General features: G+C 64.4%; 36 protein-coding genes and 1 riboswitch. Of the genes, 27 read left to right on the plus strand and 9 right to left on the minus strand.

Going from position 1 to position 42,529, the window contains the following annotated elements; translation table 11 throughout:
• Positions 1 to 311: 311 nt before the first annotated feature.
• The 4 genes from ruvC (at position 312) to FJ418_RS29945 (ending at position 3,569) form a co-directional block, all read left to right on the plus strand.
• The gene (ruvC, locus tag FJ418_RS29930) at positions 312 to 821 is read left to right on the plus strand and encodes a crossover junction endodeoxyribonuclease RuvC (RefSeq protein ID WP_140858940.1); all 510 of its coding nucleotides are present in this window, start codon (positions 312 to 314) and stop codon (positions 819 to 821) included.
• Positions 822 to 831: 10 nt separating this feature from the next.
• Complete coding sequence (gene ruvA / locus FJ418_RS29935) at positions 832 to 1,452, plus strand: Holliday junction branch migration protein RuvA (RefSeq protein ID WP_140654908.1); 621 nt, start codon at positions 832 to 834, stop codon at positions 1,450 to 1,452.
• A gap of 43 nt (positions 1,453 to 1,495) precedes the next feature.
• On the plus strand, positions 1,496 to 2,533 hold the full coding sequence (gene ruvB, locus FJ418_RS29940; protein WP_140832940.1) for a Holliday junction branch migration DNA helicase RuvB: 1,038 nt from the start codon (positions 1,496 to 1,498) through the stop codon (positions 2,531 to 2,533).
• A 133-nt stretch (positions 2,534 to 2,666) separates the two neighbouring features.
• Positions 2,667 to 3,569 (plus strand): metallophosphoesterase, encoded by a 903-nt coding sequence (locus FJ418_RS29945; protein ID WP_140871815.1) that lies wholly within the window; start codon positions 2,667 to 2,669, stop codon positions 3,567 to 3,569.
• Between the two features lie 96 nt (positions 3,570 to 3,665).
• Here FJ418_RS29945 and FJ418_RS29950 read toward each other — a convergent pair whose 3' ends face one another.
• Complete coding sequence (locus FJ418_RS29950; RefSeq protein WP_140871817.1) at positions 3,666 to 4,916, minus strand: cellulase family glycosylhydrolase; 1,251 nt, start codon at positions 4,914 to 4,916, stop codon at positions 3,666 to 3,668.
• Between the two features lie 130 nt (positions 4,917 to 5,046).
• Here FJ418_RS29950 and ybgC point away from each other — a divergent pair, with 130 nt between their 5' ends.
• The 9 genes from ybgC to ftsH all read left to right on the plus strand — a co-directional run bounded on the left by ybgC (position 5,047) and on the right by ftsH (position 15,237).
• The gene (ybgC, locus tag FJ418_RS29955; protein WP_140871819.1) at positions 5,047 to 5,520 is read left to right on the plus strand and encodes a tol-pal system-associated acyl-CoA thioesterase; all 474 of its coding nucleotides are present in this window, start codon (positions 5,047 to 5,049) and stop codon (positions 5,518 to 5,520) included.
• 309 nt (positions 5,521 to 5,829) lie between these two features.
• Complete coding sequence (gene tolQ, locus FJ418_RS29960) at positions 5,830 to 6,540, plus strand: protein TolQ (RefSeq protein WP_140645855.1); 711 nt, start codon at positions 5,830 to 5,832, stop codon at positions 6,538 to 6,540.
• Positions 6,541 to 6,549: 9 nt separating this feature from the next.
• Complete coding sequence (gene tolR, locus FJ418_RS29965; protein WP_140645854.1) at positions 6,550 to 7,008, plus strand: protein TolR; 459 nt, start codon at positions 6,550 to 6,552, stop codon at positions 7,006 to 7,008.
• A 7-nt stretch (positions 7,009 to 7,015) separates the two neighbouring features.
• On the plus strand, positions 7,016 to 8,170 hold the full coding sequence (locus FJ418_RS29970) for a TonB family protein (RefSeq protein ID WP_140871821.1): 1,155 nt from the start codon (positions 7,016 to 7,018) through the stop codon (positions 8,168 to 8,170).
• Positions 8,171 to 8,235: 65 nt separating this feature from the next.
• Positions 8,236 to 9,522, plus strand: a complete 1,287-nt coding sequence (gene tolB / locus FJ418_RS29975; RefSeq protein ID WP_226892221.1) for a Tol-Pal system beta propeller repeat protein TolB — start codon at positions 8,236 to 8,238, stop codon at positions 9,520 to 9,522.
• Positions 9,523 to 9,940: 418 nt separating this feature from the next.
• Positions 9,941 to 10,447 (plus strand): peptidoglycan-associated lipoprotein Pal, encoded by a 507-nt coding sequence (pal, locus tag FJ418_RS29985; protein WP_126080754.1) that lies wholly within the window; start codon positions 9,941 to 9,943, stop codon positions 10,445 to 10,447.
• A gap of 210 nt (positions 10,448 to 10,657) precedes the next feature.
• Positions 10,658 to 11,827, plus strand: coding sequence for a tol-pal system protein YbgF (gene ybgF, locus FJ418_RS29990; RefSeq protein WP_140871825.1), 1,170 nt, complete (start codon positions 10,658 to 10,660; stop codon positions 11,825 to 11,827).
• A complete protein-coding gene (tilS, locus tag FJ418_RS29995; protein WP_246683273.1) occupies positions 11,821 to 13,197 on the plus strand; it encodes a tRNA lysidine(34) synthetase TilS in 1,377 nt (458 codons plus the stop codon). Before ybgF ends, tilS begins: the two co-directional genes overlap by 7 nt.
• Before the next feature lie 105 nt (positions 13,198 to 13,302).
• The gene (gene ftsH / locus FJ418_RS30000; RefSeq protein ID WP_140645850.1) at positions 13,303 to 15,237 is read left to right on the plus strand and encodes an ATP-dependent zinc metalloprotease FtsH; all 1,935 of its coding nucleotides are present in this window, start codon (positions 13,303 to 13,305) and stop codon (positions 15,235 to 15,237) included.
• 493 nt (positions 15,238 to 15,730) lie between these two features.
• Here the strand turns inward: ftsH and FJ418_RS30005 are convergent, their stop codons facing one another.
• Positions 15,731 to 16,591 (minus strand): hypothetical protein, encoded by an 861-nt coding sequence (locus tag FJ418_RS30005; protein ID WP_140871827.1) that lies wholly within the window; start codon positions 16,589 to 16,591, stop codon positions 15,731 to 15,733.
• Between the two features lie 369 nt (positions 16,592 to 16,960).
• Between FJ418_RS30005 and glmM the strand changes: the two genes are divergently transcribed.
• The 5 genes from glmM to serA all read left to right on the plus strand — a co-directional run bounded on the left by glmM (position 16,961) and on the right by serA (position 23,398).
• The gene (glmM, locus tag FJ418_RS30010; protein WP_140654936.1) at positions 16,961 to 18,313 is read left to right on the plus strand and encodes a phosphoglucosamine mutase; all 1,353 of its coding nucleotides are present in this window, start codon (positions 16,961 to 16,963) and stop codon (positions 18,311 to 18,313) included.
• Between the two features lie 220 nt (positions 18,314 to 18,533).
• Positions 18,534 to 19,373, plus strand: coding sequence for an outer membrane protein (locus FJ418_RS30015; RefSeq protein WP_140858947.1), 840 nt, complete (start codon positions 18,534 to 18,536; stop codon positions 19,371 to 19,373).
• 201 nt (positions 19,374 to 19,574) lie between these two features.
• Positions 19,575 to 20,360, plus strand: a complete 786-nt coding sequence (locus tag FJ418_RS30020; RefSeq protein ID WP_140858948.1) for an outer membrane protein — start codon at positions 19,575 to 19,577, stop codon at positions 20,358 to 20,360.
• Positions 20,361 to 20,555: 195 nt separating this feature from the next.
• Complete coding sequence (locus FJ418_RS30025) at positions 20,556 to 21,731, plus strand: phosphoserine transaminase (RefSeq protein ID WP_140871829.1); 1,176 nt, start codon at positions 20,556 to 20,558, stop codon at positions 21,729 to 21,731.
• Between the two features lie 65 nt (positions 21,732 to 21,796).
• Positions 21,797 to 23,398 carry a phosphoglycerate dehydrogenase gene (gene serA, locus FJ418_RS30030; RefSeq protein ID WP_140871831.1) on the plus strand — a complete coding sequence of 534 codons (1,602 nt, stop codon included), beginning with the start codon at positions 21,797 to 21,799 and terminating at the stop codon, positions 23,396 to 23,398.
• 108 nt (positions 23,399 to 23,506) lie between these two features.
• On the opposite strand, the gene FJ418_RS30035 is transcribed toward serA, so the two are convergent.
• Complete coding sequence (locus FJ418_RS30035) at positions 23,507 to 24,406, minus strand: DMT family transporter (RefSeq protein WP_140871833.1); 900 nt, start codon at positions 24,404 to 24,406, stop codon at positions 23,507 to 23,509.
• 320 nt (positions 24,407 to 24,726) lie between these two features.
• Between FJ418_RS30035 and FJ418_RS30040 the strand changes: the two genes are divergently transcribed.
• Both FJ418_RS30040 and FJ418_RS30045 read left to right on the plus strand, forming a co-directional pair.
• Positions 24,727 to 26,025 carry an adenylosuccinate synthase gene (locus FJ418_RS30040; RefSeq protein WP_140645843.1) on the plus strand — a complete coding sequence of 433 codons (1,299 nt, stop codon included), beginning with the start codon at positions 24,727 to 24,729 and terminating at the stop codon, positions 26,023 to 26,025.
• Positions 26,026 to 26,094: 69 nt separating this feature from the next.
• Entirely contained in the window at positions 26,095 to 27,891 is a 1,797-nt protein-coding gene (locus tag FJ418_RS30045) for a hypothetical protein (RefSeq protein ID WP_140871835.1), read from the plus strand.
• A gap of 27 nt (positions 27,892 to 27,918) precedes the next feature.
• Here FJ418_RS30045 and FJ418_RS30050 read toward each other — a convergent pair whose 3' ends face one another.
• The 4 genes from FJ418_RS30050 to FJ418_RS30065 are packed head-to-tail and all read right to left on the minus strand — an operon-like array spanning position 27,919 to position 30,976.
• A complete protein-coding gene (locus FJ418_RS30050; RefSeq protein WP_140871837.1) occupies positions 27,919 to 28,218 on the minus strand; it encodes a CcdB family protein in 300 nt (99 codons plus the stop codon).
• Complete coding sequence (locus FJ418_RS30055; protein WP_140645840.1) at positions 28,218 to 28,460, minus strand: type II toxin-antitoxin system CcdA family antitoxin; 243 nt, start codon at positions 28,458 to 28,460, stop codon at positions 28,218 to 28,220. The genes FJ418_RS30050 and FJ418_RS30055 overlap by 1 nt, the downstream gene beginning before the upstream one ends.
• Positions 28,461 to 28,515: 55 nt before the next feature.
• The gene (locus FJ418_RS30060; protein WP_140871839.1) at positions 28,516 to 30,330 is read right to left on the minus strand and encodes an ABC-F family ATP-binding cassette domain-containing protein; all 1,815 of its coding nucleotides are present in this window, start codon (positions 30,328 to 30,330) and stop codon (positions 28,516 to 28,518) included.
• 1 nt (position 30,331) lies between these two features.
• Positions 30,332 to 30,976: a thiamine diphosphokinase gene (locus FJ418_RS30065; RefSeq protein ID WP_140871841.1), complete on the minus strand. Its 645-nt coding sequence runs from the start codon at positions 30,974 to 30,976 to the stop codon at positions 30,332 to 30,334.
• Positions 30,977 to 31,112: 136 nt separating this feature from the next.
• Positions 31,113 to 31,218: riboswitch (TPP riboswitch) on the plus strand.
• Between the two features lie 42 nt (positions 31,219 to 31,260).
• Here FJ418_RS30065 and thiB point away from each other — a divergent pair.
• From thiB to FJ418_RS30085, 4 genes are all read left to right on the plus strand, one after another.
• The gene (gene thiB / locus FJ418_RS30070) at positions 31,261 to 32,271 is read left to right on the plus strand and encodes a thiamine ABC transporter substrate binding subunit (protein ID WP_140871843.1); all 1,011 of its coding nucleotides are present in this window, start codon (positions 31,261 to 31,263) and stop codon (positions 32,269 to 32,271) included.
• Between the two features lie 240 nt (positions 32,272 to 32,511).
• A complete protein-coding gene (gene thiP / locus FJ418_RS30075; protein WP_140871845.1) occupies positions 32,512 to 34,134 on the plus strand; it encodes a thiamine/thiamine pyrophosphate ABC transporter permease in 1,623 nt (540 codons plus the stop codon).
• Positions 34,131 to 34,919, plus strand: coding sequence for a thiamine ABC transporter ATP-binding protein (gene thiQ, locus FJ418_RS30080; protein WP_140654971.1), 789 nt, complete (start codon positions 34,131 to 34,133; stop codon positions 34,917 to 34,919). The genes thiP and thiQ overlap by 4 nt, the downstream gene beginning before the upstream one ends.
• Before the next feature lie 153 nt (positions 34,920 to 35,072).
• Positions 35,073 to 36,539, plus strand: a complete 1,467-nt coding sequence (locus FJ418_RS30085) for a M48 family metalloprotease (protein WP_140654974.1) — start codon at positions 35,073 to 35,075, stop codon at positions 36,537 to 36,539.
• A 73-nt stretch (positions 36,540 to 36,612) separates the two neighbouring features.
• On the opposite strand, the gene FJ418_RS30090 is transcribed toward FJ418_RS30085, so the two are convergent.
• Positions 36,613 to 38,604, minus strand: coding sequence for a caspase family protein (locus FJ418_RS30090; RefSeq protein ID WP_140871847.1), 1,992 nt, complete (start codon positions 38,602 to 38,604; stop codon positions 36,613 to 36,615).
• A gap of 170 nt (positions 38,605 to 38,774) precedes the next feature.
• Positions 38,775 to 39,638 (minus strand): RNA polymerase factor sigma-32, encoded by an 864-nt coding sequence (locus tag FJ418_RS30095; protein ID WP_140645832.1) that lies wholly within the window; start codon positions 39,636 to 39,638, stop codon positions 38,775 to 38,777.
• 305 nt (positions 39,639 to 39,943) lie between these two features.
• Here FJ418_RS30095 and FJ418_RS30100 point away from each other — a divergent pair, with 305 nt between their 5' ends.
• The 3 genes from FJ418_RS30100 to FJ418_RS30110 all read left to right on the plus strand — a co-directional run bounded on the left by FJ418_RS30100 (position 39,944) and on the right by FJ418_RS30110 (position 42,327).
• Entirely contained in the window at positions 39,944 to 40,717 is a 774-nt protein-coding gene (locus tag FJ418_RS30100) for an amino acid ABC transporter substrate-binding protein (RefSeq protein WP_140645831.1), read from the plus strand.
• A 162-nt stretch (positions 40,718 to 40,879) separates the two neighbouring features.
• The gene (locus FJ418_RS30105) at positions 40,880 to 41,560 is read left to right on the plus strand and encodes an ABC transporter permease subunit (RefSeq protein ID WP_140645830.1); all 681 of its coding nucleotides are present in this window, start codon (positions 40,880 to 40,882) and stop codon (positions 41,558 to 41,560) included.
• A complete protein-coding gene (locus FJ418_RS30110; RefSeq protein WP_140871849.1) occupies positions 41,557 to 42,327 on the plus strand; it encodes an amino acid ABC transporter ATP-binding protein in 771 nt (256 codons plus the stop codon). The genes FJ418_RS30105 and FJ418_RS30110 overlap by 4 nt, the downstream gene beginning before the upstream one ends.
• Positions 42,328 to 42,529: the final 202 nt, after the last annotated feature.

The following is a 42,529-nucleotide window of genomic DNA, read 5'->3' on the forward strand; positions in this document are numbered from 1 at the left end:
CACGAATCGTTCCATCAAAAGCTTGAATCACGACCAAGCCAAGATGGGAATCCTGAATATCAACAAACCTTAAAGCGCGTCGCGCTGAAGCGGATTCAGGCGACGCGCTTTTAAGGCTTTGTTTTCATGCATGTCGTTATCGCAGAACCGCTGCACACTTTTGCGCGACACGCATTAGGTCCGGGATTTCGGGCCTGCCAGCCTGTGAACGCCAGCTTGATGGGATTTCGAATGCGTTCTTAAGATCGCAATTGTTTCTGGTTTGTTCACATTTTGCTGGCATCGCTTGCCGCCACGGCTAGACTTGGCGCATGGGGGAAGCGATTCGCATCATCGGCATCGATCCGGGGCTGAGGCGCACCGGTTGGGGTATTGTCGACAGCGTGGGCAATTCGCTGCGCTTCGTCGCGTCCGGCACGGTGCGGTCCGACGAAAAGGAGTCGTTGGCGACAAGGCTCTGCCAGCTGCATGACGGTTTGGCCGAGGTGCTGCATCAAGCCATGCCGCATGAGGCAGCGGTCGAGCAGACGTTCGTCAACAAGGATGCCACGGCGACGCTGAAGCTCGGCCAGGCGCGCGGTATCGCCATGCTGGTGCCGGCGCGTGCCGGACTGGTGGTCGCCGAATATGCCCCCAATGCGGTCAAGAAGGCGGTTATCGGCGTCGGCCACGGCGAGAAGAAGCAAATCCATATGATGGTCAAGGTGCTGATGCCGAAGGCGATCTTCGACACCGACGACGCTGCCGACGCTTTGGCCATCGCCATCTGCCATGCGCATCACCGCCAAAGCGTCGCCTACCGGATGGCAGCGCTGGCGTGAGGGGACAATCATGATCGGCAAGCTGAAAGGCACGCTGGACGAGATCGACGAGGACTCCTGCCTCGTCGACGTGCACGGCGTCGGCTATGTCGCGCATTGCTCGGCGCGCACGCTGGCGTCGCTGCCGTCGCCCGGCGAGGCGGTGGTGCTGTTCATCGAGACCTATGTGCGCGAGGACATGATCCGGCTCTACGGCTTTCAGTCGGCGCTGGAGCGCGAGTGGTTCCGGCTTTTGATGAACAATGTGCAGGGCGTCGGCGCCAAGGTGGCGCTGGCGGTGCTGTCGACGCTGGCGCCGGCCGAGCTCGCCAATGCGATCGCGCTGCGCGACATCGCCATGGTCTCCAGAGCGCCAGGCGTCGGCAAGAAGGTGGCGGAGCGCATCGTCACCGAATTGCGCACCAAGGCGCCTGCCTATGCGGGCGCGGCCAGCGGCACGATCGGCCTCAAGCAGGAGCTCGGCGAAGGCGTCGCGGCGGCACCGATCACCGACGCTGTCTCGGCGCTGGTCAATCTCGGCTATTCGCGCGACATCGCGGCGAACGCGGTTGCGGCAGCGCTGAAATCGGCTGGCGAGGGCGCGGATGCGTCCAAGCTGATCCGCTTCGGCCTTAAGGAACTGGCGCGGTGAGGCGGCGCTTGTTCCGTTGTCGGTCCTATGCAAGGAAGGCGGCATGAGCCTTTCGCCCCGCCTCATTGCCCCCGACAAGCGCGGTGAGGATGCCGACCAGACCTTGCGGCCGCAGTCGCTCGACGAGTTCGTCGGCCAGGCGGCAGTGCGCGCCAATCTCAAGGTCTTCATCGATGCCGCCAAGGGCCGCGGCGAGGCGCTCGACCATGTGCTGTTCGTCGGTCCGCCGGGGCTCGGCAAGACGACCCTGGCGCAGATCATGGCGCGCGAGCTCGGCGTCAATTTCCGCTCGACCTCGGGTCCGGTGATCGCCAAGGCGGGCGATCTGGCGGCGCTGCTCACCAATCTGGAGGAGCGCGACGTGCTGTTCATCGACGAGATCCATCGGCTCAATCCGGCGGTCGAGGAAATCCTCTATCCAGCCATGGAGGATTTCCAGCTCGATCTCATCATCGGCGAGGGGCCGGCGGCGCGCTCGGTCAAGATCGACCTTGCCCGTTTCACGCTGGTCGCGGCGACGACCCGGCTTGGGCTCCTGACCAATCCGCTGCGCGATCGTTTCGGCATTCCCGTCCGGCTCAATTTCTATACGGTCGAGGAGCTGGAGCAGATCGTGCGGCGCGGCGCCCGCATCCTGTCGATGCCGCTTGGCGACGATGGCGCGCTGGAGATCGCGCGCCGCGCGCGCGGCACGCCGCGCATCGCCGGCCGGCTGCTGCGCCGGGTGCGCGATTTCGCCAGCGTCGCGGGGGACGGCCACGTCGACAGGAAGATCGCCGACGAGGCGCTGACAAGGCTGGAGGTCGACGCGCTCGGCCTCGACGCGCTCGACCGCCGCTATCTGTCGATGATCGCGCGCAATTTCGGCGGCGGGCCGGTCGGCATCGAGACGATCGCGGCCGGGCTCTCCGAGCCGCGCGACGCGATCGAGGACATCATCGAGCCCTATCTGATCCAGCAGGGCTTTATCCAGCGCACGCCGCGCGGCCGCGTTCTGACCGCCAATGCCTGGCGCCATCTCGGGCTCGACCCGCCGAAGGATATCGCCCAGCAGCAGATCAGCCTGTTCCAGGAAGAGTAACGCATATTTGTTCGCCGTTTGGCCGCGTAACGGCCCGTCTGCGCAGAATCTGCTCGCCTCGGCCTAGCTGAGGGCGTAATTGCCCCCTTTAAGGCAGCTTCCTGATAGAATCCCAAGGGGCTTGGGCCGATCCATGATCACCAGACGTGGTTTCCTGCGCCTTGTCGGCGGCTCGGCCTTCAGCCTGGTGTCGCTTGGCGCTTATGCCGTCGGCATCGAGCCGATGCTGCTGACCCATGTGAAGCGCTACACGCTGACGCCGCCGCACTGGCCGGCCGGACTCAAGTTGCGCGTCGTGGTGCTGGCCGACATCCATGCCTGCCGGCCGTGGATGACGCCGGAACGGATAGCAGCACTTGCCGAGGAGGCCAATGCGCTGCAGCCGGACGTCATCGTCATGCTTGGCGACTATCCCGCCGGGACCCGGCTGGTGACCGGCTGGGTAAACGCGTCGGAATGGGCGCCCGCGCTGGCAGGGCTCAAGGCGCCGCTCGGCGTGTGGTCTATCCTCGGCAATCACGACTGGTGGGATGATCGCTCGGCGCAAGCGGCCGGTGCAGGGCCGACGATTTCGCGAAAGGCGCTGGAGGCCGTCGGCATTCCGGTGCTGGAGAACGACGTCGTACGCCTGGAAAAGGACGGGCAGGGCTTCTGGATCGCCGGCCTGGCCGACCAGATCGCCCTGTTGCCGGACAAGGCCAAGGGCCGCAGGGGGCTCACCGGTCTCGACGACCTTCCCGGCACGCTGGCCAAGGTTGGCGATACTGCTCCCATCATCCTGCTCGCGCATGAGCCGGATATTTTTCCGAAAGTGCCCGGGAGGGTTTCGCTGACGCTGTCCGGTCACACGCATGGCGGACAGGTGCGGCTGTTCGGCTATTCCCCGGTGGTGCCTTCCGCCTACGGCAACCGTTACGCCTACGGCCACGTCGTCGAGAACGATCGCAACCTGATTGTCTCGGGCGGACTGGGCTTCAGCGTCGCGCCGATACGTTTCGGAGTGCGGCCGGAGATCCTGCAGATCGATCTCGGCTAATGCATGTCGCGCAAAAGTGTGCAGCGGTATGCATGAAAACAAAGGCTTAAAGCGCGTCGCCTGAATCCGCTTCAGCGCGACGCGCTTTAGCCCAGCTTACCGAAGCGCTCGGATGGCGTTCATCACGTCCGGGTCCGCCTTCTCGCCGTCGAACGCGTCAATGACGCCGAAGGCGCCGCCATAGCTCCACACCGACCAGGAAAAGCCGTGCGCCTCGGCGCGGGCGATCATGTCGCGCACATAGGCCGCGCGGTAGGCGGCCGGCATGACGAAGCCGTTGCCGTATTCCTGGCGGATCATGCCGAATTCGCCGAGCGTGATATCCCGCGGCTTGACGCCGTTTGCCTTCGCCCAGGCGTCGACCGTCGCGAACGGCGCATCCATCAGGCCAAGCAGCTTTTCGGGGCTGTCCATCGTCGCCACCTGCTCGTCGAGATAGGCGAGCAGGCCGCTCCGCCGCGCCCAAGGCGCCTCGGCCTTGATCCGGTCGCGGATCGTGTCCAGCGCCATGTCCAGCTGCGCCTTCGGAACGGCCGTCAGCGGGTAAGGCAGGCCGGTGACATAGGGGATGAAGTCGCCGGCCCAGCTTGCGCCCTGATGCGTCAGAAGAAACGGATCGTAGGAGTGGAAGGTCCAGATGACGTTGTCATCGGCGATCGTCCTGGGATCGATTCTGGCCAGCGACTCCGCGTTCGAATAGCAGCCGCCGCCCAACACCAGCGTGAGCTTGGTGGCGGCGGCGCGCGCGGCGGCGAACAAGCGCTTCTGCAGGTCGGACCAAAGATTGGTGCCGCTCGCGTCGCAATCGACCAGAGGCTCGTTCATCAATTCCAGCGCGACAAGCTTCGGATCCTCCTTGGCCAGCGTCCGCGCCATCTTGCGCACCAGCTCGGTATAGGCATCGAAGACGGCCGGATCGTGCATGACCTCGCTCATGCCGATCTTGCGATTGCCGCCGGCGGGGATCAGATGCAGGTCGACGATCACCTTGAGGCCGGCGCGGTTGACCATGCGCGCCGAGTCCAGCACGCTGCCATAGAGGTCGTCGCGCAGGGCCGCGGTCTGGTCCGAGAGAAAGGGCGCGGGATCGACCGGCATGCGCAGGAAGTCGAAGCCTGCATCCTTGAGTGCCTTGAGGTCGTCCTCGTTGAGGAATTTGCGCCACTCCGGATAGGGCAGGATGGCCTGGCGGTCGCCCCATCTGTCCTCGGTCGGCCAGGTCACCCACTGGTCGAGATTGAGGCCGCGTTTCATCGAGAACGTCGCCGCTCCGGCGGGCAACCCCAAAGCGGCAAACGCAAGCAGCGCCGCCATCAAGGTCTTGATCATCGTGCCCAACAATGCCATCCCGTTTCCGCGCGAAAACAGTGCGTGTCGCCCAAAAGTGTGCAGCGGTTTTGGGATAACGATACGCATAGAAAAGTGCCTGAAGTCCGAGGGCTTTAGGTGCCTGTTCGGGCCTGAAAAGGAAAGCGCGATGGACGATCATGGTGAATCGGCGGCGCTGAGTGCCGGGCTTTCCGGCGCGCTGACGGATTTCGGCCATCGGCTGATGGCCCGAGTCTACTATGCCGACACCGATTTCTCCGGCGTCGTCTATCATGCGCGCTATCTCGAATTCCTCGAACGCGGCCGCTCCGACTATCTGCGGCTGACCGGCGTCCACCACACCGAACTCCTGGACGGCAAGCATGGCGAGCGCATCGTCTGGGTGGTACGGCGCATGGAGATCGACTTCCGTTCGCCGGCGCGCATGGACGATATCCTGACCATCGACACGCGCACCGACGACATTTCCGGCGCCCGCATCTTCATGGGCCAGCAATTGAAGCGCGGCGGCGATGTGCTGGTCGAGGCCAGGGTCGAAGCGGCGATCGTCGGCGAAAGCGGCCGGCCAAAGCGTTTCCCGAAGGAGTGGGTCGCCGCCTTTATGCCAAGGGCCAAGGCCTGACCCTTCGGTTGCCGGCACAATCTCGAAGCCGATAACCAGACGGCTCCTGTGGCCGGACGGCTGCAGCCATGCGCGGCAATGCGCCGCGCCTTACGTCCTAACCCATCCTTAACCATAACGGTTCATGAAGGAATTGGCGAAGATTGGCGCAATTCGTGCGCCTTCCTTTCACCAATATTTGCCTCGAAAAGGCCGCGAAACGGTGCATTCGGGGCGTAGCCCGCAAGCTTCACGCTTCGCGCGATCGGACCAAAGGGATGCCATGGGCCAGCCGCCAGCGATGCCCGGATAATCTTAAGGACTTAAGTCATGGAAAACATCGCACTCGCCGATCCGGCAGCGCATTTATCGATCTGGGCGCTGTTCATGCAGGCCGGCTGGGTGGTCAAGCTGGTCATGATCGGCCTGCTCTGCGCCTCGATCTGGACCTGGGCCATCATCATCGACAAGCTCGTCGCCTATGGCCGGATGAAGTTGGCATTGAACCGCTTCGAGCAGATCTTCTGGTCCGGGCAATCGCTTGAAGAACTCTATCGGACGCTGGCCGACCGCAAGACCACCGGCATGGGCGCGATCTTCGTCGCCGCCATGCGCGAATGGAAGAAGAGTTTCGAAAAGGGCGCGAAATCGGCGCTGGCGCTGCAGACCCGCATCGACAAGGCGATGGACCTGGCGCTGACGCGTGAAATGGAGAAGCTGGAGGGTCGCCTCGGCTTCCTCGCCACCACCGGCTCGGCCGCACCCTTCATCGGGCTGTTCGGCACCGTCATCGGCATCATGACGTCGTTCCAGGCGATCGCCGCCTCGAAGAACACCAGCCTCTCGGTGGTGGCGCCGGGTATCGCCGAGGCTCTGCTGGCGACCGCGATCGGCCTGCTCGCGGCCATTCCCGCGGTCATCGCCTACAACAAGCTGTCATCGGACGCGAACAAACTCGGCGTGCGCATGGAAGGGTTCGCGGACGAGTTCTCCGCCATACTCTCGCGCCAAATCGATGAAAAAGTAGCGCAGAAGACCTGAGGAACGATCATGGGGATGTCTGCAGGCGCAGGTGGCATGGGGCGAGGCGGGCGCGGCCATAGGCGGCGTGGCCGTCACCATGCCCTGATATCCGAAATCAACGTCACGCCGATGGTCGACGTGATGCTGGTGCTGTTGATCATCTTCATGGTCGCGGCGCCGCTGCTCACCGTCGGGGTTCCGATCGACCTGCCGGACACGCAGGCCAAGGCGATGAATGTCGACACCCAGCCGATCACCGTTTCGATCGACGCCGCGGGCAAGATTTTCCTGCAGGAGACCGAGATTCCGATCGAGGAACTGGTGGCCAAGCTGCAGGCGATTTCCAAGACCGGCTATGACGAGCGCATCTTCATCCGCGGTGACAAGTCGACCGACTATGGCACGGCGATGAAGGTCATGGCTCGCATTTCGGCGGCCGGCTACAAGAATATCGGCCTGGTGTCGCTGCAGGAACAGGATCAGTAGACGCCAAATGCGGACCGGCCTCACCTCTTCGGTGATATTGCATGCGGTGGCGCTGGCCTTCGGGCTGTTCACGCTGTCGTCGCCGCCGGCCATGCCTGCCAGCGACGTGGAGTCGGTGGCGGTCGACATCGTGCCGATGGAAGCCGTGGCACAGACGCTGCAGGGCGACAAGAAGGCGGTCATGCATGACAAGCCGGCGCCGCTGCCGACCAAGCGTCCCGATGTCGTGCCCGACGCCCGGAAGGTCGGCGAGAACACCGTCGATACCGACAAGCCGGTGACGGACGAAGCCAAGCCGAAGCCGGTCGAGAAGACAGCGGCGCCGCCGCCCGCGCCGACGCCGACCGAGAAGCCAGCGGTCGAGGACGTGCCGAAGCCGCAGGAGAAGCCGAAGCCGACCCCGGCGACCGAGGTAGCCCCGACGCCGACCCCGAAGGAAGAAGTCAAGCCGGAGCCGGTCAAGCAGACGGAGCCGAAGCCGACACCGGCCAAGGAACCGACGCCCGCGCCGCAGCCGGACAAGACCGCGGCCATCCAAAAGGAAGAGGTCAAGCCCGACGCCGTCGCCGAGGCGATCTCGCAGGATCAGCCGACGGAAGAGGCAAAGCTTCCGGATTCGGCGCCGGCGCCGGAAGCGCGGCCGAAACCGCAGCCGGCCCAGGCCGAGAGCGCCAAGGCGCCGGATCGCAAGGATGCGGAAAAGCCGGTCAAGGAGGCTTCCTCGAAGCCGAAGTCAGACGAGAAGCAGTTCAACGCCGACGAAATAACGGCCCTGCTCGATAAGCAGAAGCCATCCGGCGGCGGCGCCAAGCGCTCGACCCAGCAGGCCTCGCTCGGCGGCGAAAAGGACCAGGGCCAGAAGCTCTCCAAGTCGGAGCAGGGGGCGTTGGAGGATCAACTCGGTGGTTGCTGGACCCTTCCGGTGGGCCTCGAAGGTTCCGAGAACTTCACCGTGGTCATCCGTTTCAACCTGAATGCCTCCGGCAAGCTGGAGGGCCGCCCGACCGTTGAGAAGTCCAGCGGCAACCCTCAGTTCGACGCCAGCGCGGTTCGCGCCGTGCAGAAATGCGACGTCGCCGGACTGCAGGTTCCCGCCGGGAAGCAGGACATATGGTCCGACGTTCGCGTCAACTTCGACCCGAGAGCGATGCTCGGTCTTTAGCCTGAGCGTCCGAGAATCAGCAAGAGAAGCGAGAAGACATGCAATCCATCCTCAAGCCGCTCCTGATGGTCGCCGCGATGGCGATGGGCATAAATGCTGCGGTCACCTTGCCTGCCCGAGCAACCCTCGAGCTCAACGTCAACAAAGGCAATGTCGAGCCGATGCCGATCGCCATCCCTGACTTTCAGGGAGGGCTTGGACCGCAGATATCGGAGATCGTCGCAGCCGACCTGAAGCGGTCAGGACTGTTCGCGCCGATCGACAAGGCCGCCTTTGTCGAAAAGATCACGAATCCGGATGCCCAGCCTCGTTTCGACGACTGGAAGGTCATCAATGCGCAGGCGCTGGTGACCGGCAGCGTGAGCAAGGAGGCGGATGGCCGCATTCGCGCCCAGTACCGGCTGTGGGATATTTTCGGCAACCAGCAGTTGGCCGGCGAGCAGTTTTTCGCCAACGACGCCAACCAACGCCGTGTCGCGCACATCATCGCCGATGCGATCTATGAGAAGATCACCGGCGAAAAGGGTTATTTCGACACCCGCGTCGTCTTCGTCGACGAGTCCGGCGCCAAGAACGCCCGCAAGAAGCGGCTCGCCATCATGGACCAGGACGGCGCCAATGTACGCTATCTGTCGGACGGCCGCGCGATCGTTCTGACGCCGCGCTTCTCGCCGAACCGGCAGGAAATCACCTACATGTCCTATGAAAGCGGGCAGCCGAAGGTCTATCTGCTGCAGATCGAAACCGGACAGCGCGAGCTGGTGGGCAACTTCCCCGGCATGACGTTCGCGCCGCGCTTTTCGCCCGACGGCCAGAAGGTGATCATGAGCCTGCTGCGCGATGACGGCAATTCCAACATCTTCGCCATGGATCTGAGGAGCCGTTCGACGACGCGGCTCACCGATTCGACCGCGATCGACACTTCTCCTTCCTATTCGCCGGACGGCTCGCAGATCGTCTTCACCTCCGACCGCGGCGGCGGCAGCGGCCGTTCGCAGATTTACGTCATGGGCGCGGACGGCTCCAATCCGCACCGCATCTCATTCGGCGACGGCGTCTATTCGACGCCCGTCTGGTCGCCGCGCGGCGACCTCATCGCCTTCACCAAGCAGAGCGGCGGCGAGTTCCAGATCGGCGTCATGAAGACCGACGGCTCGGGCGAGCGCATCCTGTCCTCCGGCTTCCAGCAGGAGGGTCCGACCTGGGCGCCGAATGGTCGCGTGCTGATGTTCTTCCGCGACACCGCCGGCGGTCCCAAGCTGGTCTCGGTCGATCTCACCGGCCGCAACGAACAGCAGATTCCGACCGCGAACTATGCGTCGGACCCGGCGTGGTCGCCGCTTTTGGAGTGAGGGGCGGGGGAACTGGAGAACTGAAGAAGCAGGAACGCTACGTTGGACGCGCCAGCGAAGTCGAGACATGGATCTCCTACGTCTTCGACCTCGGGCACATTTCGAAGGCCCAGTTTGACGAGTGGCTGCGATCCTACAACCAGATCTACGGAATGCTGGTGAATCTCAGAGGGTCGCTGAAGTGACCTGTTTCTCCAGTTCTTCAATTCTCCAGTTCCCCAATTCCCTCTTTTTTCATGTTTTGGCCGCATTTCCGCCTAGGGTCCGCGCGCAATGTCGCCCCTTGGAAAGCGTGGGGCCAAGCGGTCGCGGACGGCGGCTCGAAACCAAACATTAACCGTGTTTCTTGAATGCCGGTTAACCCAAACGTGGTTACTGGGTGATCAACGAAATCACTCGAATGCGAAGGAGAGGCGGCATGGGCCGTATCGCAGCACTTACCCGAAACCCGGCCATGATCGCGCTGGTGGCGGCTCTCGCCATTACCGGTTGCGCCTCGAAGAAGACCCCGAACAGCGCGGCCGATCTCGGCCTCAACGGTGCCGGTGCCGCTACGCCGGGTTCGGCGCAGGACTTCACCGTCAACATCGGCGACCGCATCTTCTTCGATACCGATTCCTCGTCGATCCGCGCCGATGCGCAGACCACGCTGGCCCGCCAGGCGCAGTGGCTCAACCAGTACCGCCAGTACGCGATCGTCATCGAAGGCCATGCCGACGAGCGCGGCACGCGTGAGTACAATCTGGCGCTGGGCGCCCGCCGCGCCGCCGCCACGCGCGACTTCCTGGTCTCCAAGGGCGTCTCCGCCGGCCGCTTGAAGACGATCTCCTACGGCAAGGAGCGTCCGGTCGCGGTCTGCGACGACATCTCCTGCTGGTCGCAGAACCGCCGCGCCGTCACCACGCTTTCCGGCGCCGGCTCCTGATCGATTTTCGCCAAGGGCGCCAGGCGTCCCAGGCGACAAAAATACAACATCCCAAAATGAAAGGCGGCCTCAGGGCCGCCTTTTTCATTTGCAACGGATTGAAACAAAATTTGGCCGAAGTCTCGCGTCCTGCTATGAGCGCGAGGGCGCTTTCTCCCACTGTTTGATTTGGAAAGGCGCATCAGGCCAACACCCACCGCGAGAGACAGAATGCATTTCAGAACGGTCCTGAGCGGCACGCTTGCGCTGCTGCTCGTATCAAGCCTCCCAAGCCTTGCCGCCTCGGCCGACAGTGCCGGGCGGGCCTCCGACAGCGGGTTCACCTTCCATCTGCCGACGCTTGGCATCTTCGGCGACAAGAAGAAGCCGGAACAGGCGCAGATCGCGCAGCAGGATGGCGGCGCTGGCATGACTGGCCTGGAGGACCAGCTTCGCCAGATGAACGGCAAGATCGAGGAGCTCAATTTCCAGATCCTGCAGATGCAGGAACAGATGCGCAAGCAGCAGGAAGACAATGAGTTCCGTTTCCAGCAGCTCGAAGGCGGTTCGCAAGGAGGCGCCAAGCCGGCCGGGCAGAAGAAATCGGAAGCCGCGCCCCAGGGCGGGGACAGCAACGATGGCAACACCAATCTCGGCGATGCGGGCACCGGTCAATCCGGCACCGGCGACGCCGGAACCGACAACAGCGTCGCCCAGGCTCCGGCGACGCAGGCGCCGGCCGACACCGGCGGGCAAGACAGCGGCGGCAAAAGCGTCGGCGACGTCATCGTGGAATCGCAGACCGGCGATCCCGGCAAGCTGATCACCGGCGCGCCGCCGAAGAATTTCGGCACCATCACCGTCGACAAGAACGGCAACGTGGTCAATGCCGAGACCGGCCCGCAGGCCGGCGCGCCGGCGGAAGCCCCGGCGGCCACCGCAAGCGCTCCTTCCGCCGAGACGCCGGCCAAGAAGAACAAGGCCGGCGACACGCAAGTTGCCGCGCTGCCGTCGACCAACGATCCCGACGAGCTCTACCGCAACTCCTACCAGTTCATCCTGTCGGGCGATTACCCGACCGCCGAGCAGGGTTTTCGCGATCATATTTCACGCTTCCCCAAGGACGCCAAGGCGGCGGATGCGCATTACTGGCTGGGCGAGTCGCTGCTCGGCCAGCAGAAATACCGTGACGCGGCCGAGATATTCCTCGCCGCCAGCAAGGAATACCCGAAGGCCAAGAAGGCGCCCGACATGCTGCTCAAGCTCGGCGTTTCGCTGGTCGGCCTGAAGCAGAGAGACGTGGCCTGCGCCACCTTCAGCGAGATCGGCAAGCGCTATCCCGACGTTTCCGGCGCGCTCAAGGAACGCATCAAGCAGGAAAAGGCGCTGGCGGCGTGCTGACGCCCGATACCAAAACTGACCTTTCAGACCACCTTTTCTTCGACCTAGACTTTTCGACCGGCGCCGTTGCGGCCGTGTCCGGCGGCAGCGACTCGACCGCCCTGCTTATTCTCCTCAAGGATTACTTCGATCGGACCGCATCGGCCGCCAGGCTGCTCGCGGTGACCGTCGATCATGGCCTAAGGCCAGGCTCGGCCGTCGAGGCGCGGCAGGTTGCCCGTTTCTACGCCGAGCGCGGCATCGCGCATCGCATTCTTCCCTGGCGCGGCGACAAGCCGGCGACCGGTCTGCCGGCCGCCGCGCGCGAGGCGCGCTACAGGCTGCTTGCCGAAGCGGCCGGCGCCGAAGGCATCAAGCTGATCCTGACCGGCCATACCGCCGACGACCAGGCCGAGACGGTGCTGATGCGGCAGGCCCGCGACGAGGAAGGCCGGGGCCTTGCCGGCATGGCGCCCGCCACGCTGCACGACTGGCGGACATGGATCGTCCGGCCGCTGCTAGGCACCAGGCGCGGGGTGTTGCGCGAGATGCTGCGGGCTCGCGACATCGGCTGGATCGAGGACCCTACCAATGTCGATACCCGGTTCGAGCGGCCGCGCGTGCGGGCAAAGCTCGGGCGGGGTGATGGCGAACGGCGGATCGCGGAAGCGTTGGCACGGTCGCGGCAGGCGGCTCTCGAGCGCCACGACATCGGCCGCCGCGCCGCCGTGCTCATCGACGCGTTTGCCGACAGGCCGGTTCCGGGCCTCATCCGCCTCGACCGCGAGTTTACCGAGCATGAGGATGGCCAAGCCGCCCTCTATGCGCTGCGCATCCTGTTGGCCGCTGTCGGCGGCATGTCGTTCCTCGCCGACGAGGCGCGCTGCGCCGCGCTGCTTTTCCGCCTGCGGTCGGCTCCGCTTTGCGCCACATTGTCGCGGACGGTGGTCGACGCGCGCCGAACCGGCATTTTCCTGCGCCGCGAGAACCGCAACCTGCCCGCTGCCCTGCCGCCGTCGGATAACCAGCTTTGGGACAACCGGCGACGCATCACTTTGAAAGACGGGCCGGACGGCTTGGTGATCGCGCCGCTGGGGTCCGCCGCTGCCAGGAAAGCGCCTTTGAGCGAGGATATCCCACCAAGCCTTTCGCGCGCCGCGCTTGCCGCGGAGCCCGCGCTGTGGTCCGGAGACGAACGCCTTGATTTCACTGGCGGGGATGCCGGCCCGCGGGCGATCTCGATGGTCCCAGTGGTAGCCCCTTTCGCCCGCTTCCTGCCGTCCTTCGATCTCGCGCCCGCAGCCGCCGCCGCGGCCCTTGTCGGCGCGCTGCCGCCGCCGGCGCCGCCATTCCACGGCCATGATGGCGGCCGAGGGTGGGCGAAAGCTTAACCGATACGTGCTGTTCTGCTTGGCAAGGGGAGGCGCTCTCCCTATGTTAGGCCCAAGCTTCTCCATCATCGCGGGTCCGTACGCGGGACCCCAACGGGACAATAGATGAATCCGAATTATCGCAACCTCGCGCTCTGGGCGATCATAGCGGTCCTGCTCATCGCCCTGTTCAATCTTTTCCAGACGCCCCAGACGCGCGGTGCCACGACGGATATCGCCTATTCGCAGTTCCTGCAGGATGTCGCGTCCGGCCGGGTCAAGAGCGTGACCATCGCCGGCGCCCGCATCTTCGGCAACTACACGGACAACGCCAATGGCTTCCAGACCTACTCGCCCGGCGACCCGTCGCTGGTCTCCAGGCTGCAGGACAAGAACGTCACCATCACCGCCAAGCCCGAAACCGACGGCTCCAACTCGCTGTTCGGCTATCTGATCTCGTGGCTGCCGATGATCCTGATCCTCGGCGTATGGATATTCTTCATGCGCCAGATGCAATCAGGCTCAGGCCGCGCCATGGGCTTCGGCAAGTCGAAGGCCAAGCTTTTGACCGAGGCGCATGGCCGCGTCACCTTCCAGGACGTCGCCGGCGTCGACGAGGCCAAGGAAGACCTCGAAGAGATCGTCGAATTCCTGCGCGATCCGCAGAAGTTCCAGCGCCTCGGCGGCAAGATCCCGCGCGGCGTGCTCTTGGTCGGCCCGCCCGGCACCGGCAAGACGCTGCTCGCCCGCTCCGTCGCCGGCGAAGCCAACGTGCCGTTCTTCACCATTTCCGGCTCGGACTTCGTCGAGATGTTCGTCGGCGTTGGCGCATCGCGTGTGCGCGACATGTTCGACCAGGCCAAGAAGAACGCGCCCTGCATCATCTTCATCGACGAAATCGATGCCGTCGGCCGCCATCGCGGCGCCGGCCTCGGCGGCGGCAATGACGAGCGCGAGCAGACGCTGAACCAGCTGCTGGTCGAGATGGACGGTTTCGAATCCAACGAAAGCATCATCCTTATCGCCGCCACCAACCGGCCCGACGTGCTCGACCCGGCGCTGCTGAGGCCCGGCCGCTTCGACCGCCAGGTCGTGGTGCCGAACCCCGACATCGTCGGACGCGAGAAGATCCTCAAGGTGCATGTCCGCAACGTGCCGCTGGCGCCCAATGTCGACCTCAAGGTGGTTGCGCGCGGCACGCCGGGCTTTTCCGGCGCCGATCTGATGAACCTCGTCAACGAATCCGCGCTGATGGCGGCGCGCCGCAACAAGCGGCTCGTCACCATGGCCGAGTTCGAGGACGCCAAGGACAAGATCATGATGGGCGCCGAGCGCCGCTCGTCGGCCATGACGCAGGCCGAGAAGGAGCTCACCGCCTATCACGAGGCCGGCCACGCGATCCTGGCGCTCAACGTGCCGTCCGCCGATCCGCTGCACAAGGCGACGATCATCCCGCGTGGCCGCGCGCTCGGCATGGTCATGCAGCTGCCGGAAGGCGACCGCTATTCGATGAGCTACAAATACATGGTCTCGCGGCTCGCCATCATGATGGGCGGCCGCGTCGCCGAGGAATTCAAGTTCGGCAAGGAGAACATCACCTCCGGCGCCTCCTCCGACATCGAGCAGGCGACCAAGCTGGCACGCGCCATGGTCACGCGCTGGGGCTTCTCCGACAAGCTCGGCCACGTCGCCTATGGCGACAACCAGGAAGAGGTCTTCCTCGGCCATTCGGTGGCGCGCACGCAAAACATCTCGGAAGAGACCGCCCAGATCATCGACGCCGAAGTGCGCCGGCTGATCGACGACGCCTATTCGACCGCGAAGACCATCCTGACCAAGAAGAAGAAGGAATGGATCGCGCTCGCCGAAGGGCTGCTCGAATACGAGACGCTGTCGGGCGACGAGATCAAGCAGCTGATCGCCGGCAACAAGCCCGCCCGCGACCTCGGCGACGACACTCCGCCCAGCCGCGGCTCGGCCGTGCCGAAGGCCGGCACCGGCGGCCGCCGCAAGAAGGGCCCCGAGCCCGAAGGCGGCATGGAACCGCAGCCGCAGGGCTGAGGTTCGGTAGACGATACAAACAAACGCCGCGGATCAAACCGCGGCGTTTTCGTTTTGGGAGCGCCAAAGGTTTAGCTGGCGCGGCTGGTGATTGGCGAAACCCGGCGCGACAGCCAATCTCCCCCCTTGTGGGGGAGATGCCCGGCAGGGCAGAGAGGGGCGCTGTCCCGCCGGCCTCTCTTCGTCATCCTCGGGTCTGACCGGCTTGCCGTGACCGCAGCCGAAGGGCGCATCGAAGCAAAATTCTCAACCGTTGCAACGCCTTAAAGCGCGTCGCCTGAATCCGCTTCAGCGCGACGCGCTTTAGAATGACGACCGCAAAGTAGCGATCCTTCGCCCCCTCTGCCGGACATCTCCTCCACAAAGGGGAGATTGGATGCGTAGCCGACGGCGAGCCTCCTCGTAGCGTGTGTATGACCTTTGTGAGCCACCCAACAAAAAAGGCCCGCGCATCTTGCGATGCGCGGGCCTTTCTCGGGAAGAGACTAAGCGATCAGCTCTTCAGCTTGGCATTGCACAGGCTGTAGAAGCCGCCGCCCTTCTGGATCCACTTCAGGCCGTTCAGCGTGTTGGCATCCTTATTGGCGTAGTACTGCTCGAGGCAGGTGTGCATGCGGCCCTTGGCTGGGGTCTCGGTGGCGAATTTCGGCGAAATCGCTTTCGGGAAGCTGACGCCCTTCGGCGCGGCGACGGACGGCTTCGCCGGCTCGTTGGTGTAGGTGGCTTCCGTCGGAGCTGGCACGGTGTCGTCATCGTCGGCGCTGGCGCCGCACTCGGCCTTGCGGAAGTCGTTCCACTTCATGCCCTTGAGCGTGTTCGCCGTTTTCGCAGCCTGGTACTTGGTGCTGCATTCGGCCATGCTCAGGCCGTTGCCGCCGTCGGCAGCCGCGGTCGAGGTCTTGGCCGTCTTGGCGGGCGCGGTTGCCGCCGCGGCGGTTGCGCCGGCGCCGCACTCGGCCTTGCGGAAGTCGTTCCACTTCATGCCGTTCAGCGTGCCGGCGGATTTCGCAGCCTGGTATTTGGCGCTGCATTCCTTGGAGCTCAGGCCCTTGGCGGCGTCGTCGGTAGCGGCGGCGGCCGCCTTCGTCTTCTTGGCGGGCTTGGTGTCGGCGGCCTTCGTATCGGTCGCCGCCTTGGCGTCTGTCGCCGCCTTAGTGTCGGTGGCGGCGGAAGCGTCGCTGCCGCACTGCGCCTTGCGGTACTGGTTCCAGGTCTGGCCAGCGAGCGTTCCCGCATCCTTGGCCGCGTTATACTTGGTGCTGCACTCGGCCATGGTCAGCGCGTTGGCCGGCGCCGCCAGGAACAAGGTTGCGACGGCGATACCCGTCAAAGCTGCAAGTCTATGAATAAGCATGGCGTTTTCTCCCTTGCTGCCGCCAATAAGTGTCCCTATGCCAAATCAATAACTCTCAATGTCCGGTTGCGCCAGATGCTTCCGGCATGGGGGCCGTCACAAAGTGTGTTGCTCCCGATAAGGTGATGAATTGCTTGCCGGTTCGCCGCCAGTCAAGCTTTGCCGGTGGATAGGGCGCCGAAGAGCCTCGCACGGGCAGGTGTAGCGCCGCCAAGTCAAAGGTGGTGATAGGCTGCCGAATCACTTGCGCCGCCCGCGACAATGTTTTTCTAAGGATTGGTAATATATAATCACGAAATTTGATGATCGGATGCGGCCCCAATTGTGGCAATACGGGCGGCTGAAGAACCGACGGGGACTGTAAGGCACATGGCAGGTCAGTATTTCGGCACCGACGGTATCCGCGGACGCGCCAACAAATTTCCGATGACGGCCGAGGTCGCCATGCGCGTCGGCATGGCCGCCGGGCTCTCCTTCCAGCGCGGCAATCATCGTCACCGCGTCGTGCTCGGCAAAGACACGCGGCTTTCCGGCTACATGATCGAGAACGCGATGGTGGCAGGCCTGTGCGCCGCCGGCATGGACGTCTTCCTGCTCGGTCCCATACCGACGCCCGCGGTCGCGATGCTGGTGCGCTCATTGCGCGCCGACATCGGCGTGATGATCTCGGCCTCGCACAATCCCTACTACGACAACGGCATCAAGCTCTTCGGTCCCGACGGGTACAAGCTCTCCGACGAGATCGAGGAGCGCATCGAAGGCATGCTCGACAAGGACATCGAGCTGGCGCTCGCCGATTCCGACGGGCTCGGCCGGGCCAAGCGCGTCGACGGCGTGCATGACCGCTATATCGAATTCGCCAAGCGCACGCTGCCGCGCTCGATGTCGCTTTCGGGCCTGAGGATCGTCGTCGACTGCGCGAACGGCGCAGCCTACAAGGTGGCGCCCGAGGCGCTGTGGGAACTCGGCGCCGAGGTGGTGGCGATCAATGTCGAGCCGAACGGCTTCAACATCAACAAGGAATGCGGCTCGACCCATCCGGCCGGCCTGCAGAAGAAGGTGCACGAGGTGCGCGCCGACATCGGCATCGCGCTGGACGGCGACGCCGACCGCGTCGTCATCGTCGACGAGAACGGCGCGATCGTCGACGGCGACCAGATCATGGCGCTGATCGCCGAATCCTGGCACCAGAGCGGAAGGTTGGCCGGCGGCGGCGTCGTCTCCACCGTGATGTCCAATCTCGGCCTGGAACGCTTCCTCGGCGACATGAAGCTGCAGCTGCACCGGACCAAGGTCGGCGACCGCTACGTGGTCGAGCATATGCGCGCGCACGGCTTGAATGTCGGCGGCGAGCAGTCGGGCCACATCGTGCTTTCCGATTTCTCGACCACCGGCGACGGCCTCGTCTCGGCGCTGCAGGTGCTGGCCTGCATCAAGCGGCAGAACCGCCCGGTCAGCGAGCTGTCGAAGAAGTTCGAGCCGGTGCCGCAGCTGCTGAAGAATGTCCGCATCTCGGGCGGCAAGCCGCTGGAGGAAGCGCCGGTCAAGGCGGCGATCGAGGAAGGGCGCAACCGGCTCGGCACGTCCGGCCGCCTCGTCATCCGGCCCTCTGGCACCGAGCCGCTCATCCGCGTCATGGCCGAGGGCGACGATCCGCAGCTGGTCGAAGCGGTCGTCAACGACATTGTCGGCATCCTGCAGGAAACCCGCAGCGCCGCCTGAACCCCGGTTCCGTAGTTCCTCTAGATCCACAAGCCCGCCGCCAGGCGGGCTTTTTCGTCGCCGGGCGGGCCGTTCGGACAACGGCATTCCCTCTAAAATTGTATAGATTCGTGGTTAATCGGTACGGTTAAACGGCTTTTAACCTTTGCAATTCATTATCCACACCCGAGGTCAATCATCTTCGGGCGATGTCGTCCCGAGGCTTCTTAGGGGTGACAGAATGTTCAAAACAGCAAGAATGGCATTGCTTGCCGCGCTGTTCGCGGGTTTGGCCGGACCGCTCTTCGCGGCCGACCTCCCCGAACCGCAAATCGAAGAGGCGCCGCCGCCGGTCGTCGAACAGCAGCCGATCGATGTCGGCGGCTGGTACATCCGCGGCGACATCGACTATCATTGGTCCCGCTTCGGCGGCGCTGACTACATCACTTACGGGGCCGCGCCCCAGACTCAAGGCAGCTTCGCCACGGGCTCCCTCAAGGGTGCCTTATCTGCGGGCGCCGGTATCGGCTATCAGGTGAACCAGTATTTCCGCACCGATCTCACTGCGGACTGGATGAGCAAGTCGAACTTCCGCGGCTCGACCGTCGGCTTCTGCGGCGGCGGCGTGCCCTGTACTTCCGTCGACACGTCCTCCTATTCGGCGCTGCTGCTTCTGGCCAATGCCTATATCGATATCGGCACCTGGCATGGTATCACGCCCTATGTCGGCGCCGGCATCGGCGGCGCCTGGGTCAAGTGGGATACGCTTCACAACAGCGACGACGATGGCGACTTTTTCCATCGCGGCGGCAAGGGTTGGCGCTTCGCCTATGCCCTTATGGCCGGTGCGTCCTACTGCCTGACGGAACGCGTCAAGCTGGACGTCGGCTACCGCTACAGCCATATCAATGGCGGCAAGATGTTCGAATACGCTTCGGACAGCAATGTCGGCCCTGGTTACGATCGTGGCATCAACGTGCATGAAGTGCGCGGCGGTCTCCGCTACCAGTTCGGCGGCCAGTCCGACTGCGCTCCGCCGCCGGAGCCTTACGTTCCGCCGGAACCGATCTACACCAAGTAATCGCTTCCTAGTCCTGGAATTTTAAAGCCGCCCGGCGCCAGCCGGGCGGCCTTCGCTTTCCTATGACCGCTTAAATCCAATCAAAATCAATTCGGTAACCGGCTGTTATCCTTAACCCGCACTTAACCACTATGGTTAACAATGGCTCCTTGAAACGGCGTCCGCGTTCGCGGTTGGCGCCAATTTCGGGAGCCGGGGACCATGATATCCAGATCGCGTATCGCGTCGACGCTTGCCGCAACCATCCTGTTGCCGATGACGCCGGCGCTGGCGGCGGACTACGATCCGCCGGTCTATGCCGACCAGGCGCCGGACTACCAGCCGGTCGAGGTCGGCTCGGGCTGGTACCTGCGCGGCGATGTCGCCTATCTGCCGCAGAAGAGCTTCAAAAACGGGGATTTCACCTTCCCGTCAGCGATCGCCAGCGCAAGCTTCAGCGAGAGCGAGGACGCCTATTTCGCGAGCGTCGGCTTCGGGTATCATTTCAACGATTACCTCCGCGCCGATCTCAACCTCGGATACCTGCCCGGCAACAAAGCCAGCTTCAGCTATGACGACACAGCCACCGTGGTGGCGCCGGCAACGGCGACCGTGGGAGCTGGAAGCCTCAAGAACTATGCCTTCTCAGGCATATTGAACGGCTATGTCGACCTTGGCACATATGTCGGCGTCACGCCCTATGTTGGCGCAGGTATCGGCATCGTTCAAAGCAAATACAGTCTTTCGGCGGATTATTTCACCGACAACGGTGACGCAAGCGACGACTTCTCTCAGCGCAGCAGCAAAACGAAATATTCCTTGGCGTACACATTGAACGCCGGCCTTGCCTACCAGGTCTCGAAGAATGTTCTGATCGATCTTGGCTATCAGTATTTCTCCGCGCCCGATGCCGAATATGTTACGGCCGCAAGCCTGAATTCCTTCCCAGTCCACAAAGGCATCAGCAACCATCAGATCAAGCTTGGGCTGCGTTACGATCTCTGGTGAGCGGAGTAGGCGCAGAGGTTTCGACGGCGGGTCCTGAAGGCCCCGCCGTTTTCGTTTCGGATCGAGCATCAGTCGAAGGGAATATCCTGACAGCGACAAAAACTTTGTTCTTGACGCCGAAGGTCTAAGCGCATATCGCCGTCCGTGGGCCACCCCTCCCCAACGAGGGGCCACTATCTGGAAGGATAGACCACGATGACGACGCTTACCAAGCCCGGACTCCGTCCGGCAAACCCCAATTTCTCTTCAGGTCCTTGTGCAAAACGCCCCGGCTGGTCGGTCGAGGCGCTCAAAGCTGCCGCGCTCGGGCGCTCTCACCGCGCCAAGATCGGCAAGAGCAAGCTCGAGCAGGCGATCGAGCTGACGCGCGAAATCCTCAAGGTTCCCGCGGACTACCGCATCGGCATCGTGCCGGCGTCGGATACCGGCGCGGTCGAGATGGCGCTGTGGTCGCTGCTCGGCGAGCGCGGCGTCGACATGGTCGCCTGGGAAAGTTTCGGCTCCGGCTGGGTGACCGATGTCGTCAAGCAGCTCAAGCTCGCCGACATGCGCAAGCTCGAGGCCGGCTACGGCGAACTGCCCGACCTGACCCAGATCGACTTCGACCGCGACGTCGTCTTCACCTGGAACGGCACGACCTCGGGCGTGCGCGTGCCGAATGGCGATTTCATTCCCGCGAACCGCAAGGGCCTGACCATCTGCGACGCCACCTCGGCCGCCTTCGCGCAGCGGCTCGATTTCGAAAAGCTCGATGTGGTCACCTTCTCCTGGCAGAAGGTGCTGGGCGGCGAGGGCGCGCATGGCATGCTGATCCTGTCGCCCCGCGCGGTCGAGCGGCTCGAAACCTACAAGCCGGCCTGGCCGCTGCCGAAGATCTTCCGCTTGACCTCCGGCGGCAAGCTGATCGAGGGCATCTTCAAGGGCGAGACCATCAACACGCCGTCGATGCTGTGCGTCGAGGATTATCTCGACGCGCTCCACTGGGCGAAGTCGATCGGCGGGCTCGAGGCGCTGATTGCCCGCGCGGACGCCAATGCCGCGGTGCTCGACCGGTTCGCCGACAAGTCGGCGTGGCTTGGCCACCTCGCCGTCGATCCGGCGACGCGCTCGAACACGTCCGTGTGCCTTTCGTTCACCGACGCGCAAGTGGCGGCGCTCGATGCGGACGGGCAGGCGGCCTTCGCCAAGGGTATCGTGTCTTCGCTCGACAAGGAGGGCGTCGCCTACGACATCGGCTCCTACCGCGACGCGCCGCCCGGTCTGCGCATCTGGTGCGGCGCCACGGTAGAGACCGCCGATCTCGAAGCGTTGCTGCCCTGGCTCGACTGGGCTTTCGCCACGCAGAAGGCATCGCTCAAGGCAGCGGCCTGAAATCCGTGGCGGCCTCCGGCCGCCACCATTTTCCGACACATCCAATCCCCTTCAAGGAGGCCGTGATGGCGCCCCGCGTTCTCGTTTCGGATAAACTTTCCACCACCGCCGTGCAGATCTTCAAGGATCGCGGCATCGACGTCGACTACTTGCCCGACCTCGGCAAGGACAAGGAAAAGCTGCTCGAGGTGATTGGCCAGTATGACGGCCTCGCCATCCGCTCGGCGACCAAGGTCACCGAGAAACTGATCAATGCCGCCGGCAGGCTCAAGGTCGTCGGACGCGCCGGCATCGGCGTCGACAATGTCGACATCCCGGCCGCCAGCCGCAAGGGCATCATCGTGATGAACACGCCCTTCGGCAATTCGATCACCACGGCCGAGCATGCGGTGGCGATGATCTTCGCGCTGGCGCGACAGATACCGGAAGCCAATGCCTCGACCCATTCCGGCAAGTGGGAAAAGAACCGCTTCATGGGTGTCGAGATCACCAGCAAGACGCTGGGCGTGATCGGCTGCGGCAATATCGGCTCAATCGTCGCCACGCGCGGCGTCGGCCTGAAGATGCATGTGATCGCCTTCGACCCGTTCCTGTCGGACAGCCGCGCCGAGGAGCTCGGCGTCCAGAAGGTCGAGCTCGACGAGCTCTTCGCCCGCGCCGACTTCATCACCTTGCACACGCCGCTGACCGACAAGACGCGCAACATCATCGATGCGGCTGCGATCGCCAAGATGAAGGACGGCGTGCGCATCATCAACTGCGCCCGCGGCGGATTGGTCGTCGAGGCGGATCTGGTCGCGGCGCTGAAGAGCGGCAAGGTAGCGGGCGCCGGCATCGACGTGTTCGAGGTCGAGCCAGCCGAGCAGAACGCGCTGTTCGGCATGGACAATGTCGTGGCGACCCCGCATCTCGGCGCCTCGACCACCGAGGCGCAGGAAAATGTCGCGCTGCAGGTCGCCGAGCAGATGAGCGACTACCTGATCAAGGGCGCGGTCTCCAACGCCATCAACATGCCTTCGATCAGCGCCGAGGAGGCGCCGCGGCTGAAACCCTTCGTCAAGCTCGCCGAAGTGCTCGGCGCCTTTGTCGGCCAGGTCACCGAGGATCCGATCAAGGAGGTCGAGATCCTGTTCGACGGCTCGACCGCGACGATGAACACGCGCGCGCTGGTGAGCGCCGCCCTTGCCGGCCTCATCCGGCCGCAGGTCTCCGACGTCAACATGGTGTCGGCGCCGATCATGGTGAAGGAGCGCGGCATCATCGTTGCCGAGGTCAAGCGCGACAAGTCGGGCGTGTTCGACGGCTATATCAAGCTCACCGTCAAGACCGAGCACAGGACGCGCTCGATCGCCGGCACCTGCTTCTCCGACGGCAAGCCGCGCTTCATCCAGATCAAGGGCATCAATCTCGACGCCGAGGTCGGCCAGCACATGCTCTACACCACCAATGCCGACGCGCCCGGCATCATCGGCCTGCTCGGCACGGTGTGCGGCGAGAACGGCGTCAACATCGCCAACTTCCAACTCGGCCGCAACCGGCCGGGCGGCGATGCGATCGCGCTGCTCTATCTCGATGCGCCCTTTCCGGAAAAAGTGCTGGAGCAGGTGCGCGCGCACAAGTCGATCGACTCGGCGAAGCGTCTTCGTTTCGACGTCGGTGCCGAGTAGCCGATCATCCATCGTCCGACATGAAATGCCCCGCCTGCAGCAGCAGGCGGGCCGCTAATTTATGATATGGCCGTCACCCGGCGGCTGCTTGGCGCATGATTTGAGACATCACCCTGCCTGCAGCGCTGCTCGGCTGCCGCTGTACTCGGCAAGCGCAATGCCGCCGAGGACAAGCGCCAGCGCGAAAGCCTGATAGGCCTGAAACTGCTCGCCGACGATCAGCACCGAAAGCAGCGTGCCGAAGATCGGCACCAGGTTGATGAACAGCCCGGCGCGGTTGGCGCCGATCCATTCGTTGCCCTTGATGTAGAGGACCTGCGAGACGACCGAGGCGCCAAGCGCCGTATAGAGCGTGAGCGCCCATCCACGCGCATCCGGCACGATGACGCGGCCAGATGCGACCTCCCAGACGAAGAAGGGCACGGAGATCAGCAGCGCGGCGATCGACAGCGCCAGCATGAAACTCTGCCAGCGGATTGCCGGCTTGAGGCGCAGCCCCACCGAATAGAGGCTGTAGCAAAGCACCGCGACAAGCATGATGGCGTCGCCGAAGTTGAGATCGAGCTTCAAGAGCTGGCCGAGGTCGCCATGGCTGGCGGTCAGCGCGACGCCGACGATGGTGAGGACGACGCCGACAACCTGCAGAGGCTGCACGCGCAGCCTGAACAGCACGAAATTGGCAAGGATGATGACGATCGGGATGGCTGCCTGCTCGATCGAGACGTTGATGGCGGTCGTGTAGTTGAGCGCCGTGTAGAAGATGACGTTGAAGATGGTGAAGCCGCAGGCGCCGAGGCCGGCAAGCAACCTCCAGTGCCTGCGCACTTCGGGCCAATCCTCACGCAGCGTCCGCCAGCCGATGGGCAGCAGGACCAGCACCGCCATCACCCAGCGCAGGAACACCAGCGTCATCGGCGAGACATGGCCGACGGCAAGCTTGCCCGCCACCGAATTGCCGCCCCACAGGAGCATGGTCGACAGAAGGAACAGATAGGCGGCTCGGTGCATGAAGGTTCCGGCCTCGGTGTTCGAGGGTTCGGCCCGGCCTAGAGTGGAGGCGGCGGCAAGTAAATGATGCGAAAGCCGGAATTTGTTGTGCCTGGATCAGGTTGACGTTTCGCCGGCGGCGTCATTTTGATCCAACTCCTGTGTGGGGCATGGTCACTTGCGAAAGCCGGTTCCCGCTTTTTGGGTTCGCTGACCTTCGGTTCGGGGTCATGCTCCAAGGATGGTTTCGGCGGCAAAGAAAGGGTCGCGCCCGCCTGCGCTAGACGCTATAGAGGCCTGTCGTTTCAGGCCGCCCGCGCGGCATTTCAAGGGAAAAGAACATGGCCAATGTGGTGGTCGTCGGCTCGCAATGGGGCGACGAAGGCAAGGGCAAGATCGTCGACTGGCTGTCGGAACGGGCCGATGTGGTCGTGCGCTTCCAGGGCGGCCACAATGCCGGCCATACGCTGGTCGTCGACGGCAAGGTCTACAAGCTGTCGCTGCTGCCCTCGGGCGTGGTGCGGGAAGGCAAGCTTTCGATCATCGGCAATGGCGTGGTGTTCGATCCGCATGCCTTCGTCGCCGAAGCCAAGAAGCTCAAGGAGCAGGGCGTGGAGGTCACGCCGGAGCGCCTGAAAATAGCCGAAAACACCGCGCTTATCCTGTCGCTGCACCGGGAGCTGGACGGATTCCGCGAAGACGCCGCCTCAAATTCCGGAACCAAGATAGGCACGACCCGCCGCGGCATCGGCCCCGCCTATGAGGACAAGGTGGGACGGCGCGCGGTGCGGGTGATGGATTTGGCGGATTTGGAAACGCTTCCCTTGAAGGTCGACAGGCTGCTGACGCACCACAACGCGCTGCGCCGCGGGCTCGGCCATGCGGAAGCGACGCATGAGGCGATCATGCAGGAGCTGACCTCGGTGGCCGCCGAGATCCTGCCCTACATGGACCGCGTCTGGAAGGTGCTCGACGACAAGCGTCGCGCCGGCGAGCGCATCCTGTTCGAGGGCGCGCAGGGCACGCTGCTCGACATCGACCACGGCACCTATCCCTTCGTCACCTCGTCCAACACCGTGGCCGGGCAGGCGGCTGCCGGCTCGGGCGTGGGCCCCGGCGTCATCGGTTATGTGCTCGGCATCACCAAGGCCTACACGACGCGCGTCGGCGAGGGACCGTTCCCGACCGAGCAGAAGAACGAGATCGGCGAGTTCCTCGGCACGCGCGGCCATGAGTTCGGCGTGGTCACCGGCCGCAAGCGCCGCTGCGGCTGGTTCGACGCCGTGCTGGTGCGCCAGGCCGTCGCCGTCAACGGCATCAAGGGTATCGCTCTCACCAAGCTCGACGTGCTCGACGGGCTGGACGAGATCAAGGTCTGCACGGGCTACAGGCTCGATGGCGAGACGATCGATTACCTGCCGGCCAGCCAGGGCGCGCAAGCGCGGGTCGAGCCCATCTACGAGACGCTCGAAGGCTGGAAGGGAACCACGGCCGGCGCCAGAAGCTGGAACGATTTGCCGGCGCAAGCCGTCAAATATGTCCGCCATATCGAGGAGCTGATCGGCGCCCCGGTGGCGCTGCTCTCCACCAGCCCCGAGCGGGACGACACAATACTTGTGACCGATCCGTTTCAAGACTAGTTTCACAGCCCTTCCCGGCGCTATGGCTGATTTGCGGCTGGCGGGAAAAGAATGCAGGTCACCTGACGCATGGCAGATTTCGTTAGTGTTCTGAAAAAGCAGATCGACAAGAAGGTGGACCCTTCGTTCGAGGTGCGTAAGCAGATATACGACGGCGCCCGCGCGGTGCTGGCGAAGAAACTCGCCGAGTATTCCCCGCCGCTTGCGCCCGATGTCGTCAGCAAGCAGAAGCGCTCGCTGGAAGATGCCATCTCCAGCGTCGAGCGCGAATATGCCAAACCCGTTCCGGCCGAGGATCCGCTGGCGGAGCTGGAGCATATTTTCTCCTCCATCGACCGCAACAAGAATCAGCCGAGCCATTCCCGCCAGCCGGCGGCGCCTGAGCCTGCCAAGCCGGATCCGTTCAAATCCGAACCGTTCAGGCCGGCGCCCGCGCCCGCCAGGACGGAACCAAGCTGGCAAAGCGCGCCGAAGGCGGAGCCCGCGCGGCAGAACCCCGTGAAAGCCGAGCCGGCGTGGCAGAACACGGCAAGGACGGAGCCGAACTGGCAGACCGCGCCAAAGGCCGAACCAGCCTGGCAGAAGGCGCCGCCGCCGATGCCGTCGCCGCGCGAGGACGATGTCGGCCTGACGGGCATGGACGATGCCGATGACGGCGGCGATGTCTTTGCCAATGACGAGCAGCCGGCGGCCGATACCTTCCAGCGCCTGCGGCCACAGCGGCAGGAACGCAAGCGCAGCTATGGCGGCTTGATCGCCGCTCTCATCGCGCTGTTGGTGCTCGCCGGCGGCGGCTACGGCATATGGCTGAACAAGAATGCGTTCGGCTCGCTCTTCGGTCTTGGCGGTGGCAGCAAGACGGTCTCGACCGAGCCGCTGGTCAAGCCGGCTCCGGCCAAGCCGGCGACGGAGACGGCGGCCGCGCCGGCTGCGCCCAGCGCCAGCGAGCCGGCCGACGCGACCAAATTCACGCAACGCCTGACACCCGAGGGCAAGGAGACCGATCCCGGTCCGGCCGGCGGACAGGCCACGATCGGCGAAGGCGAATCCGTCGCAGCACTTACCTCCCGGCCGCCGGCCGCGCCGGTGACGACACCGCCTGTTCCGGCCACGCAAACGCCCGAGGCGCCTGCCGCAACGCCGGCTCCGACCGCCGCCGCCAATCCGACGCCGCCAGCGTCCGGAACAACACCGCCCGCGGCTGATGCGCCAACGCCGCCCGCGGCTGGCACCACGCCACCGGCGGCTGGTGCAACGCCGCCGGGCGCAGGCACGACGCCGCCCGCGCCAGCGCCGACGACTGCGACCGTGCCGGTAGGACAGAAGGCGATCTTCTATGAGGAGCGCACCAGCACGCAGCAGGGCACGGCCGAGCCCGGCAGCATCGTCTGGTCGCTGGTGCAGGAATCGCCCGGCGGCGATCTGCCGCCCGAACCGGCGATCCGCGCCGAGGCGACGATCCCCGGCAAGAATATCCAGCTGCGCATGACGATCCGGCGCAACACCGACCAGACGCTGCCGGCCAGCCACATCGTCGAGATGATCTTCCTGACGCCGGAAGGGTTTGACGGCGGCGGCGTCGACAACATCCTGCGCATCGCCATGAAGAGCTCCGAACAGGACGCCGGCAGCCCGCTGATCGGCATTCCGGCCAAGATCGCCGACGGCTTCTTCCTCGTCGCGCTCAACGACACCAAGGCGGACGAGGACGCCAACCTGACGCTGCTTCGCGGCCAGGACTGGATCGACGTGCCCGTGGTCTACAAGACCGGACGCCGCGCGCTGCTCACCATGGAAAAGGGCATCCCGGGCGAGAAGGTTTTCGACGAGGCGCTGAAGGCCTGGGCTGCGAAGACGTCGGGGTGAGGAACAGCGGCGGTCTTGAGCTACCGCTCAGAAGCCCTGAAACAGCATGTCGAGAGCGGCGACGATCTCATCGTGATGTCTTGCGAGGTTTCCTTCTGCCGCCCGCAATTCCGAAGCCATGACAGCCGAAATGAATTGAGTGACCATCACGTGGTCTTTGCCATCGATTCTGAAGATCGGATTTAGCCTGCGCGCCGGCAACGGTGCGATGTTGGGCGGCAGAAGCGGAACGACGACGTTGGTCTCGAGGTGTTCCAGTATGTCGGACTGGACATCAAGGAGATAACCGTCGCTTCCTGCGTTCCGATAGAAATCATAACGGGCCATCAAAACAGCCGGTGCTTGGCTAAAGGCAGACCGTTGCGTTTGACATATTCGTTGGAGCTTTCGAGCGCTTCCTTGTTCTCTTCCTGCCAGCGACGCGTTTTCTCGGCAGAAATTGCCTTGGCGATCCCTTGCTCGGCAGCGCGGGACATGTTGATGCCCAATGCCTTGGCCTCCTCGATCAATCTGGAATCAATCGAGGTGTTGACCGATTTGCGTTGCGGTTTTGCAGTTGAATGGAGCATGGCCTACCTCTTCATGCGCATAGAATAAGCGCATATCTGCGTGCAAGCAAGCTCCTCATCCCTCCATCTCTTCCCGTAGCATCTCCAGCTCCAGCCACTCTTCCTCAAGCGCGGCCAGCGTCGTGCGCTCCTTGTCGAGCGCGGCTATGGTCTTCTGAAACGAGGCCGGGTCGCGCTCGTAGAAGGACGGGTCTGCGATGTTGTTCTCCAGCCGCGAGATCGAGGCCGTCACCGCCTCGATCTTCTTGGGCAGCGAATCCAATGCGAATTTCTGCTTGAACGAGAGTTTCTTCGCCGGGCTCTTCGATACGGGTTGTTCGGTTTTCGGCGAAGCCTCGGCGGTCTCGGCCTTCGACCTCGCCTTGCGGTCTTCCAGCTTCGAGCCGCCGCGCTGCGCCAGCATGTCGGAATAGCCGCCTGCATATTCGATCCAGCGGCCGCCGCCGTCCGGCGCGATCACGCTGGTGACGGTGCGGTCGAGGAAGTCGCGGTCGTGGCTGACCAGGATCACGGTTCCGGCAAAGCCCGCGACCAGTTCCTGCAGCAGTTCCAGCGTCTCCATGTCGAGATCGTTGGTCGGCTCGTCGAGCACCAGCAAATTCGCCGGCCGCGCCAGCACGCGGGCCAGAAGCAGCCGAGCGCGCTCGCCGCCGGAAAGCTCGCGCACCGGCGTGCGCGCCTGCTCCGGCTTGAACAGGAAATCCTTCATGTAGGAGACGACGTGGCGCTGCTCGCCATTGACAACAAGGTTCTCACCGCGCCCGTCCGTGAGGTAATGCGCCAGCGTCTCGGCCGGGTCGACGGCCTCGCGCTTCTGGTCGAGCGTCGCGATCTCCAGATTGACGCCGAGCCGCACGGTGCCGGCATCCGGCGCCAGCTCGCCGGTCAGCATCTTCAACAATGTCGTCTTGCCGGCGCCGTTCGGGCCAACCAGGCCAACGCGGTCGCCGCGCTGGATGCGGGTCGAGAAACCCTTGACCACGGTGAGGTCGCCGAAACTCTTGTCGATGTTCCTGGCCTCGATCACCAGCTTGCCGGATTCGGCGGCATCGCTCGCCACCATGGTGGCAGTGCCTTCGGCGCCGCGATGGCTGCGGAAGCGCTGGCGCATGGTCTGCAACTCGCCGAGGCGACGCATGTTGCGCTTGCGCCTGGCGGTCACGCCATAGCGCAGCCAGTGCTCCTCGCGCACGATCTGGCGGCCGAGCTTGTGCTGCTCGCGCTCTTCTTCTTCCAGCACCTGGTCGCGCCATTCCTCGAAATGGGCAAAGCCCTTGTCCAGCCGCCGCGTCTGGCCGCGGTCGAGCCAGACGGTGGCGCGCGTGACGCGCTCGAGGAAGCGGCGGTCGTGCGAGATCAGGATGACGGCGGAGGAGGTGCGGGCAAGCTCCTCTTCCAGCCATTCGATGACCGACAGGTCGAGATGGTTGGTCGGCTCGTCGAGCAGGAGGATATCGGGCTCCGGCGCCATGACGCGGGCAAGCGCGGCGCGGCGCGCCTCGCCACCGGAAAGATCGTTCGGACGCTCCTCGCCGGTCAGGCCGAGATGCTCCATCAGATAAGTGGCGCGATGCGGATCGTCGGCCGGGCCGAGGCCGGCCTCGACATAGGCACGCACGTCGGCGAAGCCGTCCATATCCGGCATCTGCGGCAGATAGCGGACGGTCGCCGAAGGCTGGCGGAACACCTCGCCGTCCTGCGGCTCGATCATGCCGGCGGCGATCTTGAGGAGCGTCGACTTGCCCGAGCCGTTGCGGCCGACCAGCGCGATCTTCTCGCCAGCGGATGCGCTGAGCGCCGCGCCGTCGAGCAGCGGGGTGCCGCCGAAGGTCAGTTTAATGCCGTCGAGATTGAGGAGTGGCGGCGCCATGTCAGCTTTCTGGAAGAGGATAGGGGTGGGCCAGAAGCAGCGCCCGGCCGCGCTCCAGCGCGATGCCGAGCTGCCCTTTGACCTCGTTTGATATTGTGAGCGAGGAGCCGAACGCCACCTCGACGCGGTCGAGCGGCCATTTCGCGCCGGTCACCGTCAGGCCGGCGAGCTCGGAGAAGCCGAGCACCGAAAACAAGGTGCCGTCGTCATAGTCGAAGCTGGCCTTGCCAGGCAGGATGGGAACGCCTTCCTGCGCGCCGCTGGTCAGCAAGACCTCGGTGCCGGCCTCTGCCAGCCGAAGCGCAAGCGCCAGGTGCAGGAAAGCATGGTCGGCGCGCTTGCCGCCGAAGGCGCCAGCCAACACCAGGCTGGTGGCGCCACGCTTAAGCGCTTCCGCTATGGCGAGCTCGCCATCGGTCATGTCCTTCTCGGCCGGGAAGACTATTCGCGGAACGGCGGCGCGATCATCCGGTAGATTGGCAGGCACCGAGTCGAAATCGCCGACCCACAGCTCCGGCACCAGTCCAAGCATGCGGGCATGGCCGATGCCGGCATCGGCGGCGATGACGCGCGAAGCTTCGATCTGGCGTTCGAGCCGGGGCGTGCGAATAAGCTCGCCGCCAAGCAGGATGGTGAATGTGCCCATGGCCGTGGCCCTTACCAGCCCTCCAAGCGAAACGGAAGCCGGACGGCCCGCGCTTCGGTTGCGCGCCTGCTGTCCGAACATCAGCCGCCCGGCAAACTTCCGCTTGCGCGCCGCTTCGGCGGGGCCTATCTGTCGAAACGCTCTAACGGGGTGCCGGACGTGATCCGGCTGAGAGGCGATCAAGCCAACCCGCTGAACCTGATCCGGTTTGTACCGGCGGAGGGATTAGACGTTTCGGACCATCCGGCGCCTCAATCCTTGTCACTCGAACGAAGGAGGCGCCGATGCGCGCAATGCTGTCCAATCTCATTCTCGCAACCGGTCTTGTCTCGCTTCTGGCGAGCGTCGCGCCTGCAGAGGCAAAGGACAAGCTCACCGTCTATACCTATGAGAGCTTCACCGCCGACTGGGGGCCCGGCCCGGCCGTCAAGAAGGAGTTCGAGGCCGAATGCGGCTGCGATCTCGAATTCGTCTCGGTCGCGGACGGCGTCGCCCTGCTCAACCGCGTCAAGCTGGAACGCGCCGGCACCAAGGCCGACATCGTGCTCGGCCTCGACACCAACCTGACGGCGGATGCCAAGGCGAGCGGCCTGTTCGCGCCGCATGGCGAAGTCTCCGGCATCAACGTGCCCGGCGGCTGGAGCGACGACACTTTTGTCCCCTTCGATTATGGCTATTTCGCCGTCGTCTATGACACACAAAAACTGAAGACACCGCCCAAGAGCCTGAAGGACCTGGTGGAGGGCGCCGGCACGGACAAGATCGTCATACAGGATCCGCGCACCTCGACGCCCGGCCTAGGCCTGCTCTTGTGGGTGAAGTCGGTCTATGGCGACAAGGCGCCGGAGGCGTGGGCAAAGCTCAAGACCAAGGTGCTGACGGTGACGCCTGGCTGGAGCGAGGCCTATGGCCTGTTCACCAAGGGCGAGGCGCCGATGGTGCTCTCCTACACCACCTCGCCGGCCTATCACATGGTGGCCGAGAACACCGAGCGCTACCAGGCGGCCTCTTTCGAGGAAGGCGAGTACCTGCAGATCGAGGTTGCCGGCATCACCACGACGGGCGCCAAGAACCCGCTGGCGCAAAAGTTCATCGCCTTCATGACCGGACCGAAATTCCAGGACGTGATTCCGGAGACCAACTGGATGTTCCCGGCCGGCAAGACCGACAAGCCACTCAACCCGGCCTTCGACAAATTGGTCAAGCCGACCAAGACCTTGCTGTTCAGCCCCGAGGAAGTGGCTGCCAACCGCAAGGCCTGGGTGGATGAGTGGCTGGCGATGATGAGCAAGTAGGACGTCTCGGTTATTATCCTTCCGCGATGATCGCTCTACGGCGCCCCCCTCTGTCCTGCCGGATATCTCCCCCTCTAGGGGGGAGATTGGCTGTCACGCCGGCCTTCGCCAATCTCGGGCGTTGCAGGATCGAGCGCGGCGTCGAAGTTGCTAATTTCCCCCCTAGAGGGGGAGATATCCGGCAGGACAGAGGGGGGCGCGAAGGAACGCGGCGTTTGCTGAATTCCACCAAGGTGCGACGTGCAAGCCGCCGCGCACCCTGACTCCCGCATCCCCGCCGGCGTCATCGCCCTTGCCGCCATCGGCTTCCTCATTGGCGGCGCTTTCGCCGGCCTCGTCCTCGAAGGCGCGCAGGATCTCTCCGGCGCTGCCGCGGCCTTCGACAGTTATCTCTTGCGCGTCGCCCGCTTCACACTGTGGCAGGCGGCTCTGTCGACGCTGCTGTCGATCGCGCCGGCGCTGCTGGTTGCGCGCGCTTTGTCGAGACATCCGATCTTTCCCGGGCGTCGCCTGATCCTGCAGTTGTTCACCGTGCCGCTGGCATTGCCGGCGATCGTCGCCGCGCTCGGCATATTGGCGCTCTATGGACGGGCGGGGTATCTTGCCGGCGTCTTCGCCGAACTTGGCGGTGGGGATTGGCCGGGAATCTACGGCCTCTCCGGCATCCTTGTCGCGCATGTCTTCTTCAACCTGCCCCTGGCCACGCGCCTCTTCCTCGAGGCGCTGGGCACCGTTCCCGCCGACCAGTGGCGGCTGGCGAGTCAGCTCGGCATGGGCGCCCGGCCCGCTTTCCGGCTGGTCGAATGGCCGGTGCTGCGCGCGGCCCTGCCGGGGATCGCCGGGCTGGTCTTCATGCTCTGCATAACCTCCTTCACCATCGTGCTGACGCTGGGCGGCGGTCCGGCCGCGACGACGCTGGAGGTCGCCATCTACCAGGCGCTGCGCTTCGATTTCGATCCCGCGCGCGCCGTGGTGCTGACGCTGCTGCAGATCGCGCTCACCTTCGTCGTGGTCGTCGCGCTCACGCGGCTCGGCGCCAACACGGTCGGCGATGCCAATCTGCCGGTGGCGCCACGCCGCTACCTTTCGGCGGGACGGACCGAAAGCGTGCTGAACGCCGGCCTCATCGCGCTGGCCCTGCTGTTCGTCGCCGGGCCGATGGCGGCGACCGTGCTTTCAGGACTTCAGGCCGACCTAGGCCGATTGGCGGGTGAAGCGGCGGTGCGTCGCGCGACGCTCACCAGCGCGGGCCTCGCCCTGCTTGCGGCACTGCTCAGCGTGACGTTGTCGCTGGCGCTGATCGCGGCGCGGCGCGCGCTGGCCCTGCGGCGCCGGGCAGGCGGCGCCATGGGCCTGCTCGAACATGCCGCCGACACCGGCGCCGGCTTCGTGCTGGTCGTGCCGCCAATCGTGCTTGGCGCCGGCTGGTTCCTGGCGCTGCGCCACGTCACCGATGTCTTCGCCGTCGCGCCGGCCATGGTCGTCGCCGTCAACGCGGTGATGGCGATGCCCTTCGCCATCCGCGCCATTCGCCCGGCCTATGACGCGGCGAGCGAGCGCCACGAGCGGCTTTGCCTGGCGCTCGGCATATCCGGCTGGACCCGGCTCAGCCTGATCGACTGGCCGTCGCTCAGGCGGCCCCTGGCCACCGGCTTCGCCTTCGCCATGGCGCTGTCGCTCGGCGATCTTGGCGTGATCGCGCTGTTCGGCAGCGATTCCGTGCAGACCTTGCCCTATCTGCTTTTGGCGCGCATGGGCAGCTACCGGACAGCCGACGCCGCGGGGCTTGCCTTGCTGCTCGGCCTCGTCTGCCTGATGCTGGTGGTCGCCGCCGACTGGCTGGGGCGGGAAGGAAAGTCATGACGACGAGCATCGATGGCGCCGCCGCGCAAAAGGGCCTCACCGTCGCGCTGGAGGGCGTCTCGTTCAGCTATGGCGAATCCTCCTTCAGTTTCGACGCCGAATTCGCGGCCGGCAGGATCACCGCCATCATGGGGCCGAGCGGCTCCGGCAAGTCGACGCTGCTCAATCTGATAGCCGGCTTCGAAACGCCCGATGCGGGCAAGGTGCTGATCGGCGGCGCCGATCTCGGCAACACGCCGCCTTCGGCGCGGCCGGTGTCAATGGTGTTCCAGGAAAACAATTTGTTCGCGCATCTTTCGGTCGAAGCCAATGTCGGGCTCGGCCGCTCGCCGTCGCTCAAACTCGGCGATGCCGATCGCGCCGACGTCACCGAGGCGCTGGCGCGGGTCGGTCTTGCGGGCAAGGAAAGGCGGTTGCCGCGCGAGCTTTCCGGCGGCGAGCGGCAACGCGTGGCGCTGGCGCGGGTGCTGTTGCGCGACCGGCCAGTCTTGCTGCTCGACGAACCTTTCGCGTCGCTCGGCCCGGCGCTGCGCGACGACATGCTCGACCTTATGGCCGGCATCCATGCCGAGCGCGAAATGACGGTGCTGTTCGTCACGCATCAGCCGGAAGATGCGCGCCGCATCGGCCAGGACGTGGCTTTTCTCGACGAAGGCACGATCGCGGCAACCGGGCCGGCGGATGATTTCTTCGATCGGTCTGGACCGGACGCCTTCCGGCGCTATATCGGCGATCGAGCCGGCACCGTTGCCGGATCACAACATATTGCCTGGAAGCGGACATAATTTACGGCCAAACCGGCAACGGGCGATCCGGCGTTTGCTTGCCTTGTCCGGGGGAGTGTGGCTAGGTCCGGCCATGCTGGTCCGGCTGGGCAGCGATTTGCCGAAAGAGTTCGAAAGGAAGCCGATCTGTCGACCGGCGCTGAGAAGGTTTGGATGAGGCCGCTGGCACGATTTCTCGCGCTGGCGAGCGTTGCCGTACTGGCCAGCTGCCAGATGTTCACGCCGCCGGACGTGCAGGAAAGCGGCTTCCAGCCTTCCGACAAGCCGATCACCGTCGACAATGTCGTCGCCAACGCCAAGCTCGCCGAAATGGCGAAGGCGCAGCATCCGCGGATTCTCGCCACCTATGGCGGCGAATATTCCGACCCCAGGCTCGAACGCATGGTGGCCAAGGTCGTCGGCAATCTGACGGTGGTGTCGGCAAACCCTACCCAAACCTATCGCATCACCATCCTCAACTCACCCAACGTCAACGCCTTCGCGCTGCCGGGCGGCTATCTCTATGTGACGCGCGGCTTGCTGGCGCTGGCCAACGATTCGTCCGAGCTTGCCGCCGTCATCGCGCATGAGATGGGCCACGTCACCGCGAATCACGGCCTGCAGCGGCAGCAACTCGAAGCCGAGGAAGGCCTGGCGACCAAGGTGGTTTCCGATGTGCTCGGCGACAGCCCGACCGCCAAGGCGGCGCTTATTCGCGGCAAGCTCAGGCTTGCGCAATTCTCGCGCAACCAGGAACTGCAGGCCGACGCCATCGGCATCAAGTCGATCGGCGAGGCGGGCTATGATCCCTATGCGGCGGGTCGCTTCCTGCAGTCGATGTCGGCCTATACGGATTTCCGCTCGGTCAGCGGCGCCACCGACGCCAGCCTCGACTTCCTGGCGACGCACCCCAACACGCCGCAGCGTATCGAGCTGGCGCAGCGCCTTGCGCGCAATTTCGGCCCGCCCGGCGTCGGCACGCGCGACCGCGACGCATTTCTGGCCGGCATAGACGGCCTGCTTTACGGCGACACGCCGGAAGAAGGCTATGTGCGCGGCCAGACCTTCATGCACCCCAATCTCGGTGTCTCCTTCACCGTGCCGGACGGTTTCGTCATCGACAATTCGGCGGCCGCCGTCACCGCGACCGGGCCTGGCGACATCGCCATCCGCTTCGACGGCGTGGCGATCGACAAGTCGGTATCGCTCACCGATTACATCCGCAGCGGCTGGGTGGCGGGGTTGGAAGACGCCAGCGTGCGCCAGGAGACGATCAACGGCAACGATGCGGCGACGGCGCATGCCAGCGCGCAAGGCTGGCAGTTCGACATCGCAGTGATCCGCGCCGGCGGCCAAGTCTACAGGCTGCTGACGGCCGCGCCCTCGGCCAGCACTTCGCTGGACCCGGTGGCGCGCTCGGTCAGCGGCTCCTTCCGCGTGCTGAGTCCGGCCGAGAAGGCGGCGCTGAAGCCGCTGCATATCAGGGTCGTCACCGTCCAGGCCGGCCAGACCATGGGCTCGCTCGCCGCGCAGATGGTCGGTGTCGACCGCAAGCTCGACCTGTTCCGCGTGCTCAACGCCATGTCGCCGGGCGCGACAGTGTCGTCGGGCGACAAGGTCAAGATCGTCACCGACAGGTAGGGACTTGCGAATTCGCACCAACCAGGCGCCGTCGGCTATTTGAACAATCGCCCGGGCCGGGAGCCGTTGTCCTTCACAAGCCGTCACTACCGGTGTCGCCGCCGTCACCTTCGCCGTCGCCGGTATTGCCACCGCCGGTGCCGGCAGCGTGGCTACCGCCACCAGTCCAGGATGTCCTCCCGGTTCCCGTTGGCATCGGCTTGACCTTTGGTGCCCCCGGAATTGTCGGTGTGACGGTCTTCGGTTTCGACACGGGCACGCGCACCACTTTTATCTTCGTGATGACCTTCGGGGCCTTGCACGCCATGACCACGGGGGTTGTGCGCGCGGGGTGCGCGGAAAGACCGAGAATGCCCATCGAATAGACGTCTTGCCGCGCCATGCCGGCTTTGAGGAAAGCCAGGGCGCGGGCCGGGTCGGCGGGCACGCCGTTGCGGCCTTCCTTGAAGATCACGGCAAGCTCCTTCATGGCGTCGACATGCCCCATCGCCGCTGCCTGGAGCAGCAGGTCGAGGCCCTTGCCGGTGTCGCGCTCGACGCCGAGGCCATTGAACAAAGCGCGTCCCCAGGCGGCCAGGGCGTAGGGGTCTCCGTTGTCCGACGCCTTCGAATAGAGGTCGTTCGCCTTCGATGCATCGACAGCCGCCCCTGTTCCGGACGAGGCGATGGAGCCGAGCGCGAACAGGGCGCGGATATGTCCCTTGTCCGCGGCTTCCTGGATCGCCTGCCTGGCCTCGTCGATCCTGCCCGCCGCCAGCAGCGCCCGCCCCAGTTCGTAACGGAAGCGCGCAATGTCGGGGTAGGACTTCACCGCCGCCTCGCAGGTCTCGAGAGCCCCGCCGCCGATCTCGTTCGGCAACCGTCCCGGGACGACGCCCTGCAGGTCGAGCGGCTCGCCGGCGGCCTGGTCGCAAGGGTCGACGCCCGGCGATAGTTTCATCGTCGCCCGCTTCGCGGCGTTGCCCACACGGATCTCGAAGCCGACTTCGACGGGAGCGGCCGAGCCGATCTGCGGCTCATAGCGTAGACTGTCGACCTCGGCGGCCATCAGGCTCGATTGCGGCGACAGGACGCGACCGGGCAAGGACAGCGTTCCGGTCGCCGGGTAGCTCGCAAGCTTGAGGCTGATCGAGGCATCCTTGGCCGGAAGATCCAGTTTCAGCGGAACCGGGCCGACGCCGACCGGGACGCGGATATCGCGACTTCCAATCGCCTCGGCGACATCGGCAACCTGGATTCCGCGCTCCGCCACCTGCTCGTTCTGCTGCGTGTCGGGCGGCAGCGGCGCTGGTTGCTCCGCCCCGCGCATCAGCACGACATCGTCGATCAGCGAGGAGTTCTCCCACGGAACCTGCTTGCCGTTGGTGGCCTTGACCACGTCGCGGCGCACGGCCGCCATGACTGAGCGTATCTCCTGGTCCGGCGCCAGCGCGCGGCGGGAGAAGGACGACGAGAACGGGCTGAGATCGCCGGAGCCGTCATAGGCGACCGCCCCCGGCTCGGTTGCATAGGCAATCAGCGTGTTCTGCGAACCTGTCACCTGCGCAAGTCCGCTGTCGCCGGCGACGATCAACTGGTCGCGCAGCCAATAGTCCTTGCGCGGGAAGGGATTGTTGCGGCAGGCGTCGAGGATGATCATCTGGATCTTCGATCTCGAGCGCAGTTGCCGCAATATGTCGTCGACCTTGATCGCCTGGACCTCCATGTCGGCCGCATCTTTCAGCGACGCATCGACCGGAATCAGGAAATTCTCGCCGCCGATCTGAAAGCCGTGTCCCGAATAGTAGACGACCGCGAGATCGGCGCCGTCGGCCGCCGCCAGATAGTTGCGGAACCGCTCTTCGAACTGAAGCCTGGTCAGGTCCTTGGCGGCGAACACCTCGAAGCCGGCCAGCCGGAACGTATTGGAGACGTCGTCCGCGTCCTTGTCGGGATTCTTGAGCGCCGGGATTTCGCGATATTCGGAATTGCCGATGACAAGCGCAACCCTTCGATCGGCGTGCGCTTCGAATGTCGAGAGGCCCACGAGGAACAGGGCTGCAAGGAGCGCGCAGCATCGCAGCATGGCAGATCCCCCATATGTTATGATCTGGAGGCGTCAAAAAAGCCGATTGCGGCGCAGCGGTCTGTTAAAGAGCTCACAATCAATATGCGTTACCGAGGAGAAATCGCCTCGACGGCGAATATATTCTTATTTAATAAATTTCTTATCTTTGATTTTTAATTACATTAATTTCAGGCCGCTTCCGCCAAAAATTCCGGATTCTGCTTCACAAGAGCCAGCTTCAGCTTTTCCATGGCGCGGGCCTCGATCTGGCGGACGCGTTCCTTGGAGATGCCGAGCTGTTCGCCGAGCGCTTCCAGCGTGGCGCCGTCGTCGCTCAGCCTGCGCTCCTCGATGATGCGAAGCTCGCGGGCGTTGAGCGCGCCGAGCGCGCTCTTCAGCCAGACAGCCCGGCGCTGGATGTCGATCCGGTCGCCGACGATCTCGTCGGGGAGCGGGTCTTCGGAGACCAGGAAATCCATCCGCTCGGCGGCGCCGTTCTCATCGGCCAAAGGCGCGTTGAGCGAGCTGTCGGGCGAGGACAGGCGTGAATCCATCATCGCCACGTCGGCTTCCGGAACGCCGAGCGCGGCCGAGACCTCGCGATAGAGCGTGGCATTGGAGAGCGGCTCGGCGCCGTTGGCGAGGCGGGCGCGCAGACGCCGCAGGTTGAAGAACAGCGCCTTCTGCGCCGAACTGGTGCCGCCGCGCACGATCGACCAGTTGCGCAGGATGTAATCCTGCATGGAAGCGCGGATCCACCAGGTAGCATAGGTCGAGAAGCGCACTTCGCGCGCGGGCTCGAAACGGGCGGCAGCCTCGAGCAGGCCGACATGGCCCTCCTGGATAAGGTCGCCGAGCGGCAGGCCGTAATGGCGGAATTTCGAGGCCATCGAGATGACCAGGCGCATATGGGCGACGGTGATCCTGTGCAACGCGTGCTGGTCGTTCTCTTCCTTCCAGCGCAAGGCGAGGACATGCTCCTCGTCGCGCTCGAGATAAGGAGCCTTCATTGCCGCCCGGACCAGCGTCCGTCCTGCCGCGTCCTCGATCATGCCGGCTCCTTTTGGTGGTGAGTGGGCTTACAGCGGTTGAAAAGATGCCGCCGCGCCCTACAACAGCCATGCAACGTGTCAGGCGCATCGATGGTTCCGCCGTCCGAGGGGGCAAATATTGCCAGCGGGAACGTTTTGTTATCGGCCCGAAAAAGTCGCTTGGCGGTTATCAGGCAATTTTGAGAAACAGATTTCTGGAAGAGGCGATTTTTGAAATCTGGTTCCTTATTTCGCGGCCTTCTATCTGTCAGTTTCCGGCTCTCACAATCGCGCCGGGGCACCGGTCAAAACGGGATCACAGAAAAATGAAATGGCTCAAATCGCTCCTTGTCGCCGGAACGTTGCAGGTTCTGGCGGTCACGGCCGGGCATGCCGGCGCCAATCTCGACCAGATCAAGCAGGCGGGCGTCATCAAGGTCGGCACCGAAGGCACCTACGCGCCCTTCACCTACCATGACGAATCCAACGCCCTGGTCGGCTTCGATGTCGAGATCGCCAAGGCCATCGCCGACAAGCTCGGCGTCAAGGTCGAGTTCCTCGAAGGCAAGTGGGACGGGCTGATCGCCGGCCTCGACGCCAACCGCTACGACGCCGTCATCAACGAGGTCGGCATCACCGATGCGCGCAAGGCCAAGTACGACTTCTCCGATCCCTACATCGCCTCGAAGGCGGTGCTGATCGTGCGCGGCGACAACACCGATATCAAGACCTTCGCCGACCTCAAGGGCAAGAAGTCGGCGCAGTCGCTGACCTCCAACTTCGGCAAGCTCGCCGAGTCCAATGGCGCCGAGCTCGTCGGCACCGACGGCTTCGACCAGTCGATCCAGCTTCTGCTCACCGGCCGCGCCGACGCCACCATCAACGACAGCCTGTCCTTCCTCGACTTCAAGAAGCACAAGCCGGACGCCAATGTGAAGATCGCCGCGCAGGAAGAGAATGCCGACTATTCCGGCGTTATCGTGCGCAAGGGCGATCCGGAGCTGGTCGCGGCCATCAACAAGGCGCTGGCCGACATCAAGGCCGACGGCACCTACCAGAAGATCGCCGACAAATATTTCGGCCAGGACGTTTCGAAGTAAGGCAATCTCCTCTTGTTCGGAAACCGGCGGGCCGTCAAAGACGGCCCGTTATTCTTTGCACGATATTCATGCGCCGCCGTCTTTGACGGCCCGCCGGCTTTTGCATGATAGTCAATCCATACGGGGGAACGCGCCGCCGTATCTGGAAGGGAGAAGCGCTCCGTGCCGCACTGGCTGCAATTGATGCTGGAATCGTTGCCGACGCTGTTGTGGGCGGCGCTGATTTTCACCGTGCCGCTGACGCTCCTGTCCTTCGCGCTCGGGCTCATCGCCGGACTGGCGACGGCGCTGATCCGGCTGTTCGGTCCAAAGCCGTTGGTTGCGCTGGTTCGCTTCTATGTCTGGATCTTTCGCGGCACGCCGCTGCTCGTTCAGTTGTTCCTGATCTTCTACGGCCTGCCATCGGTCGGCATCCTGCTCGATGCCTTTCCCGCCGCGCTTATCGGCTTCACGCTCAACATTGGCGCCTATACGTCGGAGATCATCCGCGCCGTCATCGGCTCGGTGCCGAAAGGCCAATGGGAGGCATCCTACTCGATCGGCATGACCTGGAGCCAGGCGATGCGGCGCACGATCCTGCCGCAAGCCGGCCGCGTCGCGGTGCCGCCGCTTTCCAACACCTTCATCTCGCTGGTCAAGGATACCTCGCTGGCGGCGGCGATCACCGTGCCCGAGATGTTCCAGGCCGCGCAGCGCATCGTCGCCACCACCTATGAGCCGCTGATCCTCTATGTCGAGGCGGCGGCGCTCTATCTCGCATTGAGCTCGGTGCTGTCGGCGCTGCAGGCGCGGCTGGAGGTGCGGCTCAACCGCTATGGCGGGTTCCTGGAGGCCAACGCATGATCGGCCTCAGCAACATCGAAAAGCGCTTCGCCGACAATCTGGTGCTGAAAGGCGTCACCGTCAGCCTGGACGAGGGCAGCGTGACGGCGCTGGTCGGCCCTTCGGGCGGCGGCAAAAGCACGCTCTTGCGCTGCATCAACCTGTTGGAGATCCCGACGTCGGGCGCTTTGCGCATCGGCGAGGAGAGGCTGGAATTCCATTCGGGCATCAAGGTGCCGGCCAAGGACATCCAGCGCATTCGCCTGCAGACCGGCATGGTGTTCCAGAATTTCCAGCTCTTCCCGCATCGCACCGCGATCGAGAATGTCATGGAAGGGCTGGTGACGGTGCTGAAATGGCCGGAGCCAAGGGCGCGCGAGCGGGCCATGGCGCTGCTCGAAAAGGTCGGCATGGCGCACAAGGCCGATGCCTGGCCGGCGACGCTGTCGGGTGGTCAGCAGCAGCGTGTGGCGATCGCCCGGGCGCTGGCGCCGTCGCCGCGCGTGCTGCTTTGCGACGAGCCGACCTCGGCGCTCGATCCGGAACTGGCGCAGGAAGTGGTCGACGTGCTTGGGCAGCTTGCCCGCGAAGGCACAACCATGGTGATGGCGACGCACGATCTGAGGCTCGCCTCCAAGATCGCGCAGGAGGTCGTCTTTCTCGATGCCGGCTCGATCGTCGAGAAAGGCCCGGCCTCGGTCGTGTTCGACAATCCGGAGCGTGAGCGGACCAAGCGCTTCATCGCCTCGCTGCGGCAGGAAGAAGCGCAGAAGGAGTCTGGCGGCTGAGCATCACGCCCTTGTTGGGGGGCGGATCGAAGGTCCGGGTAAAGAGCGGGGCTGCCGCTTCTTCAAGGCTTGTTTTCATGCATGTCGTTATCGCAAAACCGCTGCACACTTTTGCGCGACATGCATTAGGGCTTGTTGAGATTCATCGTGAGTTTATGACGGCGGCAGCGAGATGGATGATGGCACTGAAACTCTGGTCGGT

Source organism: Mesorhizobium sp. B2-8-3 (assembly GCF_006440815.1).
In the GTDB taxonomy this organism is placed as follows: Bacteria; Pseudomonadota; Alphaproteobacteria; order Rhizobiales; family Rhizobiaceae; genus Mesorhizobium.

Excerpts from the sequence above, each read along its gene's own strand:
- ruvC (WP_140858940.1), top strand. The coding sequence starts at position 312 with ATGGGGGAAGCGATTCGCATCATCGGCATCGATCCGGGGCTGAGGCGC.
- ruvA (WP_140654908.1), top strand. The coding sequence starts at position 832 with ATGATCGGCAAGCTGAAAGGCACGCTGGACGAGATCGACGAGGACTCC.
- ruvB (WP_140832940.1), top strand. The coding sequence starts at position 1,496 with ATGAGCCTTTCGCCCCGCCTCATTGCCCCCGACAAGCGCGGTGAGGAT.
- FJ418_RS29945 (WP_140871815.1), top strand. The coding sequence starts at position 2,667 with ATGATCACCAGACGTGGTTTCCTGCGCCTTGTCGGCGGCTCGGCCTTC.
- FJ418_RS29950 (WP_140871817.1), bottom strand. The coding sequence starts at position 4,916 with ATGGCATTGTTGGGCACGATGATCAAGACCTTGATGGCGGCGCTGCTT.
- ybgC (WP_140871819.1), top strand. The coding sequence starts at position 5,047 with ATGGACGATCATGGTGAATCGGCGGCGCTGAGTGCCGGGCTTTCCGGC.
- tolQ (WP_140645855.1), top strand. The coding sequence starts at position 5,830 with ATGGAAAACATCGCACTCGCCGATCCGGCAGCGCATTTATCGATCTGG.
- tolR (WP_140645854.1), top strand. The coding sequence starts at position 6,550 with ATGGGGATGTCTGCAGGCGCAGGTGGCATGGGGCGAGGCGGGCGCGGC.
- FJ418_RS29970 (WP_140871821.1), top strand. The coding sequence starts at position 7,016 with ATGCGGACCGGCCTCACCTCTTCGGTGATATTGCATGCGGTGGCGCTG.
- tolB (WP_226892221.1), top strand. The coding sequence starts at position 8,236 with ATGGTCGCCGCGATGGCGATGGGCATAAATGCTGCGGTCACCTTGCCT.
- pal (WP_126080754.1), top strand. The coding sequence starts at position 9,941 with ATGGGCCGTATCGCAGCACTTACCCGAAACCCGGCCATGATCGCGCTG.
- ybgF (WP_140871825.1), top strand. The coding sequence starts at position 10,658 with ATGCATTTCAGAACGGTCCTGAGCGGCACGCTTGCGCTGCTGCTCGTA.
- ftsH (WP_140645850.1), top strand. The coding sequence starts at position 13,303 with ATGAATCCGAATTATCGCAACCTCGCGCTCTGGGCGATCATAGCGGTC.
- FJ418_RS30005 (WP_140871827.1), bottom strand. The coding sequence starts at position 16,591 with ATGCTTATTCATAGACTTGCAGCTTTGACGGGTATCGCCGTCGCAACC.
- glmM (WP_140654936.1), top strand. The coding sequence starts at position 16,961 with ATGGCAGGTCAGTATTTCGGCACCGACGGTATCCGCGGACGCGCCAAC.
- FJ418_RS30015 (WP_140858947.1), top strand. The coding sequence starts at position 18,534 with ATGTTCAAAACAGCAAGAATGGCATTGCTTGCCGCGCTGTTCGCGGGT.
- FJ418_RS30020 (WP_140858948.1), top strand. The coding sequence starts at position 19,575 with ATGATATCCAGATCGCGTATCGCGTCGACGCTTGCCGCAACCATCCTG.
- FJ418_RS30025 (WP_140871829.1), top strand. The coding sequence starts at position 20,556 with ATGACGACGCTTACCAAGCCCGGACTCCGTCCGGCAAACCCCAATTTC.
- serA (WP_140871831.1), top strand. The coding sequence starts at position 21,797 with ATGGCGCCCCGCGTTCTCGTTTCGGATAAACTTTCCACCACCGCCGTG.
- FJ418_RS30035 (WP_140871833.1), bottom strand. The coding sequence starts at position 24,406 with ATGCACCGAGCCGCCTATCTGTTCCTTCTGTCGACCATGCTCCTGTGG.
- FJ418_RS30040 (WP_140645843.1), top strand. The coding sequence starts at position 24,727 with ATGGCCAATGTGGTGGTCGTCGGCTCGCAATGGGGCGACGAAGGCAAG.
- FJ418_RS30045 (WP_140871835.1), top strand. The coding sequence starts at position 26,095 with ATGGCAGATTTCGTTAGTGTTCTGAAAAAGCAGATCGACAAGAAGGTG.
- FJ418_RS30050 (WP_140871837.1), bottom strand. The coding sequence starts at position 28,218 with ATGGCCCGTTATGATTTCTATCGGAACGCAGGAAGCGACGGTTATCTC.
- FJ418_RS30055 (WP_140645840.1), bottom strand. The coding sequence starts at position 28,460 with ATGCTCCATTCAACTGCAAAACCGCAACGCAAATCGGTCAACACCTCG.
- FJ418_RS30060 (WP_140871839.1), bottom strand. The coding sequence starts at position 30,330 with ATGGCGCCGCCACTCCTCAATCTCGACGGCATTAAACTGACCTTCGGC.
- FJ418_RS30065 (WP_140871841.1), bottom strand. The coding sequence starts at position 30,976 with ATGGGCACATTCACCATCCTGCTTGGCGGCGAGCTTATTCGCACGCCC.
- thiB (WP_140871843.1), top strand. The coding sequence starts at position 31,261 with ATGCGCGCAATGCTGTCCAATCTCATTCTCGCAACCGGTCTTGTCTCG.
- thiQ (WP_140654971.1), top strand. The coding sequence starts at position 34,131 with ATGACGACGAGCATCGATGGCGCCGCCGCGCAAAAGGGCCTCACCGTC.
- FJ418_RS30085 (WP_140654974.1), top strand. The coding sequence starts at position 35,073 with ATGAGGCCGCTGGCACGATTTCTCGCGCTGGCGAGCGTTGCCGTACTG.
- FJ418_RS30090 (WP_140871847.1), bottom strand. The coding sequence starts at position 38,604 with ATGCTGCGATGCTGCGCGCTCCTTGCAGCCCTGTTCCTCGTGGGCCTC.
- FJ418_RS30095 (WP_140645832.1), bottom strand. The coding sequence starts at position 39,638 with ATGATCGAGGACGCGGCAGGACGGACGCTGGTCCGGGCGGCAATGAAG.
- FJ418_RS30100 (WP_140645831.1), top strand. The coding sequence starts at position 39,944 with ATGAAATGGCTCAAATCGCTCCTTGTCGCCGGAACGTTGCAGGTTCTG.
- FJ418_RS30110 (WP_140871849.1), top strand. The coding sequence starts at position 41,557 with ATGATCGGCCTCAGCAACATCGAAAAGCGCTTCGCCGACAATCTGGTG.